The following is a 57,671-nucleotide window of genomic DNA, read 5'->3' on the forward strand; positions in this document are numbered from 1 at the left end:
AGATTTACTCGATTTAGAAAAGTGTGATCTTGCGATTAAACAAGAAATTATTCGAGATACTGGGATCATAAAATTACAAGATTCGAAAGTCCAACAGCTGTCTGGTGGGGAACGCCAGCGTGTACTTTTAGCACGCGCTCTACTGCGCCAACCCAACTTATTGGTACTCGATGAACCGATGCAAGGTTTAGATATTCAATCTGAAGCTGAACTTTATGATTATGTTCGAAGTCTACCTGAGCGCTACGGCTGCTCGATCTTAATCGTCTCTCATGATTTGCAGTGGGTGATGCAAGGTACACAGCGTGTGGTATGCCTCAATAAACATATATGTTGTAGCGGCTTGCCTGAAAATATTCAACAAGACCCTGAGTATCAGGCTATTTTCGGCACTAATCGAGTGTTCTACCAACATCATCACGATCATTGTGCACATGGTGATACAGCAACGCCATGTCAACACGATCCTCGCCCCCATATTCATCCAGAACCGGAAGCTTAGATCATGATGGAATGGTTACAACTTCTATTACCCGCATGGATTATGGGAACATTATTAGTGTTTCTAACTGCACCGCTCGGTTGTCTTATGTTATGGCGCCGTATGTCATTCTTTGCAGACACAATGGCGCATGGAACTCTCTTGGGTGTGGCGATTGCTGGCTTACTCACCCTCCCCTTATGGATGGGGGTTACGTTTACCGCGTTACTTTTGGTCGCAGTCCTTTGGGTATTGCATGATCCTCGCCTGCCCAACGATGCATTACTTGCGTTATGTTCAGCAACGCTGCTTTGCTCAGGACTATTGGTCATCCAACACCTCCCTGCGCTAAGACCTGAGTTGCTGAGTTATTTATTTGGCGATCTTTTAACAATATCTTGGTTCGACTTACCGACATTTGCAGTGGTGATTGTCATTGCACTCTCTGTGCTCTATAAAAGTTGGCAATCTCAAATTCAAATTGCGATTGATCCTGATATTGCGGTAAGTGAAGGTGTGAATGCGAAATGGCAGCGCCTTATTTTTATGCTGCTTCTTGCCTTATTTACAGTACTAGCGTTACGTGCAGTAGGTTCATTACTCATGGGTGCTTTATTGGTTATACCTGCATTAACCGCAAGACTTTTAGCACATTCACCTAAACACATGGTGCTATGGTCTTTTATTGTGGCTCAAGTTGGTGTGACTGTGGGCTTATGGTCGAGTGCAGGTTTAAATATTGCGACAGGTTTAAGCATTGTATTAACCATGGCAATCGTATTTGCTGTGATTTTTATCATTCAAAAATTTAAAAAAATAGCCTGATTTATTTGGGCTATTCATTAATCTTGCTTCTTTATAAAATATTTATGAAGACAGAGAAAGATATAACAAGAGAATAAAAAAACCACCATAACCAATACATTAATGAGGCCTTTTATCCATATCACATGCCAAAAGCCAAAAAAGGTCTCAGGCATAAACCAATATTCAACAATATAGAAAGGCAACCATTCGAATAGTAAACCGATTGCAGCCGTGATAAATAAGACCACATTAATCCACATCAAATAAACCATTTGTTTGAAAAACATCTTATATTGCGAAGTATCATCCACAATCATTTTTTTTATAAGGGTGGTGATCAAAGTTAAAATCACTGTAAGACCAAATGTGGCGCATATGCCAACACCCGCGCCCCACATCACAAACTTGATCCATTCCCACACACTTTCAGGCTGTAAATAAAAATACGCCCAGATATAGGGAGTTGAAATTAAGCCGAGCCCCAACAGAATAGTCAAAAATAATATTATAATTTTCAATAAAATAACCCTAACTCGTTATTTTATTGTGTCTTATTGATGAACTAAACTCAATAAAAAAGCCGCACCTGCAAATAAACCTGCAAAGGTACGATTCATCACTTTTTGCTGACGAGGTGATTTAAGTAAACGCAATACCTTCGCTGCAAGACCTGTATATCCAGCCATAACGATAAGATCGATAGCAATCATTGTACAAGCCATGATGAGATATTGTGGCCATTGAGGCTTTGAAAGATCCAGAAACTGTGGCAATACTGCCAATAAGAATACAATTGCTTTTGGATTACTCATATTGACAAAGAAACCGCTGATTACTAGCTTCATCGCTGACTTTTGCTTTAAATCAGTGTGAATTTCGATGGACTGCACTGGGGCTTTCCACTGTAAATATGCTAAATATAATAAATACCCAACCCCAAACCATTTGACGATCAAAAATGCCAAAGGAGTCGTAGCAAAAAGTACGCCTGCTCCCGCAGCGACAACTCCAATTTGAACCAAAAGTGCAAGCTGCAGACCAATTGCATTCCAATAACCTCGTTTGAATCCATAATTCAAACCACTAGACATTGATGCAATAGCACCTGCACCAGGCGAAATACTAATAACCCAACATGCAAGCATGTAGGCAAACCACATTTGATAAGACATAACGATTTGGGAGATTTATTTTGATGAGATTATATGACAATTCGACTTTTATAAGATTTAAAATTTGAATGTTTTTTTAAAAGTCTGTCTGTTCAGCACTATGATGATCAGGCACAATGTGATCAGCAAAATTAGGATATTATAATTTCAGGAGCCATGAATGACTTCCCAATCCGTAATCTTACCATTACCCTCAGATCATGCTCGCTTTATCACTTTGCGTTTAAAAGATTTATCAATAGATCAACTAAAAGAAAAACTTGAAGATCTCTTTACGACTCGTGATCGCTTAATTACTCAACATCCTCATGCTCAAATTAAAACTGCGGTGGCTTTTGGACCAGAACTTTGGTCACAACTTTACCCTCACCAACCAGAAGGTTTTAAACAGCTTGAACCAATTCAAGGCTCTTTCACCATGCCTGTGGTCCCTGCTGATGTTTTAATCCATATCGCAGCACAGCGTACTGATATTTGCTTTGCCTTAAGCCAAGCTTTTTTTGAAGGAATTCAGGATTTGGTTGAGGTTTTAGATGAGCGCGTGTGCTTCCGAAATTTTGATGGTCGAGATTTAACTGGTTTTATTGATGGCACCGAAAACCCTCAATTTCCAGATGATCGCGCTGAAACAGCTTTACTAGGTGACGATGCAGGAATTTTCACTGATGGCTCATTCGTTTTTGCTCAACGTTATCGTCATGATCTAGATAAATGGAAAAAACTTAAAGTTGATGCACAAGAGCAAGTGATTGGGCGCACCAAACTCGAAAGCATAGAGCTTGATGACGATGTTAAACCTGACAATGCACATGTGGCTCGCACCGTTGTTGAAGATGATGAAGGTGAGGAGCTTGAAATTCTTCGTCATTCTTTACCGTATGGCGATGGACGTGGTGATCAAGGTTTGTATTTTATCGCTTATACGAAAGATTTAACACGTATTGATCGCATGCTGACACGTATGTTTGGAACTAGTGGCGATGGTATTCATGATCGCTTATTGCACTTTGTTGCGCCTTTAGATGGAGCATACTACTTTGCTCCGAGTGAAGAATTGTTAGAAGAAATTTTAGAAGTTTAATCAATAAAGCCGACGAGAGTCGGCTTTATTAAGATTTAACTTTAAAAAAGTATTTCATTTTTAATTTCTAAAATTTAAAACTAGATTTGAAAATTTTGACTCAACTTCAAATCATTCCAAATTACAGGAAATGTGATCAAAGCTTTCAATTGAGATAGACTCAATTTTATTATTATTGATATTATATATAAAATATCCTTTACTTTCTTTCATAGGGATTTTATATAAAAATAGGTCTAGTGATTCATCCCCACTAAAAACTTTTTTTGGTTTGATATTATTATTTAATTTCGCAACATTAATTTCACCCTTACCAATACTTATATTATTAGCATCAACCGCTTTAACATCTCGAGTATGAATAGAGGTGACAATTTCATTATTATCAACATCAACACTAGTAAGAGTATTATTAACTAAAATATTTTTTCTGTTTTGACATTCTTTTAAGTCTGTAATATCACTATATTTTTGAATAATTATATCCCCCTTAAATCTACTCTTCAACGCGTCTAAATTATCTCCTATTTTAATACCGTTTAATTCATTTTCTTTACTCTTAATACTATGTAAGTCAGATGAATTACTTTGACTATTTGAACAACCACAACATAATAAAATAGAAAAAATATAATATAATTTTTTCATAAATTAAATATCCTCTAGATTTGGAGACAGCCCTTGTAAATGAAGGTGATTATTGTGCCTTGGTTTAGCTAAATGATTGCAATTTGGGAAAATATAATTACTTTTGACTCCGGCCTTAGAGTTTGTGAAATACTCACTTAGCATTTTTTTTGATTTACCCCAGCCAAATTTTATAAAGTTATTAATCAAATTTAAAGTTCTTTCATGGTCATAATTAGCATCTTGTAAAATAACCGATAAAGCCTTCTTATCAGTTCTTAAATATCTCAAATCTCCTGCTTCACCATTAATATGAGATTTACTTTCACCAGGATCACCATTGACTCTGCTAAAACCATTAAAGGAAATGTCATCATACCCAGATTTGCATAGTGCTCCTAAAAATGCTGCTAACTCTATACCACCTAAATAATATCGTTGCTGTCCAGAATTCATTAACATTTTATAACCGACTACACCTGAGCGATATTTCTGAAAATGTCTTACATCGATTAAATAAACATTCCCACTGCCTAAGACGCCCTTAGAAGACCATCTTTTTGCTACAACATATTTTGATTTACCTAAATTATGAGACTTACTTGTAGAATCATAATAAATATATTCTGCGAAACCTGTAGCTGATTTGTTCTCTCTTTTAATCTTCCCATCATGATAAATGTGATAACGCGTTGTATCACTTGTAGGTGGGGACTGATTACTAACTTTAGTTAAAGGCTTACCACCGTTTTCTGTATGCGTATTTTGTTGTATTGCTTTCGGTGTTTCCTGCTTTACTTCAGCTTGTTTAGTTTGAGTTGTTGTATTATTTGGTTGTGATCCTGAATTTGTTTGTTGATTATTCGGTTTAGTTTGAGTTGTAGTATTTTGTTTAGAAAGTTTTTCAAAACCTTCATTTATTCGAAATATTCGCGATGTATTACCATATATCGCCCTTACTTTAATAAAAGACTTACTACTAGTACCAAATCCATATACAAAGCCAACTAGCATTTTTACAGAAACTTCACCTAATGCATTAGTTTTTTTAGGAATCTCCCGCCCTCTATAAAATAATGTTATTGGCAAATTCGGCACCAATCTATTGTCTTTTTTTACAATTATTTTGAAAGCTTGAACTGGTAACTTAATTTTAACTGTCTGATTAGACAAAGTTTTTTCGACTTTAAAGTGATGTATTTTTTGATTTCCTACTTCACCTGAAACTGAAACTTCTATGTCTTGTCCAACTTCAGCAATAATACCTTGCTTAATACCTTGATCATTCGCTGTATGTTTTTTCTTATTTGCTTTATATGTAAGAAAAAAATTCATATTAGAGATTGGTTTCCCTGTATCACCCTCTACAATTTGAATATTGAAACTAATATCTTTGTTATTTTCAGCAGCTCCTTCTTGCTTGGCTTCAGATTGATTTTTCTCATTTCTTACTTGTTGAGGTGTTTTATTTGGTTGAGGTTTAGGCTGAGGAGTACTATTTTGCTCTAAGGTTGCTGGAAATTTTGAAACTTCGAAATCCTTTAAAATTGCACGTTGTTTTTGGTCAGCTTTCTGAACAATAGGATTTGACTCTTTGCCATCAGCCACAATTTTAATTTCAGTTGATGGATGCCTAACAATGACAGGAAGATATCCATTTTCATCGCTTTTTATTTTAACTTTGGTCTCACCAGAAAAACTTTTTCCAGAATATTTTGAGACAATTGTAACTTCCTTATCTGGTAATACATTATCATTTTTATCCTTCAAATTTATATATATTTTCCGATTACAGCACTGCTCCAGATCAAAGCCACCAAAGTCTTGAATATATTTCTTAATATGTGTTCCATTACCATCCGTTTGTTTTTCACCAGAAAATTTTGAAAACCCTAAAAAAGCACCCAAACCTCCTATACCTACCAAATGCATCCCAGCAATTGCTCCAGACTCATTGACTTCAACGCCTTGAATCGTTCTACCAAAATGCTCATTTAAATTATTATTTCTTATTTGTTTACATAAATAACCAATCCATTCTTTGATAACCTCATACTGAACCTTAGGATTATTTAAAAAATCAGATTTGGAATTTATATTTCTTTTACCTGACCACTTACCCGACCAATTATTAGAGTCAAATTGACTCTTCCAACTATTGTGTAAAGCAGATCCTCTTCTTGCATCTTTAATATCATCATAGGAAATTCCTTTATCCCCTAAATAATACCCCAGCTCATACAGAGCAGACTCTCCCCATTGAAATAGGCCCAAATAACCTGCCTCGTTTACTTTTCTTGCACACCTTATATTGACTGGATTGCTTAGTGGCAAAGACAAATCTGATGAAGATTCTTTAAAACTTACAGCTTGAATAAAACCCTCCAAATTTGTTTCAAACGTTCTAGTTGTCCCATCTTTAAAAGTTATTGTTTTTTTCATTCTTATTACTCTTTATACCAATCATTTGCTTTATATTTTTGCATACTTACAGATGTATTATTTTTTAAATAAGTATTGAGTATAAATTTCAAATTTGTGTCCGCCCCCTCTTGAGCACAACTCACCTCCACTGATTGATCTTTACTATTCACTTTTCTAAAATATGCAAAAGCATTTTTGTCATCGTAAATTAGCCAAATATTGTGCCCATATTCTTTGTACTCTGAATTGTAAATATTAAACTGTTTTTTATTGTATGATACTTTTTGACACTGCCCTGTTGACATCCATTGTGTATTAGTTGTTTTAAGATTTAAATTATTTACCACTTTGAAGCGATTCAAACTATTTTTACTTTTACCAAAATCCCAGATATGATCACATTCAACTTCTTCTAATACCGTGATCTTTTTTATTGGTTGATTCCAATAATTCATACACTCTTTCGAACTTTCAGCATATAGTGTTGGGCTACTTAAGCACACGAACATAGTCATTATTTTTTTTAGTTTTTTCATAAATCCACCTTAAAGTCCAAAACTGTTGAAATCAGCTTCTAAATCACTTTCAGCGTTAAATTCTTCATCATGATAGTCATGATCATCTTCATCATGCCCTCCACAACATGCTTCATCTGAACTATCACTTTTATCTTGAGTAAATTCTTCCTCGATTAGAAGCAACTTATCTGATTCATCCTCAGATTTACCCAATAGTACTATTTCAACATTATCAGGGTTCTCACTAAAGATTCTCTCTGTGCGAGCATTTTCATCAAGAAAACCTATATATTCTGTCTTTTTATCATGATTAACGACTTTATATTTATAGCCATTCTTTAAAAGTTCTTTTGAAATTAGTTCACTAAAATCAAATCTTCTACTAAATATCCCACTCTCAGGCATCTTAGGTAATTGCGCATTTACAGTTGCCCCACCCGTAAACAAATGTTGCCCTGCCTTACTCTCAAATTTTCCACCCGTCGTGCTAAATACTCCACTAGCATTAATCTTGAGTTGCGAGCCACCTGCGGTCAGTACAATTTCTTTAGGGCTGGTAATTTCAATTTTATCTTCGGTTGAAATAAGCTTAATCACCTTACGTGCAATTGCTTCAATCGCATCATCTTGCGCTTGTAATTCAACTTTACCCTTAGCTGCGAACGCTCGAAATCCTTTCTGTGCAGCAAACAAACTGATCTTGTCTTGAGCATGCCCCACAATGTTTTTTTGCGCACTTAAATTAATTGAACCCTGTGCACTCTCCGCAATATCTTGTGATGCTTGAAGAATAATGTCCTCAGGCGTTGTTAATGCAATCCCATTCGGTGAAGCCAAAAGCATGAGTGCCTGTCTAAATAAACGTCCTTGCTCTTGTTTTTTTTGATCAGAACTATTTTCTAATCCTTGAGTATATCCCTCCATAAAACCTGTCAGTGTGCTTAAGGCTTTTACTGGATTAATATCATCTTTTTTGTTTGCACCACCAAAACCAGTGCATAACACCAGTTGATCTTCCACATTCAAGTCAACGCTCGAAATTGCTTTACTCACATCTTGAAGTGCTTGAAATGGGTTATCTTTAATCCCATTTTTAATACTTTCAAATTTCCTCTTTATCGCCTCAGAACCATATTCTTGTACGTTATCAATAAATTCCTTGAGATTATCAAGCGCTTCTTGAGCATGCTCAAAGTAACTATTAAACTCATCTACAATACCAGCAGCATTACCACCTAAAGTACCAATATCCTTAATAAAGCCACCACAATCTTTCAATGCATTTACTGGATCCTTCGCTATTCCCTCTTTAAATAAACTCACTGTAGACTGCAAAGCTTGAGCACTACTTTTGATTTCTAATGATTGAATAAATTTAGGTAATCTACTAATTACATTTAATGCATCCGATTGTTGTTTTACTGCAATCTCACTGAGCATTTTCATACTCTGCTCACTCTGACTCAACAGAGATTGAGTCTGTGTAGCTTCAAGATGATCAGCAATTGCTTTTTCTTGTGCATAAGTCGTAATGAGCATTCCTTTCCCTGCACGAACAGCACCATAGGCATCAGTTCTCAGCTCAAATCCTTCTCCACGTCCATCACTTTTCTCCTTATCCTTAGGATGACTCAAATTACCCAGATTCAATTGAGTTGCCGCATGACTACTTTGCAACTGAGTACTAATTTGTCCTGTCGTATCATCAAATCGGAGTTGGTTAAATCCAGAGCCACCAACTTCTGCCGTGCGAATTCCGCTGAGTTTTTTTGTATCAGGTAACTGCCCCTTAACATCAAACTTAGTTTGATGACGTTCAGCCTCATGTAAACGCCCAACAACGAAAGGTCGATCGACATTTCCATCAAAGAAATCAATGACTACAATTTCACCTATACGTGGATGGAATCTTGATCCATAACCCTCCCCAGCCCAAGAAGTTAAAACATCAACCCATGCAGAGTCTGTATCATTATCATTCGACCCTGCACCACCATCATGTTGATGATCATCATTACGTGTAAATACGAAGCGAACCTTAATACGTCCCCATTGATCCACATAGATCGTTTCACCTTCAGGACCAACCACTTTTGCCCGTTGAGGATAAGCAACTGGACGATGTTTCAATGGATCATATTCTGGAACAATAGGTATAGCTCGGCGCACTAAACTCAGTTCTGTAGATAAACGCTCATCTGTTTTTGTCTTTTTCCAACGACTCAAATCAATTAATGTTTCAATTTGATTATTTAAATCTTTAGGTAAATTATTTTGATTAAAAAAATGTTTTCCTAAAATAATAAATTGGCGATCTACCCCTTGATGTTGATCTATTTCTGGATGCCCCATAAATTCAAACCAATACCCAACATTAGCATCTCGAACGCTACTCACCGCAGTAAAGTATTTAGCCTGCAAATCTTGGTATTGATTGAGTTGTGTATTCAGTTTTTGCAGTTGTGAATTGTTTGATAGAGTGGCTTGATCTTCACCTTTTAAATCAGCAATCCAAGCAGGACTCACAGTCCATGCTTGTTCTAGACTTAAGGTTTCATTATCCAACTGGTCACTATGTTGATGAGCACTGAGTTGATAATCATCTTGATCTTGCGCAAGTATATCGCCCTGCCAACGTTGTACCTGAATTGCTGTAGATTGTATTGAGCGTTGAGCAATAAAGCTGGTAATCGTATCAAAACGTTCTGTTGCATGACTGCGATGGAATCTGAGCGTGCGTCGATCTAAAGGCTCGTACTGACTATTTTCATCTATTAGCCTTAATTTTTGTGATTGAATTTCTTTCGCTGAGAATGGCACAGTTTGATCTGTCTCATCAATCAACCAATTAATGCCTTCACTCCGCCATAAGCGTGTTAGAAAATCATAGTCTGATTCGTTGGCTTGCATCACAAATGGACGTATATCATATGATGCTTTTAAACCCGCCGTTGACAGACTCAAAGCGGTACTAAATAACACGCTTTTCGTCTGCCACTCTTTAAAAATAATCTCAGTGATATCAACCACGGATTTGTTCATAAATACGCGACTGTTACGGCGTTTGTGCCAAAGTGAAGTTGCATCTTCAACAGTCAACTTATATAAGGTCAACGCTCCATCACTTTGACCTTGGCTCACCCCTGTCACAATCCCAGTAGTCCGAGCTAATTTTCCAAGATCCGTAACTTGATCGACAGCCACTAAACAACCAATGAATTGCTTAAGTTGTAAATGCGCATTCGTCGATAAGCATAATACTTCAGCTTTTAAGCCTTGATTAATAAAGTGTTGACCCTGAATTCGTTGAATGAAAACTTGGCTATCTAATATTGGATTAGAAAATTTAATATGTAAGGCGCGCTTTTGCGGGCTAAGACCCAAGCCTTCTATAATTGAATTGATATTATTGAGCATAGAATGATTAAAGCTATTATTATGATTTTTGAAAATTGTAGCGTATTCCGCTCAATCTTGCTTTTAAATATTGTAATTATTCTAAACAAAAAATAGGAACCAACGCATTGATTCCTATTTATTTCCAATGAATTTATATTGAAAATTCAAGTTTTTTAAAATGGAATTCGCTTATAACGGCGATATTCAGGCTTCCAGAAATTATCTTCAATACTTTTTTCGATCAGCTCATCACTCAATGGCAAAGCAACACCATCCTCAATTGCCGCTTTTGCAACCTTAAACGCGATGATTCGGGAGACTTTCTGCAAATCATTAAGATCAGGAAGTAAGTCGTCGTCAGGGTTTTGCAATTTTGGAGAGCAATCTGCTAACGCCATACTTGATGCCATCAGCATATTGTCTGTAACACGCGTTGCCTGCACAGCAATCACCCCTAAGCCAATCCCTGGGAAAATATAAGAGTTATTACACTGAGAAATATTGTGTAGCTTATCTTGATAATTAACTGGCATAAATGGACTACCAGTTGCAATCAAAGCGCGACCGTCCGTCCACTGAATAATATCTGCTGGTACGGCTTCTACACGCGACGTTGGATTCGACAATGGCAATACAATAGGATGCTCGCAATTGGATGCCATAGTTCGAATAATTTCTTCAGTGAACAGACCCGGTTGTCCAGAGACACCAATCAACACAGTCGGGTGTGCATTTTTTACAACATCTAGCAATGAAATGATGCCTTCCGCATCAGCCCACGCGGATACATTTTCTGAACTTTGAACCAGTTTACGCTGAAAATCTAAAAGGTTTGGTTGATTATCGGTCAATAATCCAAAACGATCGACCATATAAATTCGTGATCTTGCCTCAGCATCACTCAAACCTTCAGCCACCATTTGCGCAATGATTTGCTCAGCGATACCACAGCCCGCTGAACCAGCACCAAGGAATGCCACTTTCTGGTCACGTAATTGTTTTCCTGCAGCTCGACTTGCTGCGATTAAGCTACCGACTGCAACAGCAGCAGTGCCTTGAATATCATCATTAAAACAACAATATTGATTACGATATTTTTCCAGCAATGGCATTGCATTTTTTTGAGCAAAATCTTCAAATTGAATCAAAGCTTTTGGCCAACGGCGTTTAATCGCACGAAGTACGTCATCCACAAAGTCATAGTATTCATCGCCACTAATACGAGGCTGATTCCAACCTAAATAAATTGGATCATTTAGCAACTGTGCATTATTGGTTCCTACATCCAATGTAATGGGTAATGTATAAGCTGGGCTAATACCACCACATGCGGTATAGAGAGATAATTTTCCGATTGGAATTCCCATCCCACCAATCCCTTGGTCACCTAAACCAAGAATGCGTTCACCATCTGTGATTACAATGACTTTGACGTTGTTCTTATTCACATTTTGTAAAATATCGTCAATGTTGGCACGATCAGGATATGAAATAAATACACCACGATGACGGCGGTAAATATCAGAAAATCGTTGGCAAGCCTCACCTACCGTTGGGGTATAAATAATCGGCATCATTTCTGATAAATGATTTTCTATGAGGTGATAAAACAAAGTCTCATTGGTGTCTTGTATATTTCTCAGATAAATATGCTTATTAATGTCGTCATGAAATGACGTAAATTGTTGATATGAACGTTGGTGTTGCTCTTCAATCGTTTCAATCACATGAGGTAGTAAACCATTGAGATTAAAACTTGCTCGCTCCTCCTCAGTGAACGCAGAGCCTTTATTAAGGAGAGGTAGTTCAAGCAAAGTAAAGCCAGCATAAGGGGTATAAAGAGGGTGTTTCACTTCAGTGTGTTCAGTTGTCATCTCTAATCTCATGGATCAGGCCTAAATTCAGACCCTTTTCATTTCATTTTTACCATTTATTTAAGAAATAGCTTAAGCCGAAATGAAGACAAATGTATATTTATAAAATTGATAATAATATTGGCAGTATTTTTAAATTTTATAACTTCAATCCATCATTCTATTGATAGAGAAATAGATAAAACTATCACATTTCAAATGTATTATTCATGCTTATTAACTTTTTTTTGCAAACTAATCTGAACGATTCAGCTAATATCGGATTCAATCGTATTTTTACTTCATTATTAGATCCACATGAAAATTACAGCTAAAATTGCCATTTTGCCATTGACTATTATTTCATTGCTAAATGTGACGGGTTGTCAAACCATCACCGACACGACCTCAAAGGTCGGTGATAAAGCACTTTCAATGGTGGGCTTAGCCCGCGCTGATAAAACCCCTGAAATTGATAAAAAAGGCATTGTCGATATTAGTAAAACCACACTCGAGCAAATTGAGAAACTTAAACAAAATATGCCGATTGGTCAGTGGGTATATATCGAAAATGACCTTCAAGGAATTTATGACTTACAAAACAAAGCAGTTGATGGTCACATGCTGTTCCTGCGTTTAAATTGTAAGAATAGTGTCCAAAAACCAAGTCTCAGCATACAAAATGTGGAAGGTTCGGAAATTTTAAATAGTCTTCAGCCTGAAGTTGGAACGATCCAAGTACTACTCGACAATAAGAATTACGGAAATCCTTTTAGTTTGGCGAATCAAAAAAATTTAGCGACATTTCAAACTGCTGCTCAAAAGGCAAAAACCATTAAAATCTTCCATGCATCTAAGTTATACACTTTCCAAAATGGTAAAGCAGAATTACTGAATAAGCCTGTCACGTGTATGGCTTAATTTCGAATCATAAAATTGCCTGATTTCTATTTAAATTCACATTAAATGAGATAAAGACAATCAGGCTCAATTCAATCATCGATATGCATTAGATGTAAAAGATTAATTTCATCATCGTTAATTCTGCAAATAGCGCATAGTGATTAAAAAAACTGATTTTATTATTTTTTATGTCGGATAAGTTTTATTCAACGCAAATCTGCTTCGCTAATGAGCGCTAAATTTGCTATATTTGTCGTTTTTCTGCGACATTAATTTTTCGATAAATTATGAATACGGCAATACAAGCAGCTCTCGATCATGCAGTGCAATCTCTTCAAGCTGAAGGGGTCCTCCCATCTGACTTTAACAACAGCGGAAACTTAACGCGAACCAAAGACCGAAGCCATGGTGACTTCGCTTCGAATATCGCAATGATCGCGTCTAAAGCTGCAGGTATGAAGCCTCGTGATTTAGCAGAAAAAATTCTTGCTGCACTGCCAGAAGTTGCGGATATCAGTAAAGCGGAAATCGCTGGTCCTGGTTTTATCAACTTTTTCTTGAATGCAGACCAACGTTTTGCTGTTCTTGATGCTATTCAGGCACAAGCTAATGATTTTGGTCGTACACAAGTAAATGCTACGAAAAAAATCCAAGTTGAGTTTGTCTCTGCGAACCCGACATCAAGCTTACATGTGGGTCACGGTCGTGGCGCAGCATATGGCATGACGGTTGCGAATTTACTTGAAGCAACTGGTGCTACAGTCGATCGTGAATACTATGTGAATGACGCTGGTCGTCAAATGGACATTTTAGCGACGTCTACTTATCTACGTTACCTTGAGTTAACTGGTCAAACATTAGTATTCCCTAAAAATGCTTACCAAGGCGATTACGTTAAAGAAATTGCACAAAGTATTATTGATCAAGACGGCGATGCATATGTTCGCCCTGTAGCTGATGTTTATAAAGATGTGCCAGAAGATGTGCAGTATGCTGAAGAACTTGATGCCGAAGGTAACAAGGTTGTAATTTCTGGCGATAAAGAAAAACACATTGATGGTCTAATTTTTAACTCGCAGACGTTAATAGGTGAAGGTTATCGCGTTTTTCATCAAGCTGCGTTAAAAGCAATTCTTGATGATATCAAAGATGATCTTGGTGAATTTGGTGTGACTTTCAACCAATGGTTCAGTGAAGCATCATTGACTGAAAAAATTGAAGAAGCATTACAAACACTTGATCAACGCGGCTTCCTCTATGAGAAAGATGGCAACATTTGGTTCAAATCAACAGAATTTGGTGATGAAAAAGACCGTGTTGTAAAACGTCGTAATGGTCAAACCACTTACTTCGCTTCTGACATTGCTTACCATCTGAATAAACTTCAACGTGGTTATACTGACATTATTGATATTTGGGGTTCAGACCACCACGGTTATATCGCACGCGTAAAAGCAGCGATTGATGCGATGGGATATGACTCAAAAAAACTGACTGTGTTATTAGTACAATTCGTCAGCCTATGGCGCGGTGGTGAGATGGTTCAAATGTCATCTCGTTCAGGTCAATTTGTCACATTGCGTGATCTACGTAAAGAAGTCGGCAACGACGCTGCTCGCTTCTACTATGTCATGCGTAAGTCTGAACAGCACATCGACTTTGATCTGGATCTCGCGGTTTCTCAAAGTAAAGACAATGCGGTGTATTACATTCAATATGCTCATGCACGTATTTGTCGTATGCTAGAAAAAGCAAGCAGCTTGAACATCAACTTCGATGCGACCACTGCGCGTGGTTTTGCCGCAAAGCTTGAATTAGAAGCTGAAACTGAAATCTTAGCAAAACTTGCAGCCTACCCTGAAATTATTGCACGTGCTGCAAACAGCCATGAACCGCATCAAGTAGGTAACTACTTAAAAGAACTTGCAGCATTGTTCCATGGTTGGTACAACGAAAATAAAGTACTCGGTGATGATGCTGATCTAACCCAAGCACGTTTGTTGTTATCGGTAAATGTTCGTCAAGTCTTGAAAAATGGTTTAGAGCTTTTAGGCGTTTCTGCACCTGAAAGTATGTAAGTCATCGAAGGTGAATCTTTTTAAAAGATTCACCTCTTTAGACTTTTATTATTGAAAAAAATGAGATAAAAATTCCATGTGATGGTAATCCAATTTTCCATTGCATGATCTTAAAATAAGAGAGGTTTCCAAGTGTTTGGAAAAACGCAGCGTGGTGTATCAGAAAGACCTAACAAACCTAAACAACCATTAATACCAAAATGGTTAGGTATGCTTGTTCTGATTTTAATTGTACTGAGTTTTGCCGTAGCCTTAATGCTATGGAAACCGTGGGCGCCAGTCCAACCAAAAAGCAATGATATTCAATCTGAACATTATCAAGAAGATACGAATAAAGATTATCGCTTCTACGATTTATTGCCTCAACAACAAGTGACTCCAATCCCCGATCAAGCTGTACCTGAAAATCAGCAAGTGAACACCGCACCTGTCATCGTGGAAGCACCTGTGGTTACTGATGCTACAACAACCGAGGGTGAACTGATTGAAAATGCAGAACCTCAACCCGTGGCGAGTAGCTACCTTTTACAAGTCAGAAGTTATCCAGATCCAGACAGTGCTGATGCACGTCGTGCTGAAATTATTCTCAACGGCTTATCTGCAGATGTCATTAAAACCACAGAAGGCGGACAAACTTGGTATCGTGTTGTCTCTGGACCTTATGACTCTCAAGAAGCAGCTGTTATCGCTCAGCAAACCCTACAACACAGCGGTATTGATTCAATCGTTGTAAAACGATAATCATAAAAAAGGATGCGATTAGCATCCTTTTTTAGTCTAGAGCAAACCTAAAATTTTGCTAAGTAGCGTTGGATAAAAGAAATACACTCTGACGCATAAACTTTAGCTAAATCATGTTGTCCGTTCGGGATCACATTCAGCTCTGAATACTTAAAAGCGTGATTTAAATACTCACCTACTGCGACAGGACTAATGTCATCATCTCCGCCCCAGATTAATAGTACAGGACATTCAATTTCAGCAAGCCGTTCATCTAATTTGGTTTCATCATCAATAAACCAGTGCGGCACTTCATATTCATTTTGATATTCTGCACGCCAATCTTTAACATGAAATGGTGTTAAATCAACGCCACCTGACGTAGCGACCAACACCAAACCTTGAATCAATTTTGGATACCTCAACGCCGCTTGAACAGCAATGACCCCACCCATAGATTGAGCGATCAGAATACTTGGGCGCTGAAGATGATCAAATACATAATCTTGTAAATCTGACATTGAATTTACATGTGGATGATCAGGATATTCACCAAAACTGGGATAAGCAATGATGTGCGTGTCGTACTCAGATTCAAAATGTGATTGAACAGGTTTCCAAAATGCAGTACTGCCAGATGCTCCGGGCAGGAAGATTAATTTCACTGCCTGATCTGCCATCTTAATCACCCCCCTTGATGACCGCTCGCTGATAAGCAGATCTTTGTTTTATGCGTTTTACATACGCATGAATGTTCGGATATTTTCCATTTAAGCGCTCATCCATCGCGATTAAGGGAAAACTCATTTGGATATCTGCAAATGAAAACTGAGATATAAAAAATTCATGTTGCGCCAAATGCTGTTCTAAAAATTCAATATGTTCAGCGAGACGCGGTTGTATAAATCCATCAGTCACCCCATCAATAATTTTATTGGCTATTGGTCGAATCACAAAAGGTACTTTAGAAGGTACAAACGAGAGAACTAAGGTCATCACTAAAAGTGGCATTAATGAGCCTTCAGCGTAATGCATCCAATACTGATATTGTGTTAACTCCGGCTGTGACTGGGGTTTAAATTGATGCTGAGTATCATAGCGATCTGCCAGATAGTCTAAAATCACCGCCGATTCTGCGATCACTAAATTATCATCAGTAATCACTGGTGATTTCCCCAAAGGATGAACCTTCTTCAATTCTGGTGGAGCGGCGTAAGTTGGCAATCTTTTATAATGTTGAATTTGGTATTCAGCACCCAACTCTTCTAGCGCCCAAATAATTCTTGAAGAACGTGATTTTTCTAAATGATGTAATGTCAGCATAAGACCACCTAATTTTATCTATCTCTATATAGCCATTTTGAATAAAAAAAAGACATCCTGCTTTACACAAAATGTCTTCTTTTTAGCTATAAATTACAAAAATACAGAATGTTGATGCCTATTAAGTTGTCTATATTTAAACAATTGTTGTTTTAATTTCGACACTTCTGAGCAATGTTTTAGTGACGGGTGTTTTTTGGCACACATTTAAAATTTTTTCTTGTAGCGCTTCATCCAAGTTAGTTTTAAAACTTAAACGACGCTCAATCCATTCCTGCCCTTCTTTATTGGCTTTAAAATCTGCCTCGACACTGAATTCGCCCAAATCCAGTCCTTTATGCTCTGCATACATTCGTAATGTAATCATTGTGCAGGAAATTAATCCTGAACAAATAAAATCATACGGTGCAGGCCCACGATCTAAACCTTGGAATGATTCAGGTTTATCGGTGAGAAATGTGTGCTGACCAGATTGAATTTCACCTCCCCATTTTTCAGGTAGTGTGGTGACCTTTGCATTTGCGATCGTTGCCATTTTATTTTCCTTCTTTGTCTTATTATTTAGATGGACGCATGCTATCAGGCAATATCGGAGCTTTCAAACGCTCGCCTTGGTATGATGGAATTGACCCAAAACGTGGATCTTCTGCTATCCATTGATCACGTGCAATTTTGATTTCTTCTTGCGTACGTCCAACGAAATTCCACCATAATAAAATTGGTGACTCAAATGGCTCACCGCCCAAAAGCAGTACACGACTATTGTCATGGATTTCTACTTCCACATATTCTAGCCCTGGCTCTAAAATCACCATATTGTCTTCATCTAAATGATGACCATTAATAGTTGCTGTACCTTCAAGCGCCATAAATCCATATTCAAACTTTGGATTTAAAGGTAAACGTGCTTTTGTGGCTGCTTGCGCAAATAAATCAACACCCAAAAGCTCAGTATGTACTTTGACTGGTGATACTGTATTTAGATACTCACCGACCAATACCGTAAATTCGATACCTGACTGATTAACCACGGGTAATTCAGGATAGTGATTAAAAGCTGGATCGATGGTAAGTTTGTCATCAGGCAATGCAATCCAAAGTTGGGCAGCATGCATTTTTGTTTCATTCGCTGGCGCGACTTCAGTATGTGAAATACCTCGACCTGCTGTCATGAGGTTAACTTGCTTGGGCTGAATCAGCTGATCTGTTGTACCTAAGCTATCGCTATGCAACATGGTCCCTTCAATCATCCAAGTAAAGGTTTGTAGACCAATGTGTGGATGTGGTCCCACATCTAGACCTTGTCCAGCTTCAAATGTCACAGGACCTGCATGATCTAAGAAGCACCATGCGCCAATCATACGCTTATGGCGACTTGGTAAAGCGCGTTTGATCACTGTCCCTTGACCAATTTCTGCACGGCGCAGTGGAAATTCCTGAATAAATTGGTTGGCGTGCTTTTCACAGTCTTCTGAATGAGACAATTCGGTATAAGTATTATTGGTCATGTTGTTATCCTAAAAGTTTGGCAAATGGCTATCTTTGTTATAGATATTAACAAGGTCATGCAAATTGAACCACCTTAGACTTAATACGCTGAATACTATAGGTAGGACAATTAGAGTTTTGTATGTATTAAAAATAGAATACTTGCCCGCCCTTGATTTAATTGTTTTGGAAATAACTGCGATAAAGGATACTCATGCTCTAATGTATAAATAATTTTATCCAATCCAAATTGATCTGCTGTTAGATCAACTATATATCTACTTCTTACATTTAAAAGCCAAGCATGACTTTCTGTTTCCTTTATATTTTTTCCTAAAATATATTGAAATTCACCTTATCCTTTAGATTCTAAGTAAGTAGCAATCAAATGGCTTGCATTGGCACAACAAGAGTTTGGGAAATTTCTTAAAACAACGTTATTTGGGCTAATGACTTCCTATGCTTTACGTATTTTGACTAATTCTTCAAACATAGCATTCTTCTAAATTAAATTTTAAATAATAAATAGAAAGGACGCCTAAGCGTCCTTTTTTATTGGGGTATGTCTTGATTCAGATACTGCCGCTCACGCAGCGCTTGAGGTAATTCAAGCGGACAGCCATGCTGTCCGAAATCCCTCACTGCCGCGAGCATAGCTCTTGGCGTAATTTAGGCAAGAAACGTTGTTTCTTGAAAGCCCTAAATTACTCCCATTCAATCGTAGCTGGTGGTTTAGACGATACGTCATAAACAACACGTGAAACTTCTGCAATCTCGTTCATGATACGAGTAGAGATTTTATCAACAAGATCATAAGGGAGATGTGCGAAACGAGCCGTCATAAAGTCAACCGTTTCAACCGCACGAAGTGCAATCACCCATGCATAACGACGACCATCACCGACTACACCCACAGATTTTACTGGTTGGAATACAGCGAATGCTTGTGCAGTTTTGTCATACCAACCACTTGCACGAAGTTCTTGCATGAAGATGTCATCGGCTAAACGAAGAATGTCAGCATACTCTTTCTTCACTTCACCCAAGATACGAACACCAAGACCTGGTCCTGGGAATGGATGACGATAAAGCATCTCAAATGGAAGACCTAAAGTCGTACCCAAACGGCGTACTTCATCTTTAAATAAATCACGAATTGGCTCAACCAATTCAAAAGCGAGATCTTCCGGTAAACCACCCACATTATGGTGTGATTTAATCACATGTGCTTTACCTTGTTTGCTTGCAGCAGATTCAATCACATCAGGATAAATCGTACCTTGCGCAAGGAAGTTTACGCCATCAAGCTTACGTGCTTCTTCAGCAAATACTTCGATGAACTCACGACCAATGATTTTACGTTTTGCTTCAGGATCAACTTCACCTGCCAAAGCGTCAAGGAAACGTTGTTCAGCATCAGCACGAATCACACGGATACCCATGTTTTTCGCAAACATTTCCATCACTTGATCCCCTTCATTTAAACGAAGAAGACCATTATCAACGAATACACATGTCAACTGGTCGCCAATTGCTTTGTGAAGCAATGCAGCCACAACAGATGAATCTACACCGCCTGAAAGACCAAGAAGAACCTTCTGATCACCAATCTGTTCACGTAATTGTTCAACGCGCAAATCAATGATGTTTTCAGAATTCCATAGGCTACGGCAACCACAGATCTTTTGTACAAAGTTCTCAAGTAACTCTTTACCTTTAGCAGTATGTGTTACTTCAGGGTGGAACTGGATACCGTAGAAACGACGAGCTTCGTCAGACACCATTGCCACTGGGCAGCTTGGTGTACTTGCAGTAATTTGGAAACCTTCTGGAATTTGAGTCACTTTATCGCCATGACTCATCCATACTTTCAATTTGTCTGCTGAATCTTCAAGATCGCCAATTAAAGCATCACGTACCTTAATATCGACTTCAGCATAGCCAAACTCATGAACTGTACCCGGTTCAACTTTACCGCCCAACTGAGCAGACATCGTTTGTAAACCGTAACAGATACCCAATACTGGTACGCCTAAGTTAAACACAACTTCTGGCGCACGTGGGCTGCCTTCAACGTGAACACTCTCAGGACCACCTGAAAGAATAATCCCTTTTGGATTAAATGCGCGGATGTCCTCTTCCGACATATCAAAAGCATACATTTCAGAATATACGCCTGATTCACGTACACGACGTGCGATCAATTGGCTATATTGAGAGCCGAAATCCAAAATCAGGATACGATCTTCGGTAATTTGAGTATTGGTAGTCATGATAACAACTATGAAAGGCTAACGAAGGATTAGCGCGCTATTCTATCATTTTTATTAAGCTTACGCACACTATTCAAATCTCTCTATATTTCAATATATTATTATTAAATATTGTCTTTTTATTCAACAATTTCAGTCGATTGCTCTGATCATATAAGCCTTGGAGTTACATTCAGATCACGATGCAGCAGGCGAATAATTCTGTCATTTCACCTGCATTGCCTATTTGTCATTTATTTTTCAAAAAGCTGATCAACACTCCATTGACCTGCACCATGCAATACGAGGAAGACTAGACCACCCGCCATAGCAAAGTTTTTCATGAAATGTATCGAATCTTCAGGCGTACCATGAAAAATAAATGCGGTAACTAAACTGAAACCAGCTAAAGCTGCTGCGAATAATCGTGCTTGCACCCCAAACAACAGTGCTAAGCCTCCACCCAGTTCAACCAAAATGGTTATTGGCAATAATGTACCTGGCACACCCATCGCTTCCATATATCCAACTGTCGCGCTATAACCTGCGAGTTTGCCCCATCCCGCCACAATAAAGATATATGCTAAAAGGACACGTGCGACGAGGGTTAAAGTTGCATGCACTGTGGGTTGAGCAACAATTTTTTGAATAACTTGATTTGGATTAAACATTGGGCTGACCTATCTATGTTTTGTTTTTGGTAATGACTCTAGATTAGTAGCTTTTATTTTTAGGATATATAATCAATATAAAGAATCAGCGTTGCATAATCAGAACAATCATTCACCTATAATTTAAACCAATTGACTACTGACATCAGCGCCGTTGGCTGTTAGCATTTGAACACATTTTTGCTCAGTTCACCCCTCATGGATTTAATCGATTTTATTCTGCATGTAGATGATCATCTACTTGAATTTATTACCAATTATGGCATTTGGATTTACGGAATTTTATTCCTGATTATTTTCGTAGAAACGGGCTTGGTGGTCATGCCTTTTCTACCCGGGGACAGTTTACTGTTTGCAGCAGGTGCTTTAGCAGCCTCAACAGGTGCAATGGATCCGTGGCTTTTGGGCGTGTTGTTATTCACTGCGGCAGTATTGGGTGATACCTTAAATTATCATATTGGAAAATATATCGGACCACGTGTTTTTGAAATTGAATCTCGATTTATCAATAAAAAACATTTGGTTTATACGCAAAAATTCTTCGAAAAACACGGTGGTAAAACCATTATTTTTGCGCGTTTTGTTCCTTTCGCGCGTACATTTGCACCCTTTGTCGCTGGTGCAGGAAGCATGAATTATAAATACTTCATTACTTATAATGTCGTTGGTGCTTTCTTGTGGATTTCTTCGTTTATCACTTTGGGTTATTTGTTCGGTAATATGCCGATCGTGAAAGATAATTTCACCCATTTAATTTTCGGAATCATTATTCTGAGCGTATTGCCGGGGATCATTGGCTTTATTCGCCACAAGTTTTTCCCAAAGAAAAATCCCGAAATGATGTAATGATCTTAGACGTCAAAAAAAGCAGATTCCCCACCAAGAATCTGCTTTTTTTATCACTACAAAATATTGAATGGCTTAGAAAAATCCAATAATGACAGGTAACATACTGAGCATAAGTAACATGGCAGAACCTTTGTATAAGCGATCTGCGCTGACCACCGTCTGATTCCCTGCCAAGACTTTACGACCAAAATACATCCAAAATAAAGCACATGGAATTAAACATAAGGTGAATACACCCAAAACTAAAAAATAGTTTTGAAAAGAATCCCAAGTCCATGCTGGAAAAATACCAACTGCAAACAAAATAGATTTTGGATTTTTCAGTGTCGATTTAAAAAGATGACTGCGACTCATTCGAACGTTTTTTTGGCTCAATTGCTTAAGGTGTGAAGCTTTCCATAAATGAAAAGCCATCCAAATCACATAAACTGCACTCACCAAATGTAAGATATGAATCAGCATTGGCCAAATTGGTAGGGTTAAATGCACCAACAGTGCCCAAATGCTAATGCCGTAGATATAACCCAGTAACTCAAGAGGTACGAAATAGAATGCTTTTAATACACCATGGTGATGTGCTGCGCTAGCCAATAATGCATTGGTTGGACCGGGAATAAGTAATACCGCGAACACTGCAAAAATATAAAGCCAACTTTCTACCATAGATTAAAATCAGAGATTTAGAGGAGGCACACCTTAAACGAAAAACGAATTTAAAGACAAGTTTTTAAAGTGAAGAAATGATGAATGTCACGTCTATTTTCAGTTAATAATTTTATAAAATATTCATTTTAATAAATTTACATTGAAACATTTTGCTAAAAAAAAGCTGCTCAAGCTCAGATTGAACAGCCCTTTTAAATTAGTGAGCTTGCTGTTGACGCTTAGGAACATAAGGACAATTTTTAAATGTTGCCGCTTGTGAGATCGCATCTTGCTCACCATATAATCGCGACAATTCAGTATTTTTAGTATTCGATGACTGTCCCATATTGACGGAAACTGAAGGACCAAAGCCCCAACCGCCACGGCCCCAGCCACCACCAACACCTAGACCAACGCCAACACCTGTACGTTTAGGCGGTTGTACACCATTATTGATGTATTGTTGAATACGATTGAATTCAGCACCAAGTTGTACACAGTTCAATGCTTGATATTGCGTCGGGGAAACATAACTCGGTTTAACCGTCGTCGCACAAGCAGTCATCAATACAGCAACCGTACCGACTGCACCAAGTTGCATGACCATTTTCATCGCGCGTGAGTTCATACTCTTCTCAAATCTTATTTATTCTCGATTTCATTGAACAATGATTGGTAGGCCTGCGTCAATTTATGATCTGTATTTAAATAGATTAACGGCATATTTTTATGATGAGACTCTTTCATCAATACCGACGGTGGCAACATCGCATTGAGCACAGGTAGTTGCTCATCTCTGAGCTGCTGTACCACTTCACGAGGAAGTTTTGCTTGCGCTTGAAACTGGTTAACGACGATACCTTCAATTTCCAAGCGATCATTATGATCATCTTGGGTTTCCATGATGTTTTCGATCAACGTGTTTAAAGCACGCTTAGAAAAGACATCACAATCAAATGGAATCAACACTCGGTCTGCTGCAATTAATGCCGACAAAGTAAAAAAATTAAATGCAGGCGGTGTATCGATATAGATCCGATCATAAGTCCCTGCTAGATGCTGAATCGCATCACGCAGCTTATAAATTTTATGTTTGGATTCGAGGCTATGCTCTAAAGCACTAAGCGAGGGACTTGCAGGCAAAACATCGAGAGATGGGAATGGTGACTGATGTATATAGGCTTCTAAGCCTTTATTTTTATTTTTGAGTAAATTTCCAATGGCTTGACCAATCAAACCTTTGCTCGACTGATTCGCCAATACATCTTCGAAAAAATTTTCAATATTGGGTTCTAGTGCAGGTTTATCGGCATTATAAGTCGCATCATCCCCCAATAGATACTGACTGGAATTGGCCTGAGGATCGAGGTCAATGACAAGTGTCTTAAAACCCTGATGTGCACTCAGTGCAGCCAAGTTTACTGTAATACTGGATTTACCAACGCCACCTTTTTGATTAAACACCACACGTGTACGCATCATTCCCTCTAGGCTCAATTCATTCTATGAATCAAGTTTAACCTAGAGGGGTGAGAGCCTAAGCGATTGTGTCTAACAATTAACCGAAAGTTGGCTTAATCATCACAATGCCAATAATGGCCATAAATGCGACACAACTAATCAGTACCCCCGCACGACGTTGAATTAACAGTACAGACGCATCTTGGCGGTATGCTTTAATTAATGAAGATAACATTACGATCACTAAGACCACTTTGGCATAGAACCAAGGCTGAACTTGAAAATTATTCAAAAACAATAAAATCAAGCCTGTCCCAATGACCAAAGTAAATGCCAAATGTTGAAGCGCAACATAAGCCTTACGTCCTTTCGGATTGGGTTGTTGATTTTCGACGCCAAAATATAAGGTTGTCGCACGTGCTAATACAGCAATGATCAACAAGAGCAAACTCGACATATGCACGATTTTAATGACTAAGTGTGTATCCATTTCAGCCACTCTCCTACTTTTAAAATTTAAGCTTTCGGTGCATGTGCACATTCAGGACTATTTGGCGCTTGACCAGTCCATTCAGTTGGCACATAAGCATGAATCGCCAAAGCATGAATCTTTCCTGGACTCAATAGGTCACCCGCCAGTGCATATACTTTTTGATGGCGTTGTACTAAACGTAAGCCTTGAAACACTTCACTTACAACAGTGACTTTAAAATGCGATTCTTTACCAGGGAAATAGCCACCATGACCTGATGACTCATTCACCACGTCCAAGTGCACAGGAGACAATTGTTGTAAACGTTCAATTAATTGTTGCTCTAAAGTCATGCTTACATTCCACACGCATTCATTGGTTGCCAGCAGTATACCGTGAAGTTTTAGAATAAAAAGTAAATAAAACACACCGCCATTGGAGAGTTACGCTTTAATCTTGAGCTTAAGACCTATCAAAAATTAAGCGAAATACATTGAAATGCTTTAATTTTATTCAATCACACGATATTTTTTTATAAAGTTGTTGACCCTGATTTTTCATGCTGTATTATACACGGCATGCGGGAATAGCTCAGTTGGTAGAGCATAACCTTGCCAAGGTTGGGGTCGGGAGTTCGAGTCTCCTTTCCCGCTCAAAATTTTTTCATTCAGTTTTTTCACTTAAAAAATTGATAGACTCCGCGGGAATAGCTCAGTTGGTAGAGCATAACCTTGCCAAGGTTGGGGTCGGGAGTTCGAGTCTCCTTTCCCGCTCCAGATTCAAAAAAGCCCTGATCAATATCAGGGCTTTTTTATTATTAAATTTTTATAAATTCAATTTTTTACATCCAATAAAGTTTCACTACATTTTTTCCAAAAAAAATTCATCCACTTATGAGCGCTGCTTGATTTACAACCAACAATAAGCATCATAACGTAAATTAATTTACTGAATTTAATTGTAATTTTTCATCTCAACCCATGCCGTACTTACATAAAATCGCTATAATTTTCATCATCAATTTGCTCAATAGATTAGAACCTTAACATGGAAAAATTAACCTGTTTCAAAGCCTATGATATCCGCGGAAAATTGGGCACAGAACTCAATGAAGATATCGCATACCGTGTTGGACGTGCTTATGGCGAAATTTATCAACCTCAAAAAGTAGTGGTTGGATGTGATGTTCGCTTAACCAGTGAAGACCTAAAACAAGCTACCATTCGTGGTCTAAATGATGCCGGCATTGATGTTTTAGATTTAGGTATGACGGGGACTGAGGAAGTTTATTTCGGTGCATTCCATCTTGATGTGCAAGGCGGGATCGAAATAACAGCCAGCCATAACCCGATGGACTATAACGGCATGAAGCTTGTACGTGAAAATGCTCGTCCGATTGGTGCAGACTCGGGTTTAAAAGATATCCAACTTCTTGCTGAAAAAAATCAGTTCAAAGCAGTCGAAATCAAAGGTACAACTCAGCATTATAATATCTTGCCTGAATTTATTGATCATTTGATGACCTATATTGACCCTGCTAAAATCAAACCACTAAAACTCGTGGTCAATGCGGGGAATGGTGCAGCAGGTCATGTGATCGATGCGATCGAAGAAAAATTTAAAACCCTGAATATTCCAGTAGAATTTATCAAAATTCATCATGAAGCGGATGGCAACTTTCCAAATGGTATTCCCAACCCCATCTTAGTTGAAAACCGTGCAAGCACCTCCGATGCTGTACTTCAACATCAGGCTGACATGGGCATCGCGTGGGATGGTGACTTTGACCGTTGTTTCCTTTTTGATGAAAAAGGTCAATTCATTGAGGGGTATTACATTGTCGGTCTCTTAGCACAAGCATTTTTACTGAAACAAAAAGGCGAAAAAATTGTGCATGATCCGCGTTTGGTGTGGAATACCTTCGATATCGTTGAACAATATCAAGGCGAAGCTGTGCAATCGAAATCAGGCCATTCTTTCATTAAAGATAAAATGCGTGAACACAATGCAGTGTATGGCGGTGAAATGTCAGCACACCACTACTTCCGTGATTTTGCCTATTGTGACAGTGGCATGATTCCATGGTTATTAGCAATCTCAGTTGTCTCTGAAACAGCAAAACCACTCTCTGCTCTGGTTGAGGAAATGATTGAAAAATTCCCATGTTCTGGCGAGATTAACTTTAAAGTTGCGGATACAAAAGAAACCATTCAAAACATCTTTGATCATTTTGCTGACCAAAAACCCAAAATTGATGAAACGGATGGCGTCAGTTTAGATTTTGGTGCTTGGCGTTTAAATGTACGTGCTTCAAATACAGAGCCTTTACTCCGTTTAAATATTGAAAGCCGTAAAGACAAAAATCCGAAGCCGATGCAAGCTTATGTCGATGAGCTCACTCAACTCATTCAAGCTTAAAACCGCATAAAAAAATGGAGCGATTCAAACGCTCCATTTTTTATTCACGATAACCGTTTGGATTTTGTTTTTGCCAATTCCAGCTATCTGCCAACATATCTTCAAGCTTATATTGTGCAGACCAGCCCAGCTCGTTAAATGCTCGTGAACTATCTGCATAAAAGCAAGGTAAATCCCCTGCTCTTTTCTCTACAAACTCGTATGGAATTTTAACCCCATTCACTGCCTCAAAAGTTTTAACTACTTCTAAAACAGAAACTGGCACACCTGTACCAATATTCCATGCTCGACATCCTTGAGCATTTAATCGATTTTCTATCGCTAGCACATGCGCTTTGGCCAAATCGACCACATGAATAAAATCGCGTTCACATGTACCATCAGCAGTCGGATAATCTGAACCAAAAATCGAAAGTTTGTCACGACGCCCGACTGCAACCTGTGTAACAAAAGGCATTAAATTATTCGGAATCCCTTGCGGATCTTCCCCAATTTGACCACTCTTATGTGCGCCAACAGGATTAAAATAACGCAGTAAAGCAATTGACCAAAGTGGATTGGCTCGTGCTGTCTTTACTAACAGTTGCTCCACCACTATTTTGGTATAGCCATAATTATTATTGGGCATACTTAGCGGCATATTTTCCTGATACGGTGATGGATTTGTCTCACCATAAACCGTTGCAGAAGAACTAAACACCAAATTAAAGACTTGGGCACGCTCCATCGCTTGAAACAGACTAATCGAACCAGAAATATTATTCTCAAAATACTTCAATGGGATTTGCTGACTTTCCCCAACCGCTTTTAAACCAGCAAAATGAATCACGGCATTAATCTGATGATCTTGGAAAATTTGATCCAAAATCGCTTGATCAAGAATATCACCCTGGACAAAATCTAAAAATTTAGACGTTAAAGCTTGAACGCGATTTAAAGATTCTGGTGAGCTATTGGACAAGTTATCCAATACGACAACCTCGTGCCCTGCATTGAGCAATTCAACACAGGTATGCGAACCAATATAACCAGCACCACCCGTCACTAATACTTTAGGCATTGTCTTTTCCCATCAATATTTGTATTAAACCTTGTGTCGACGCATCAAGCTTGGACAAATCACTTTGTTCACCATTTAGAATCGGCAAGAGTTGATTGGCAATTTCTTTACCCTTTTCAACCCCCCATTGGTCAAAAGGATTAATATTCCAAATGACAGATTGCACAAATACTTTATGCTCATACAAAGCAATCAACATACCCAAACTATAAGGATTGAGCTCATCCATCAATATCGTCGTGCTGGGCTGATTACCTTCATATTGTTTATAGAGCGGTAAACCCTCAAGCTCTTGAGGATTTAAAGCATCATTCCCAAAGGCTAATAATCGTGACTGCGCCAAACAATTGGATAATGCGAGATAATGCTGTTGCTTAAGCGCCTCAGCATTATCCACATAGGTATATTGGTCACCATTATAACGTTTGATGGGTGCTATAAAATCACTGCTGACCGCTTGTGTACCCTGATGCAGTAACTGATAAAAAGCATGTTGCGCATTGGGGCCGACTTCACCCCATACAATCGGGCAGGTATCTAACGTAGTCTTCTCACCATTGCGTTGTACAGATTTACCATTGGACTCCATTTCCAATTGTTGCAAATACGCAGCAAAATATTTAAGTCGTCCATCGTAGGGTAAAACTGCATGGGTTTTCGTTGCTAGAAAGTTACTATTCCACACTCCTAGCAATCCCATCAACACCGGAATATTATGTGAAAAGGCGGTGCTTTGAAAATGTTGGTCAATCGCATAGGCCCCTGCGAGCAGTTGCTTGAACCCCTCTACGCCAATACTTAATGCGATTGGTAATCCAATACATGACCACAGTGAATAACGACCACCCACCCAATCCCAAAGCAACAGCTGGTTTTCAGGGGAAATTCCCCATTCGGTCATTTTCTCAGGCTTGGTTGACACCCCAATAAAATGGTGTTTTAGAATAGCAAGCTCTTCACCCAATGCTTTTTCGAGCCACAAGCGCGCCGTTTGCGCATTGGATAAAGTATCAATGGTGCCAAATGACTTGGAAGAAATAATAAACAGCGTGGTTTCAGGACGCAGTTTATGCAGCAAGTCAGACAACTGACTTCCATCCATAGTCGATACAAAATGCACATTCAATGGCTTTTGAGTGGTTTGTTTAAAATCCGAGAGCGCATGGCTGACCATCAATGGACCTAGGTCTGATCCACCCACCCCAATATTGACAACATCTTGAATCACTTCACCTGATGCACCACGATACTGCCCCATATGTATCTTCTCAACCAAAGCATACATACGATCAAGTTGCAGATGCACTTGATTGGCGATCTGTGAATGCTCAGCATGATCTTGCGGCAAACGTAATGCCCAATGCATGGCTGCTCGACTTTCTGTGTAGTTGATTCGCTCTTCAGAAAATAAGCGCTTAATCCAACCCGATAAGTCACAGCTTTGAGCTAGATTGACCAAGGCATCCAGCACAGATCGATCAACACGCTGCTTACTATAATCAAAAATGAGTGGCTCGAAATGAATCGCACAATTTTGAAAGCGATTAGAATCTTGCTGAAAAAAATCACGTAAATGTTGACGTGCAATTTGTTTTTTTAAAAGCTCGAGATTAGAAAGCGCTTGTTCAACAGCGACTGAATTACATTCCTGATTTGGCTGTTCCATTAACGCCCTACTCCTTTATAAGCAAAGCCCTGCGACTTCACATATTCGGGATTTAAAATATTACGACCATCTAAAATTAAAGCATGTTGCATGGTTTTCTTAAGGATTTGATAGTTTGGACACCAATACTGTTTCCACGCGGTGAGGATACAAAGTGCATGCGCATCATCCGCTGCTTCATATTGATCTTGGCAATAAATTAAATCATCGCGCTGACCATATACCTTTTCAATTTCGCTCAAGGCTTGTGGATCATGAAGTTTCACGATCACCCCTTGTGCCCATAAAGCTTTTAACATGGCATGAATCGGGGATTGTTGAATACGAGCCGTATTTTCTTTAAAAGAAGCCCCCCAAACCGCCACGACTCTGTCTTTCAGATCCCCCTGAAAATGATTCCATAATTTTCGAAAGAGGATTTCCTTTTGCTGTTCGTTAATTTCCCAGACTTGTGCTAAAAGTTGACTTTTGGTTCCAGTACCAGAAACAGTACTGGCCAATGTCTGTACATCATGCGAGAAATTTTCCCCACCAAACCCTGCACCTGGATATAAATAAGAAGGACCAATACGACTATCTGCCGCTAAGCCTTGGCGTACATGCTCGATATCGATACCTAATTTCTCGGCAACAACAGCTAAATCATTGATATAACTGATTCTGGTCGCCAGCATGCCAGATACGCTTAACTTGGTAAATTCCGCATCTAACACTGGCATAAATAGATATTGTTGCTCACGTGGAAAGAGCGGTCGCAATAACTCTTGTAATACACGTTTAGCACGATCACTTTCACAACCAACAACCAGTTGTGATGTTTGCGTCAGGCTACGTAATGCATTTCCTTCTTGAATCACATCTGGTACATAGACCCAATCATCTTCAGGCAACAGTTCAGCAAATTTTTGAGTTCCATGTAAACCCAATGTGGATGCATTAATCATTAATTTAGGATGACTGATTGTGCGTTGTTTGAGGGCTTTGAGTATTTCAATGCCTTGCAATTGCTCAGTCGGATTAAAACTAAAAAAATAGGCATCCACATCAAGGGGAATCGCTGCAAATGTGCAGTATTTTATTGCACCAGTCTGATGTAATTTTTCAAGCAAGTCTTGTACAGATTGATCCTGAGCATATACCTGTTCCGATGCTGGTTTTTTTAAAAGATCACACCAGAAGACTTGATGACCATATTCAGCTAACAATGCTGCCATAACCCCTGCATACAAGGTCTGACCAAATACTGCAATATTCATAGTGATACTCGTTTTAAAGTTTTAAGTCTTTAATCATGACTTTAAAAGCTTCACCTAAACTTGGGTGATCCATACCGTAATGCAATACCGCTTTTAAATAACCAAACTTGCTTCCACAGTCAAAGGTTTGACCTTTCATACGATAGGCTTCTACCACGTCTGTTTGTTGAAGCATCGCGATCGCATCGGTGAGTTGGATTTCATTGCCCGCACCTTTGGGTGTTTGCTCAAGCAATTGCATGATTTTCGCAGGCAAAATATAACGTCCTACCACAGATAAGTTCGATGGTGCTGTACCCACTGCAGGTTTTTCTACAATCCCTTGCATTTGGATACTTTGCCCCTCAAGCGGTGACTCCGCAACATCCACAATCCCATATTGATCGACCATCTGGTCAGGGACAGCTTCAACCATAATTTGTGATGCTTTTGATTCGTTATAACGCTGAATCATCAAACTCAAGTCATTGGTTTCAGCTGTATCTTTTACTAACACATCAGGGAGTAGCACTGCAAAATCATCATTACCTACCACATCTTTTGCACAGAGCACAGCATGCCCTAAACCTAAAGGCTGTGGCTGACGCACACTGATCACACTCACATGCGCGGGCAAAATTTCGGTAATTTCTTTCAATAAATCAAATTTCTTTTTTTGTTCTAAGGTCGTTTCCAGCTCAAAACTACGGTCGAAGTAGTTTTCAATGGATGCTTTTGAAGAATGTGTGACTAAAATAATTTGTTCAATACCCGCAGCAATTGCTTCTTTGACTACATATTCAATTGCAGGGCGGTCAACTACAGTGACCATTTCCTTAGGAATCGATTTGCTCGCAGGTAAAAAACGTGTACCAAGACCTGCGACAGGAAGAATCGCTTTTTTGATCGACATATTTAAAGCTCTACAAATTTTAATTTACTTAATTAGTTAACGCGAATTTCAGCACCGCGTTGATATCCATCTACATAGTATTCTAGTTGAGTTAACACCCAATCAACATCTTCATGTGTTGCAGTTAAATCATAGAAACGGTCAAATACAGGTAAAATTTCATCCAAAGGATACGATTTTTCAAACGATCTTAGGATCCTACTATGCTCGGTAATCTGTGTATCCTCTTGATCGATTAGCAATTCCTCATATAACTTTTCACCCGGACGTAAACCTGAATATTGAATCACAATATCACCTGTTTGTGATCCTTCTTCACGGACGGTTAATCCACTGAGTGAAATCATTTGTCGCGCCAAATCTTGAATACGGACTGGCTCTCCCATATCCAACAAGAATACATCTCCCCCCTCACCTAAAGCACCGGCTTGAATCACCAACTGAGAAGCTTCTGGAATGGTCATAAAGTATCGCGTAACATCAGGATGCGTTACTGTAATTGGACCACCCTTCGCAATCTGTTGCTTGAAAAGCGGAACCACTGAACCTGATGAGCCCAGCACATTGCCAAAACGCACAATACTCACCTGAGTATGATCTTGAGCTGCTGCCATCGCTTGACAATAGAGCTCCGCCATACGTTTGGTAGCCCCCATCACATTAGTAGGACGAACCGCTTTATCCGTTGAAATCAGGACAAATGTTTCCACTTGATTGCGTACAGCAGCATTTAAACTAAAGGCTGTACCGACTGCATTATTTTTCACACCCGCAATCGGGTTACATTCCACCAAAGGGACATGTTTATAAGCCGCTGCATGATAAACGGTTTGTACTTGATATTGTGCGATGACACGCTCGAGCTTCTGCTGATCCAATACCGTGCCTAAGATCGGAATAATGGTTAACTCTGTTTTTTGGCGTAATTCTTTGTCGATACTATACAGTGCAAACTCTGTCAGTTCATATAACACCAACAGCTTAGGTTGGTTTTTGATAATTTGACGACATAGTTCAGACCCAATCGATCCACCCGCACCAGTGACCATTACAATTTTATTGGTGATATTTTTTGAGAGTAAATGGGCTACAGGAGGCACAGGATCGCGACCGAGCAAGTCGATAATATCGACTTCTTGAATATCCGATAGTCGTATTTCACCATCAACCAGTTTTGTTAAGCCTGGAATCTCGGTAATTTTTAAATGTGCGGGTTCTAAATTTTTTATAATTTCGGTTTTACGTTGACGACCCACCGAAGGCAACGCAATCAAAATTTCATTGACTTGATGCTTGTTCAGCACTTTTTGTGCATCCGCTGCATGATAGACTTTTAATCCACCAATATTCTTCGCAGCAAGTGTAATATCATCATCTAAAAATAGGACAGGTAAATGTTCATCAGAATTGTTCAGCATAGCTGCGACTTGTTGACCTGCAAAACCAGCCCCATAAATGGCAATTCTTTTACGCGGAATATCTGCATGTAATACATATTTGACTAGGGCCCTAATGATCCCTCGACTGAGCCAAATCCATGCAAACATCATAAATCCAAACATCAACGGAATTGAGGTTGGAATAAATGCATGAGTAAAATAAGCTAAAGCGTAAAGCGCCAAAACAGTGAGTGTAGTCGCTAAACCTAACTGGAAAATGAAGGCCTCATTAAAGGCTCTTACAATAAAGCTGTAGATCCGTGCTAAACCTAGTGCGCAGACTGCAATAAACGACACCCAAAGAGATCCAAAAGCCAGATTCGGCACAACTTCGACGCCTAAATCAAATTGGCGAATGGCATAACACAGCCAAATCAGAATTGGAAAAATAAACAAATCTAAAGCCACTAAAAATATTTGTTTTAATGCTCTAGAACTCGCTGCTAAGCTTATAATTAAATTTTTCACATAGACCTTCTTTCATATTGATCGTCATGCATTAATTGATGAATGATTTGAATATATCAATGTATTACTTCAAAATAGCATTCTCTTCAATTAATTCTCCCCCAGCGCATTTAACGCCAACACTTAAATGTGCATATTCACTGACCACAACATCATGGTCGAGAAGTACGCCTAAATTTAATAAGACACCATTTTTAATAATCACATTGGAGCTTAATATACAACCCGCCATAATTGAAACTCCCTTTCCAATTTTTACACTCGGGCTGATAATTGCGCTTGGATGTATGATAGTAGCCAAAGGTATATCACGCGCCATAAGAGCTTCATGCCATTTACGTCTAATTTGATTATTTCCTACAGCAGCAATACCTTCTATTCGCTTATTTTCAATCCATTTTTTTAAACCCACTATATTTGAAACAACTTTAATTCCATTTATTACCTTATTGTTCGGCCATTGATCATCCGCAAAATAGATATTAGACCACTGATTTAACATTTGTGCGACTTCAGCTAATGCTTGACCATAACCACCAGCACCTAGAATGATTAATTCAGGTAAAGCTGTTTCTTGCTCAGGCATCAGGATTCCCCGCTTTTAGGAAAACTGCGATCAGTACCAAAGGTAAATAAGCAATTAAAACACCTAGTTCAGGCATAACAAAATATTCTTTAACTGTTAAGTAGGCTATTGGGAATAACCATAAAATATTAATAAATACAACACCCATGGTCACTGGCGTATGACTTCCCCATTTACGCGATAAAATTTGATAGCCATGACTTCGATGCGCGTCATACATTTTATAACCACTCAATACACGTTTCACAAGTGTATATGTTGCATCTACAATAAAGACACCTAAGCAAATAATCCATGCACAAAACAGAGTTAAATTTTCTTTTAAAGCAATAAGGGCCAAAATACCCAAAGTTAGCCCTAAAAAGCCGCTACATGCATCCCCCATAAAAATCTTAGCTTTGGGAAAATTCCATAATAAAAAGCCAAATACAGATACTGCGAGTAATAAAAGAATATCAGTATTTGAAGATGGGCTAATAACATAGTATATAATTGCCATACTGACTGCGGTTGTGATTGCTTCAATACTCGCAATACCATTAATACCATCCATAAAGTTATATAGATTGAGCAACCACACCAAAAATAATACCGCAATAATATTGGCGATAAAACCAAGCTCTAAACCATTAAAGACAGTGACTTCACTAAAACCAGCCAAACTTATTACAACACCAATTGCAACCAAAAAATGGATTGCTAAACGCAGCATAGAATTGATATGCCCACGGTCATCTAAGAAACCAAGTAATGCGATGACAAAGCCAGCAACTATAAGTGTCAAACCAATATCTGTTGAAAGTTGTTGATTAAACATTAATACAGCTAGTGCTAATAAGTAACTGCATACCACCGCTACCCCACCACCACGTGGTGTAGGTATGCTATGAGAGCTACGTTCATTAGGATTATCTATAATATTTTTCTTTAAAGCATAAGTTCGCATAAAATAAGTCATAGCGAATGCGAGCATAAACAATAAAAAAAGGGAAACAATGGACATAACAATGATTAGACTCAATTTTTATTTAAAATATCAAACATTTTTTCTAGACTTTCATCAACAGTATAAGGTGCTGTCCAACCTAGAAGTTGAGTATTTTTAGTAGTATCTACCAACAATTCGGAACATAGACGTGATGCAACTGCTTTTTTACCCACTAAACTTGCCAGAAAACTGATCAAGCTTTTTGGAATAGGTAAAACTAGCAATTGATTCTTTTGATATTTTGCTAACTTTTCAAATAGTTGTTTGACCGAAATATCATTCTGATCACTGGCTAAAAATACCTCACGGTTGGCATTTGGATGGGTAATACAGGTATGAATCAGGTCAGCTAAATTATAGACACTCACCATACTGCGTTTATTATCTAAACAACCAATCGGTAAAGGGAGTTTTTTACTTGCCAAGCTCACCATACTTTTAAAGTTGGCTTTTACTTTAGGTCCATAAATAAGGACAGGACGTATAATGACAACTTCTAAGCCAGTATTTTTAGAAAGTTCTAGTAAGGCTTGCTCAGCTTCATATTTAGATAAGCCATAGGGATCATCTGTACAGACAGCATCATGAGGTTGGAAAGCATGAGTGGTAGTTTGTTCACCATTCACTTTAATACTGCTTAAATAAATAAAGCGTTTAACTCCACTTTTTACAGCTTTTTTAGCAAGATTTAAAGTACCTTGCACATTGGTTTGGCGGTATGCTTCAATTGGCGATGCAGCAGTTTCATTCATGACATGCGCACGACCTGCACAGTGAATAATAATCTCAACTTGATTCAGTGCAATATTATCTAAGTTATCATTTAAATCAAAATTGATATTACTAATATTTGGATGATCAAATGTTTGGGCTTTACGTGTATGCGCTAAAACACAATAGCCTTTTTCAGCCAAAAATGGCGATAGATATTGACCTAAGAAACCGTTGCTGCCTGTAATTAAAATTTTCATAGATCATTTTCCACTTAAGTTCAAATCATTAACAATCTTTAAAATTTTATGCATTGCAACTTTTTCTGAGTAATTGTCAATCAAAACATCTCTAGAAGAATTAAGAGAGTGTTCTTTAAAATTAAGTATAATTTCGTCCATCTTTTCAGCTAAAACTAGCTCATCATTTGGCGCAACATTCCATCCGATTTGATGTTCTAGCACCATCTCTGATACTTCCGCTTGTTTTTCCATGACAGCTAAAATTGGTTTATTTGCCGCCATAGTAAAATATGATTTACTAGGCACGCCCAATCCAAGCATTCCTTCAGTCAATGTTACTAGTGCAACATCACAAGCATTTAATCCAATTGATTTTTGATCTTGCTCCAAAGACCCCCAATATACAATATTGTTCATACCCAAATTTTGGATTTGCTCTTTAAGATGTGATACATATGCCCCATCACCTATAAACAGAAACTTAGCTCGCTCCGAATATTTCATTTTTTTTATGGCTTTACAAACAATATCAACACCTTGCACACGACCTATATTTCCAAAAAATTGAAATATAATAGTTTCATCGTTGCACCACCCAAGTGATTTTAAGATAGGATTATCTGACTTTTTTTGTATTTCAATGTCTTCGAAATCTATCCAATTTTGAACAACATGAATATTGTCTTTTTTAGTTTTGCTGTAAACTAAGCTCTTCATGTCTCTGCCGATTACAATGACTTGATCAGCACTCGCATAAATTTTATCAAAAAAATATTTTATAATTTTATATGGAATACTGTCCTGCTGCAGCACTTTAGCTGCAACTAAATTCTCAGGAAAAACATCATGAACTAAAAGTACCCACTTATATCCTATTATTTTTTTAGTTAAAAATATGACGCTCAATAAAAAAATCGGGGTTGTACCTGTAAAAACTGTTGAGCCACGCTTAACATGCTGAATAATTTCAAAAAAAAACTTTAGAACAATTATCAATTCATACAAAAACCGTTTAACTAAATTTTTTTTATCTAACTGTGGCGCAGAAACATAATGCCCATTTTCATATTTTGGACAACTCTTATCTTCTTTGGCGATCAAAACAAGATCTATATCATCTTGCTTATTAAAAAAACAGTATAATTTCCCTAATAAGTATCCTGTAGTATTTTGATTACTATGATAATACTCAGTGATGAGATAAATCTTATTTTTCACGTTCATTTTAGACCTTAGAAGTTTTTCCAAACTACACGATTCACATAATCAGTATAACTTAGAATAATTCGTGTAACTTTTTCACTCACATTTGGCATGCTATAGTCAGCAACTAAACGAAGTAATCGCTCTTCACCACGTGGTTGATGATCCAAAATATCTAAGCCTTGTAAAATACGCTCAGCTGTTAATCCGACCATCATTACAGCAGCTTCTTCCATTCCCTCAGGACGTTCATGAGCCTGGCGCAAATTCAGTGCAGGGAAATTTAAAATTGAAGATTCTTCATTAATCGTGCCACTATCTGATAAAGTAGCCTTAGCTGATAATTGCAACTTGTTATAATCACTAAAACCCAATGGTTTTAGTAATTGAATTAAAGGATGAAATTCAACATTTAACTCTTCAATACGCTTACGAGTACGAGGATGTGTAGATACAATCACAGGATATTTATATTTCTCTGCAACTGCATTTAACATCTCTACCAAATCTAAGAAGTTCTGATCTGAGTTAATATTTTCTTCACGGTGAGCACTCACAATAAAATATTCATGCTCTTTTAAATTTAAACGTTCAAGAACATCAGAGGCTTCAATTTTCGCTTTGTAATGATGAAGTACCTCAAACATTGGACTACCTGTTTTGATTACTAAATCAGCGGGTAATCCTTCAGCCAATAAATAATCACGAGCAATCGTACTGTAAGTTAAATTAATATCAGCAGTATGATCGACAATTCGGCGGTTAATTTCTTCAGGAACTCGCATATCGAAGCAACGATTTCCAGCTTCCATGTGGAAAGTTGGAATCTTGCGGCGCTTAGCAGGAATAACAGCCATACAACTGTTAGTATCGCCTAATACCAATAATGCTGCAGGTTGTACTTCTTCTAACACTTTATCAACGGCAATAATCACATTACCAATCGTTTCGGCACCTGTAGCACCAGCTGCATTTAAAAAATGGTCAGGTTTACGGATACCCAAATCAGTAAAGAAAATTTCATTTAATTCATAGTCATAGTTTTGACCAGTATGAACAATAATATGGTCAAAATATTCATCACACGCAGCCATTACACGCGATAAACGAATAATTTCTGGGCGTGTGCCCACTACTGTCATTAATTTTAACTTTTTCACAAATCTGTACTCTTAATTCGTTAATGGCATAGCGTAGGTGTCAGGTTTTTCTCGGTCGAAAATTTCATTTGCCCATAACATTACGACCATTTCATCTTCCCCAATATTAGTAATGTCATGCGTCCAACCTGGCACGGTTTCTACAATTCTTGGTTCATCACCACAGGTTTCAAGCTCATAAAACTCTCCTGTGATGACATGTTTAAACTTAAATAATGCCTTACCCTTAATCACCAAAAATTTTTCTGTTTTTGTATGGTGATAATGTCCACCACGTGTAATACCAGGGTGTGCAGTAAAGTATGAGAACTGTCCTGCATCTGGTGTTTTCAGCATTTCTACAAACACACCACGCTGATCGCCATATTTAGGTACACTATAGTCAAACTGTTCAGGTTTTAAGAAACTTAAATAAGTCGAATAAAGTGCACGAATTAAACCTGTTCCGACACGCTCAGTAATCAAGCTATTACGAGACTCCTTAAAACCCTGCAATGTTCGAGCTAATTCACCTACTGTAATTTGATATTCAGGCGAAACTTCAAATAACTGTTTAACGTGAAGATGACCTTGAATAATATTCCAAAATGACTCTACTACATCATCTACATACACTAAACGAATAACTGCATTTGCATCATGAATCTGAATAGGCAAGTTATTTGCTGTGTTATAGCAGAATGTCGCTACAGCAGAATTATAGTTTGGGCGGGACCATTTACCAAACACATTGGCTAAACGACAAATATAAACACGATTGCCATACTTTTCCTGAAGTTCTAATAAAGCCTGTTCACCACCGAGCTTACTTTGTCCATAGGCATTATCACGTTCCGCCTGAATAGAGGAAGAAAGAATAATCGGTGTTTGCTTTTCAGCCTGTCTGAGAATATCTACTATTTTTTGAGTAAGGGTAACATTGCCATCAATGAACTCTTGTTCATTTAAAGGGCGATTTACCCCTGCCAAATGTACAATCCAGTCAGCGCTAAGTACAGATTCTTCTAAATCTGATTCAGACGAATCACGATTAAACTTTGTGATCTCAATATCAGATTTTTCTGATAAAAATTGAATCAAATTTTTTGCAATAAAGCCCTCTGAACCAGTAACTAAAATCTTCATATTTAAGCCTCTGGATCCACATATTGCCCTTGAGTCAACGCACGTATGAATTCAAGTTTTAGTAATAATTTTGTCATACCTTCAACATCTAAGCGATCAGTATTATGAGAGTTATAGTCTTCCAACTCCGTGATCTTCGCATCACCCTGTTCTACATATTTTTCATAGTTGAGATCACGTTGATCCGCTGGTACTCGGAAGTAATAGCCTTGATCTAAAGCAACTGCCATTTCTTCACGACTTAGTAAAGCTTCAAATGCTTTTTCACCATGGCGTGTACCCATTATAGTTACAGGATGATCTTGTACATTAAGCAATTCTTTAAGAGCCTGCGTTAATACTTCAATCGTTGCAGCTGGTGCTTTCTGTACGAAAATATCACCATTTTGACCATGTTCAAATGCATATAGAACTAAATCCACAGCATCATCCAAAGTCATCATAAAGCGTGTCATATTTGGATCAGTAATCGTTAATGGTTTACCTTGACGAATTAAATCAACAAATAAAGGAATGACTGAACCGCGAGAAGCCATCACATTGCCATACCGTGTACAGCAAATGGTTGTATCTAAATTGTCTAAGTTGCGTGATTTTGCAACTATAACTTTTTCCATCATTGCCTTAGAAATACCCATGGCATTGATAGGATAAACAGCTTTATCTGTACTTAAACAAACAATACGTTTAACGCCATTTTGAATTGCTGCTTCCAAAACGTTTTCTGTACCTACTACGTTAGTTTTTACAGCTTCCATCGGGTGAAATTCACATGAAGGCACCTGCTTTAAAGCCGCTGCATGATAGATATAATCAACACCGCGAGTCGCATTTAAAATACTGTTATAATCACGCACATCACCAATGTAGAACTTCAATTTAGATGACTGATACTTTTTACGCATGTCATCTTGTTTTTTTTCATCACGGCTAAAAATACGAATTTCTTTAATATCTGTTTCTAAAAATCGTTTTAAAACAGCATTACCGAACGATCCGGTGCCACCTGTGATTAATAGAATTTTATCTCTAAACATATATATTCACTTATTTATACATACAATTTTCAATAATTTGCAGATACTTATCTGCCCGATCTTGTGCATTAGAAAAATTTTTAGCATATTCTTGAGCAGTCAATAGCTCAGAATTCAACTCAATATTATCCTTTTTTAAAATAAAATTGTGAATTACAAGTGCGGCCGACTCTGGATCAGATGGTTCAAAATAAAAAGCGAAATCAGAGCAAACATCTTTAATAAAACTTCGATTGGAAGCAAATAAGGGTTTTTTCATAATCATAGCTTCTAAAGGAGTAGCAGAAAAACACTCTAAAAAACTAGGGAAGAAAATCGCATCCATCTGTTCATAAAAACTAGGGCATTGATTTACTCTCAAAGGACCAAGGTTAATAACACTTTCCTTAAAACAAGAAGATTTATTAAGCCATTCGTCATTATTTAAAGTCACATAAAAATCCACATCTTGTTTATATTTATTTTTTAAAATTTCTTTTACCTTAGGTATGATGTCAAGATTTTTATGAAAGTAATCACGACTAATTAAACCTATTTTAATTTTAAGAGACGATTCAATATGAATGCTATCCCACAGCTTCGAATTAAAATATATATTGGAAACAGTATTATGAACCACATATATTTTATCTTCGTCGAAAATATTAAGATCAATTAGACGCCTCTTAACATGCTCCAGTTCAACAATACAAAATGTTGATATTTTGAAAAATTTTTTTTGCAATAAAAATTTCAAAAAATATTTAAATCTATCTAGAGTTGAAAGCATAGTATAGCATTCATTATTAGGATAAATAATCCATGGTTGAGCGAATCCAACTATGTTAATCCCATTGATATTATAATAACAAGGACCAAAGATCGTAAATACTAGATCATAATGACTAAATAAATCAGAATTTTTTTTGTAATTTCTTAAACCATGAATATTATAAATTTGATATTTTTTAAATTTATTTTTAACAGAATGATTAATATTTTTATCCACCTCAGAAGACACAAGAACTTCAAAAAAATTAATTATACTGTTAGTTTTGGACTCCAGTTCATTGATAAATGAACTAGCAACTTGAACTCCACCACCATTATGCAAGTTAGCCGCATTTATAAGAATTTTCAATTCACACCTAAATTTTTTTTGCCAAATAATAAGCTATTATACCAGCCAATAAGTTGCCATAAGAAGACATTAAGTCACCTCTAAACATAAAAAAAAGCGCGGCACATAAAAACACTCCCAGATAAACTTGGTATTTATCATGTAGCATATTTTCCTTTGATAAAAGAATGAAGTCAATTTGCTTCATAATAAATCCAATTACAATGCAAAAAACTACTATTCCCATGAATCCAAAATTAACATACCCCTCAGCAACGTAAGGCATTGATATATTGTTAAAAAAATAATTTTTATCTTCAGCTAACTGATATCCACTACCATATGGCTTATCAACCCAAAACAATCTTGGAATAAAAAATAGTAGAGCCCCCAACAGCTGATAACCATAAGTTATAAATTCAAATCTTATTACATCCATAAGATTTTGATAAGCATCAAAATGTGCTTCATTTAAAAAACTTAGATCTGGGACAAAACTAATTTTTGATAGATTTTCAAAATAACGGAATTGATTCAAAAAAGGAAATATGTAAAAAATACTCAAAATTAGAAAAATCATCATATAAGATGAATATTTTGCTTTTGGTATTAAAGCAATAAGCAATGGAAAATAAATATAAGCAACCATAAATCTTGGTATTGCTGTTGGGAATGCACACAATAAAACCAGTAAAAACAAAATGGTTTTCAATAAAATTGTTGCATTTTTCAAAAATTTTAAAAAAATAAAAACTGGCAATATCATTGCGGTAACTGATATAACTCTGAAATATTGACTCACTTGTATACTATATTCAAATTCATCTTCCACAAAACCTCTAAAAAAAAGTTTACTGAAGTTAAAACCGTAAGAATAAAACACTATAAAAAAACATATTAAACTCACTAATATTGCAATAAATTTATTACCACCACCTTCTTTAATTTTTAATTTATTATGTAAAAGAACTGGTGATATCAAATAAGACGCAAAAACAATAATAAGAGAAAAAAATATTATAAAGTTATTTAAAAGATAATTGTAATCATTAAAATTAAAATGTGTCCAAAATAAAGTATTATTATTGTACTGAACCCAAGGCGCAACAACAAAAAATACTAAATTAAAAAAATAAAAAAATAGAATAGTTTTAACCGTATTCTTCAAAAAGATTAAAAAAAATATAAAAATTAAACTAAAATTAATTAAAAATGTTATATGTATGATATTCAGATCAATATTACAATTAATTAAAAACATCAACACAAGAATATGAGATAACAAGAAAAAAATTAAATACTTAATATCGATACTAGACATAAACTTTAACTCTACGATAAAAACTATATAAAATAATAAATAGTTTTGGGAATATTAGAAAAAAAAATTCCAAACTTGACATATAATTATTTTTTTTAAATTTTCCTAGATTTTTTTTATATATTTTAGAAAATTTATTATAATTTTTTAAACTTTCATAACAACCGATTCTCTGAACACCATAAATTGAAATTAAATATAACAAATAGAATCTCATATATTCAATTTCTTGCCCTTCATTATTAAAGTTTAAGTATTTATAAAAAATATGGACCAAACTATCCATTGTTTTTTTATTATGATCATCATTGAATTTTCTTGTTATACTATCAGGATTATCTCTATACCAGTATAATTGATACTCAATATGCCTACTATTTTTTGTGCATAAGTACATTATTGGAAGCAATTCTAAATCTTCATAATATATACCTTCTTTAAAACTATATTTCGATATATAATCATAAGAAAAAACGCGCATACAAATATGCCAATTTTTTTTATAAAACAATGATTTTAAATCATTATTAAGTCTAGACTCTACAATTTCACCATTAGATCCCAACATATTAAAATCTAATATATCAAATTCTCCAATTTTCATTTGATTTTGAATTTCTACAATATATCCTGATAAAATCTTATCATCTGCATCTACAAAAGATAAATACTTCCCTTTAGCATATTTAATACCAATATTTCTAGCGTGGCTAACTCCATAATTTTCAGTATTAATCAAAACAAAATTTTTTTTAAAATTTTTGGAGACTTTACTAATAAACTGCTCAATTATTTTAACACTAGAATCTGTAGATCCATCATTAACACATATAACTTCAACACTCTCATCTATTTGCAGATAAATACTATTTAATGTTTCATATATAAAATCTTGCATATTATATATAGTAACTACTATAGAAAGCTTATACATTAAAAATTTCTCTTTATACTCAAAATAAATGATTTAAAAGATAAAAAATTTTTTAACAGAAATAATTTAAACAATGTTTCAAGAAAATAAGATTTATCATCGTAATAGATCATATTTTTACTTAACAAAATTATATCTTTAATACCGAGCTTATGTTTATCAATAAAGTAGACATAGGTCTCTCTTATCTTATTTGTTTTAGCTTGAGAAATCCTATTGTAATCATGATCCATATCGATAACATAAGTGTGCACTCGAACAAGTTTTGCTTTTTTACCACTCATCTTTAGTAATCTAAACCAACAATCATAATCTTGCCACATTTTTAACTTTTCATCAAAACCATTAACATTTCTCAATGATTGAGTCTTACAAAAAATTTGGTTACCAACATAATTATGTGCCAAAATATCATTTAACCCTATTTCACCTTTACATAATAATACACCTTGTTTATATGTCTTTTTTTTTCTTTTAACTAGATAACTTGAGTAAATAAATATGAAATCTTCACTCCATTTTTTTATAAATTTTTCTATTCTATCAATAGAAAAATAATCATCATCATCTAATCCCGTAATAAATTCACCTTTTGCATTTTCAATTGCAATATTTCTACTTACACATGCCCCAGTATTTTTTTCTTTAAAAAAATAGCGAATTCGCTGATCTTCAGCTACTATTTGTCTCAAATACTCTTGCGTCCCATCTGTAGAACAATCATCAACAATTATAACTTCAAGATTTTGATAGGTCTGAGCTTGAACTGACTTTATTGCTCGTTTAAGCAACTCTAATCTGTTGTAGGTTGGAATATAAACCGTAACTAAGGGTTGATCACTAAACATTAATTTTCACCAAATAGGTCACGTGTGTAAACTTTATCCAAGTCAAGTTTTAATTCATCATTCATCCGATTAGTAAGAATTACATCTGAGCTGGATAAAAAGTCCTTTAAATTATTTTGAAGATCATAATTTTCAAATTTTTCTTGTTTCAAAGTCGGCTCATAAATTTGTACATTAATATTATATTCTTGCAACTCATGTATAATGTCTTGAATTGCAGAATCTCTAAAATTGTCTGAACCTGCCTTCATCGTTAGACGATATACCCCTACCATACTTGGACGCTTTTTCAAAATCTCTTTTACTATGAATTGCTTACGAGTTTTGTTTGAGTGAATAATTGCTTGAATTAAATTTTGTGGTACATCTTTATAGTTTGCCAGTAATTGCTTAGTATCCTTAGGCAAACAGTAACCACCATAACCAAACGAAGGGTTATTATAATGTTGACCAATACGAGGATCTAAACCCACCCCCTGTATAATATCTAGACTACTTAAATTATGTTTCGCACAGTAAGTATCTAGTTCATTGAAGTATGCAACACGCATAGCTAAGTACGTATTAGAAAATAATTTAACTGCTTCCGCCTCTGTAGCATCCATACATAAAATTGGAGCAGTGCGCTCTACAGTAGCATTTAAATAAAGTTGGGCAATTTTTTCAGCACGTTCTGATTTTTCACCCACAATAATCCGAGATGGATATAAGTTATCATAAAGTGCTTTTCCTTCACGCAAAAATTCAGGACTAAAGATGATTTGTTCTGTTTTAAAAATTTTTTGCACGTGTGCTGTATAACCGACAGGAATAGTAGATTTAATAATAATCGGCGCAGTTGTATTTACTGATAAAATATCAGCAATAACACTTTCAATTGAAGATGTATCAAAAGAATTGGTCTCTGAATCATAATTGGTAGGCGTGGCAATTATAATATAATCTGCATGTTGATATGCGTGCTTTTTATCAGTAGTTGCTATCAAGTTCAATTGACTTTCTTGTAGGGCTTTTTCAATATACTCATCTACTAAAGGTGAAATTTTCTGATTAATTTTTTCTACACGGGATAAATCAATATCTAGACTAACAACTTGATGTTGATGTGCAAATAGCACTGCATTTGACAAACCAACATATCCTGTCCCAACCACACAAATCTTATGTTTCAACATTGGAAATTACTTCACCATTTAGCTGTATATTACTAAAATCATTAAAGAATATTTTAGTATGACCTTTGAATAAACAACTTGTCGAGCCACACCTTTAACGCAATTTTAGTCGAATGTAGAGTTAAATTCTACTTTAAAAAAACAAATTATATACTAGCTCATATATATTAGTTATCTTTTAAATATCATTTTCAAAAATATTAGGGTTCTTTCATAAATCATTTTTTACTCAGTTCTAAATTATAAATCCCTGCGATTAAACTGAATCTTAATCCCAATCTTTTGCCTCGATTACGATATCGCTCGGCAAGGATTTTGAAGGTCTTCAAAGTCCCAAATACATGCTCAATCCCAATTCTTCTTTTATTGATTTCTTGATTGTAAACTTTTAGCTCAGGTTATAGTTTTCAGTGCTTTTTTGCTTTTAATGGCAATAGACTATTTGGATACACCGTATAAATCCCTTGATAGCCTTTATCTGCAAGGATAAAAGACCCTTTAGGAATTTGATTCAGGTTACGTTTGAAGAGCTCGAAATCATGTACTGCACCACGACTCGTGCATAAACTCAGAATTTGCTGAGTCTTATAGTGGATGATGGCTTGTACTTTGAAAGTATGAGCTTTCTTCTTACCATTATAGCTTTTCTTCTGTTTTTTTAGGTCCTTGTATTGGAATTTCTGTGGCATCTACGATCACCACATTCCAGTCGATACCTTCGCCTTCAGGCAAACTCTTGGGTAAATTAAATAGATTGGACTTGATCAGGCAATCCTCTACGTGGCGGACGATTCTTGAAGCAGTAGGCTCTGACGCACCATAACTCGTTGCGACATGAAACAATGTTCGATATTCACGCCAATAACTTAAGCACAGGAGGATTTGATCTTCTACACTTCACTTAGATGGTCTACCTTTAGCAGGTACAAGCATTTTTAGTTGTTCAGCCATTAAATCAAAGGTTGACCATGAGATGCCTGTATATTGCTTAAACTGTGTTTCAGAAAGCTTCTTTGAGTCGATGTATTTCATTCGCACATTATGCATGAATATTTAAAATTTTTCGGTACAAATAGTCAGCAAGGGATAGATCGATTTGTGATTTATGAAAGAGATCTATTCTCTCTGATTAGAAAAATCAAAAAAAAATACGTGTATAATAAAAATAATAGCTTTAAAAATATTTTAAATGTGATTACCTAACCATATTTCCCTTTAATTTTGCTTAAAAACTTATGAATATTACCCGTAAGACCACAATAGGTGTTTTGTGGAACTTTAGTGAACAATTAATACGCCGTGGTATAGGTTTAATCACAACATTACTCTTGGCTTATTTTTTGGCGCCCGATGAGTACGGACTCATGGCAATGATGGCAGTGTTTATTGCAATTGCTTCAAGTTTAATGGACTCAGGTTTTCGTCAAGCCTTGATTCGCCTGCAAGAGGTTACACAAGAAGACTTCAATACAGCCTTCTACTCCAACCTCATATTGGGTTCTATAGCTTATTTACTTCTCTATCTTTCCGCACCCTATATAGCTGTATTTTATAATGAACCACAATTAACTAATTTAATTCAGGTTCTTGGATTAGTCATATTGATTAATGCTTTCGAAATTGTACAAATCGTTATTTTTCATCGACAGATGAACTTTAAAATTCAATTAATAATCAGCCTGCCAGCCGCACTAATATCAGCTTGTATAGCAATTGGCTTAGCGTATTGGGGGGCCGGTGTTTGGGCGCTAGTCTTTCAAATGCTAACTTCAGCATTTATTGCTGTTACTTTACTTTGGTGGATAGGCGACTGGCGACCAGCTAAAATATTTAACATGACGTCATTTCGTAAAATGTATAATTTTGGCTATAAATTATTTCTTTCAGGTCTTATAGATACTATTTTTAAAAATCTATACATCATAGTGATTGCAAAACTTTTCGCGGTCTCGATTGCTGGATTATACTTTTTCGCAGAAAAAATAAGAGAGCTTATACTCAATCAATTAGTAAGCGCCATTCAGAATGTCACATATCCTGCATTAGCAAGTATTCAGGATGATGATGCGAGACTCAAAGCAGGCTATCGAAAAGTTATATCTATTACTACTTTTTTACTATTTCCAACACTTACTATTTTAGCTGCTTTAGCACAACCACTTTTTAGTGTAATATTACCTGAAAATTGGCTGCCTGCAGTGCCATATTTCCAACTACTTTGTCTTGCTGGATTACTCTACCCTCTTCACGCCATAAATTTAAATATTTTGAAAGTAAAAGGTCGCTCAGATCTATTTTTATATCTAGAAGTTTTAAAAAAACTCATGCTAGTAATCATTTTATTTATTAGTTACCAATATGGTGTCATTGGTATATTAATTGGGCAGATTATTAGCTCTGTAATATCTTACATACCTAATAGTTATTTTTCATCTAAGTTAATAAATTATCCTGCTGGAGAACAAATGAAAGACTTTATGCCAACTTTAGTTTTATCATTATCAGTTGGTGGAATTATTTTCTATGCTATTCAAAGTATTGCATGGCACCCGATTATAATATTACTTGTATTTGGACTATTTGGTGGAATGCTTTATTTATTTGGATCTTATCTCCTTAAAATCCCCGCATATAGTCTAATCTATAGTGCATTTAAATCCAAAATAAAATGTTAACCTATATCATATATAGAACTCTAAACCCTAACCCGCTCTACAAGGATTTTTTATGGCTCTTAAATTGCTACATATTATTACTGACGAAAAATTCCCAGATGCCGCATATGAACAGTTTGAAGAAACCTTACCAGGTGCGAGTACCTATCTATTACCAGGTAAAAATAAGCCTATCGTATATTTAAAAAAAATCAAACCTACGCGTGTTTCTAATTTTTCATTTTTAAATCCATTTTTTATTCAAGCATTAAGTAATTATGATGCAATTATATTACATTCAATGACCCCTTTTAACCTTGAGCTAATCGCGAGAGCAAATAGTAAAGTAGTATTTGTTTGGATAGGTTTAGGATATGATTATTATGATTTAATTTATCCCAATCCCTATGACATGCTAGATGAAGAAACGGCTAAAATTGTTAAAAATTCAATGCCAAGTTTCGGAACATCAAAGTCATCAAATTTTTTTAAAAACATCTTAAGATCTTTAATTTATACAAATCAAAAAAATAAAATAGACATTATCCAAAAAATTAAAATATTCTGCCCTGTTTTATATGAAGAAGGTAAACTTGTTGAAGAAAAAATAGGTAATTTATCCCCTAAAATAGTTCCATGGAATTATGGCTCTCATCTTAGTCTATTTAATAATATAAAACTAAATCAGTTAACTGGAAATAATATTTTAATTGGAAATAGTGCATCGCCTACCAATAATCATTTTGATATTTTCAAAAAAATAAGTAGATTAAATTTATCAAAAAAAACTAAAATCATTGTACCATTAAGTTATGGAACTCCAGAATACCGAAATTTAGTAATTGAAATGGGTTATAAGTTATTTAACAATCAATTTGAACCAATAACAGAGTTTATGGATTTCAATAGCTACGTTAAATTAATCAAAACCTGCTCTGTTATTATCATGAATCATAAGAGGCAACAAGGTGCCGGTAATGTAGGAATTGGATTATATTTAGGTGCAAAAGTTTTTTTAAATCCAGAGAGCCCACTTTATAAAAACTATATTAATCAAGGCACTATAATTTTTTCTACTAGAGAGTTAGACAAAATTCTATCAGAAGAAATTTCTACAATATCGCCTGAAAACATCCAAATTAATCGTAATTTATTTGAATTAAATCGAGGTAAAGAGGCGCATTTATTAAAAACAAGAAATTTAATCAAAGAAATTAAATTTCTTGTTTCCAATTCTTAATTTTTTTAGATTACTTTTTTGAACAGTAACTATTGACTTTAAGTTTAAAAATCCAGATTTTCAAAATTAAGCCTCAAGCATTTCAATACTCTTCAAACCTATGCATCCAATTTTAGCATCGTTTAAAACTGGATGCTCCCCCTTCACCATTGCAACCAATGCAGCCGGATAATTAACCCCAGCAATATGACTAAATGGATAACCTCCTCCAAATCGTACATTCATTTCCAGTACATAAATATTTCCATCTTTATCTTCAAGCACATCAACATCCATATTACCAATATGCTTACAAATATTTGCTAGTTGATTCCCCAATCCACTTATAGCAGAATTTTCAATAATTCTTGCCATATCAGTTTCACCTGATCGCATTGATATTTTCTCTCGAATAATCGTTTGTAAATGTTTACCCTGAAGATTGTTAAACACATCCAAACCGTACTCTTTTCCAGTTATCATCTGTTGTACAATTACTGATTGATGTAGTTCAGAAATACTTAAAATACTTAAATAACTTTTTTCAATTTCCTTTTGAGCATAATCGAAGAAAAACTCCAGCTCTTTTTGATTCTCTGCTTTAAACACAGAAATAGATCCCATCCCCCATCTAGGCTTCACAATCACAGGATAGCTTAACTGCCCTTGCTGAATTGCATTCTTTACATCATCTAATTTCAAGAATGTTTGAGGTGTTGGTACATTATTCTCTAAAAGGAAATTATAGGTTTTCCATTTGTCATTTGCGATCTCAATTAACCATGGCTCACTCACAACCAGGGTTACACCGATATCTCCAAATCTTGAACGAGCTTTGGATAAATAAGGTAAATCTATATCAAATAAAGAAAGCACAAGAGAAATTTTTTCTTTTTTACAAATACCAAGCAGCTCATCAATATAATGATCTGAATTTACTTTTGGAACAGTATATGCTTTATCCGCTACAATCATTCCACTCGTTAAAGGGTCGCTATTTGCAGCAACAACTATTCCACTTTCACCTATTGCTTGCTTAAAATATTTTACAAGGTAGCTTCTACGACCTACACTAGTTAAAAGTACGTTCATACGCATACCTTTTAATTACAAACTAAAGTTTAATATATATTTTATATGAATCTCTAAGGTTATTATATATACTTATACAGCATATATAATAAGTGTTTTAGGTTCTATCCTAATATATAAACCAACCTTTAAACCTCATTAAGTAGAGGTATCTCTAAACCCACAGTCACTCTCCCTCTCTCTTGCTTCTGGTAAAGCGCTTTAAATCCTAGTTGTCTATAAAGACTTAATGCATTTTTATTTTCTGACCAAGTTGTAACCTGACATATTTTCATATTTTTTTTCTTACAAATACTTAATACTTCTTTAATTAATTTTTTTGCCAAGCCTTTTCCTTGATATTCAGGACTAACAGATAAATAACTAATAAATGCTTTCTGGTTAATTTGATCATTAGCATAAAAACCAATTAAACAAGTAATATTCTTATCACTATCTAATCCACCTAATATATGGCCTTGATTTTTAAGCTTTTTTATATAATCATCTAAAGATACTTGCTTCCCAATAGAGGGATTGAAAAACTTATCCATTGAGTCAACAAACTCAACAATTTTTTCATCAAGTAAATCTTTTAGATCAACAATAGCAAATTGACCTAAATATTTTTCAAGTGATGGTAATACATCTTTGACATTTAAATCAGGATACAAAGGCAAACAAAGCACTTTTGAAGATATAGACTGCGAAACAGGCAGTTCCGCATAATCACCCAAGACCTTAACTGATTCAAGACTCGGATGAAAATAACGACGTACTTGTATATTTTCAGATGCTAAATCTTGCATTAAATTTAAAACGTCTTTTTCACTTGGTAGTACAATTGGGAAATAGGCATAATTATTAATCGAGTGATCTGACCATTTTTGCTTAACAATTATCTTATCTAAGGTGTGATTATAAGTATCCCAAATATTTCTACGTTTTTCTTTTACATTCTGAATTTCATCAAGCACACACAGTCCCATAGCTGCATTAAACTCTCCCATTTTTGCATTAATCCCTAGTTCATCAATGCAATCAGGCGAAGAAATTCCAAAATTAATTAATTTTTTAGCTTTTTCCAAGTCTTCTCTTCTTTTAAAAATAATTGCACCACCTTCTATACTATGAAAAAGCTTGGTTGCATGTAGACTTAAAATGGATGCATCACCATATTTTAGAATACTTTGTTCTTTATACTTCACATCAAAAGCATGAGCTGCATCATAAATAATCTTGAGATCATGCTTATCTGCAATATCTTGTATAAACTCGACATCACATGGATTACCAAATACATGTACTGGTATAATTGCTCGGGTTTGCGGTGTAATCGCTGATTCTATATTATTAGGATCTAAACACCATGTTTCAGGGTCAATATCAACAAATACAGGATTTATTCCTTCCCACTTTAATGAGCTTGCTGTTGCTATAAAACTAAATGGCGTTGTAATTGCTTCAGCAGGCTTACCATTAACTACTTTATTGACTCCAAGTGTCCGATAAGCAATTTGTAATGCTAAAGTCCCATTTGAAACTAAAAGTAAATTTTCTACACCTAAATATTTTTCTAATCGCTTAGTTAACTCTTGTACTAATGGCCCATTATTTGTAAGCCACTTTCTTTCATATATACCATCAACATAGTCTTCTAGTTTTTCTCTACTCGGCAGATAAGGTTTAGTTACAGGTATCATATACATTAACCTTTTGCTAGATCGATTAAGTATTGGCCATACTCATTTTTACTCATGCTTTGACCAATTTCTAAAACTTGCTCTTTACTGAGCCAACCGTTATTCAAAGCAATTTCTTCTAAACATGCCACTTTATAGCCTTGACGCTTCTCAACAGTCTCTACAAATTGAGCTGCCTCTAGTAAACTTGAATGTGTTCCTGTATCCAGCCAGGCAAAACCACGCCCAAGCAACTCTACATTTAAGTCACCACGTTCTAAATATATCTGGTTCACTGTTGTAATTTCTAACTCACCCCGCTCAGAAGGCTTCACCTGTTTGGCAATTTGAACCACATCATTGTCATAAAAATACAAACCTGTAACCGCAAAGTGTGATTTTGGATGTTTCGGTTTTTCTTCTAATGACACGGCACGTTTTTGCCCATCGAACTCAACTACACCAAAACGCTCTGGATCTTTTACCTGATAACCAAATACAGTTGCACCTTTTTGACGAACCGCAGCTTGGCTTAGCCTAGAACTAAAACCTTGACCATAGAAAATATTATCGCCCAGTACCAGACAAACATTACTATCACCAATAAAGCTTTCACCAATAATAAAGGCTTGTGCCAAACCATCTGGACTAGGTTGCACTGCATATTCAAGCTGAATCCCAAATTGAGAGCCATCACCCAACAAACGCTTAAAGCCATCGATATCTTCAGGAGTACTAATAATTAATACTTCACGAATACCTGCAAGCATCAGAACCGAAAGTGGATAATACACCATCGGCTTATCATAAATAGGGAGCAGTTGTTTTGAGACACCTTTAGTGATTGGATATAAACGTGTACCCGAACCACCTGCTAAAATAATACCTTTAGTTGTTTTTGACATTATATATTTACACCTAATCTTTCACGTTGGTAAGTACCATCTTGAACGCGTCGACACCACTCTAAGTTATTTAGATACCATTCTACAGTCTTACGAATACCCGTCTCAAAAGTCTCTAAAGGCACCCAACCAAGCTCTTTTTTAATTTTACTCGCATCAATTGCATAGCGTAAATCATGTCCTGGTCGATCTTTGACAAAATGAATTAACGTTTCATAAGATCTACCATCATCTCTCGGTCTTAGCTCATCCAAAATTCTACAAATAGTTTTCACAACTTCAATGTTTTGTTTTTCATTATGTCCGCCAATGTTGTAAGTTTCACCATCTAAACCTTCAGTAGCTACTTTATATAATGCGCGCGCATGATCTTCTACGAATAACCAATCACGAATTTGTTGACCATTACCATATATAGGTAAAGGCTTACCATCTAATGCATTCAAAATTACCAAAGGAATCAATTTTTCAGGGAAATGATAAGGTCCATAATTATTTGAGCAGTTGGTGACTATAACAGGTAGACCATAAGTTCTGTGCCAAGCACGTACTAAATGGTCTGAACTGGCTTTAGAGGCAGAATATGGAGAGCTTGGCGCGTATTTAGTTGTTTCTGTAAACAAATCTGTCGTGCCTTCTAAATCGCCATAAACCTCATCAGTTGAAATATGATGAAAACGAAAGTTTTGTTGAGTTTCAATGTCTAGGTCCAACCAATAATTTCGAGCAGCCTCTAATAAAGTATAAGTTCCTACAATATTAGTTTGAATAAATGCTGCAGGACCATCAATTGAGCGATCTACATGAGACTCTGCGGCTAAATGCATAATTACATTAGGTTGAAATGCATCTATAGCAGCTGTAATTTGTTCTTTATCACAAATATCAATTTGTTTGAACTGATAGTTTGAATGCTGTTCAATTTCTTTTAACGATTCTAAATTACCCGCATAAGTTAGTTTATCAATATTAAGAACTTGATTATTCGTATTTTGAATAATATGACGAATGACAGCCGAACCAATAAATCCTGCACCGCCAGTAACTAAAATCTTCATTTTTAATTGCCTACATTTTTACCAAAGCTTTATACTTTCAATTCATTGCAAGAAAACAAAACAGAGTGAGATCGTAATAAGTCTTTTAATCTCTCTACTACTATATTGGTTTCAAAATGACTTACCTGTGGAATGGAAATCACAATTCAAAGATTCTTTCATAATCAATTCAAAATTTTCATTTAAGGCAGCTCAAAGAGCATATACCACTTACTAAGCACTACTATAGTGATAAGTATCAAAACTTCTAGATTCACTTTTTCTAAGTTAAACTGCCATAATAAACCAACTTAACCTAATCCAACCTGACCAAATTTTAAATTTCTTACTTTCAGCATCCGTTATACCTTAATAGTATTTCATATCAATTTAACGGCACCTAATATAACAGATCCCAAATTAAATATTGATGTAAAATGATCACAATTGAAAAAAATAATTACATAACTCCATGATCTTAATCACAATCAAGCAACAAAAAAGGGTTTTATATTCACATTGGCGCTAGGCGTCATGGGTTTATTCCTATAATATAGCTCAACAAATATCAGCTTAGATTTTTGAATCTATTTTAAATATTCTACTAATTAAAAATGATAGGAATTCGAGTGAGTTACTACCGCTATAGTTTATTATTAGCACTCAGCTTAAGTTTTACAGGTTGCGCTGTGACTTCAGGTCTGCAAACTTATGATTTACCAGAAGAAGGGGTTTTTCAGACGGATTTGGGTACGCTAGTCAATGTTATCAAACTCACTCAAGAGTCCCTTTTTGCTGTTCAACCTGCACAAGTCAATGTTCACCAAGATTTAGGACATTTGTTTCTACAAAATCAAAAACAATACCTACTCAGTGCTGGTGATGTATTATCTATTTATCTATGGGCCTATCCAGAAATTTCAGGGGCTAATGATGAAAAAAAAGGATATCAAATTGACTCTCGTGGCTATATTCAATTTCCAATTATTGGACGTTACAAGGCGGCTGGCAAAAGTTTAGATCAGGTCAATCAAGAACTTCGTCAGTTACTTGCCCGTTATTTAAAAACGCCAGATGTCATCGCCCGAGTGCTGTCTTACCAAGGTCAACGCTATTCAGTACAAGGCAATGTGATGAAAGGTGGTCAATATACACTGAATGATCAACCTACAAGCATCTATACGGCGCTTGGTTTAGCCGGCGGTGTCAATACACAATTTGGTGCAAATACGTCGATTAGCCTCGTTCGCAATGGTCAAACTTATAATTTAAATTCGATTGAGCTCGAAAAAGCAGGGTTTTCGCTACACAATCTTTTGATTCAAGCCAACGATACGATTTACGTGAACTCGCGCGAAAACCAAAAAATATATGTGATGGGTGAGGCGGGGAAAAACCAATCCTTGCCGATGCGTGATCAAGGCATGACTTTAAGTGATGTGATTGGGGAGAGCTTAGGTCTGAATCCATTGTCTGCAAGCAGCAGTAAAATTTACGTCGTTAGAAGTCAAAGTGACTCACCTATGACTGAAATCTTCCATATGGATCTGTCTAGCATTGCTAATTTTGGTCTAGCTAATCAGTTTAAAATGCAAAGTAATGATATTGTTTATGTCGATGCAACGGGTCTAACGCGCTGGCAACGTGTGGTCAACCAGGTGATTCCGTTCTCCAATGCTTTATATAATTTAGATCGTTTGGGGAATTGATGAATTTTAAAAATATTTTAGTGGTCTGTATTGGAAATATCTGTCGAAGCCCCATGGCAGAATATTTCCTAAAAGATGCATACCCAAATCGAAAAATTCACTCTGCTGGGATTTCTGGTCTAGTTGGTCATCCTGCAGATGATAAAGCATTACAATGTATGCAAAATTTCGGTATAAATATGCAAGATCATGTGGCGCGCAAACTGAATGCTGAATTGGTCAAAAATGCGGATTTGATTCTTGTCATGAGCCAGAACCAACAGAAGCATATCGAACAAACATGGCCCTACGCAAAAGGAAAAACCTTTCGCTTGGGGCACTGGCGTGAAAAAAATATTGCGGATCCTTACCAACACGATCAAGCATTCTTTAATGACACCTGTCAGTTGATTCAGGATTGTATCGCTGATTGGAAAAAACACCTTTAATATTTTGAATAAAGATTATGAGTCAAACCGCGAATACCGAAGATACAATTGATTTAAAAGAATTATTTTTTTCATTAATCGCACAATGGAAACTGATTGCCTTGTGTGTGATTT

Annotated in this window: 55 protein-coding genes and 2 tRNA genes (2 of these 57 only partly in view); 15 read left to right on the top strand and 42 right to left on the bottom strand. The window is 36.2% G+C overall.

The window, feature by feature from the left end; genetic code table 11:
* Both znuC and znuB read left to right on the top strand, forming a co-directional pair.
* Positions 1-502, top strand: the 3' portion of a protein-coding gene (znuC, locus tag AC1M85_RS13950; RefSeq protein WP_035268168.1) for a zinc ABC transporter ATP-binding protein ZnuC. Its footprint begins 287 nt before the window's first position; 502 of the gene's 789 nt are visible here — the last part of the coding sequence; its start codon lies beyond the left edge, outside the window; it ends in the stop codon at positions 500-502.
* A gap of 3 nt (positions 503-505) precedes the next feature.
* On the top strand, positions 506-1,306 hold the full coding sequence (znuB, locus tag AC1M85_RS13955) for a zinc ABC transporter permease subunit ZnuB (RefSeq protein WP_488213255.1): 801 nt from the start codon (positions 506-508) through the stop codon (positions 1,304-1,306).
* A 17-nt stretch (positions 1,307-1,323) separates the two neighbouring features.
* On the opposite strand, the gene AC1M85_RS13960 is transcribed toward znuB, so the two are convergent.
* Entirely contained in the window at positions 1,324-1,686 is a 363-nt protein-coding gene (locus tag AC1M85_RS13960; RefSeq protein WP_155756979.1) for a hypothetical protein, read from the bottom strand.
* A gap of 153 nt (positions 1,687-1,839) precedes the next feature.
* On the bottom strand, positions 1,840-2,460 hold the full coding sequence (locus tag AC1M85_RS13965; RefSeq protein ID WP_035270804.1) for a LysE family transporter: 621 nt from the start codon (positions 2,458-2,460) through the stop codon (positions 1,840-1,842).
* Positions 2,461-2,620: 160 nt separating this feature from the next.
* Here AC1M85_RS13965 and AC1M85_RS13970 point away from each other — a divergent pair, with 160 nt between their 5' ends.
* Positions 2,621-3,541, top strand: coding sequence for a Dyp-type peroxidase (locus AC1M85_RS13970; protein ID WP_488213256.1), 921 nt, complete (start codon positions 2,621-2,623; stop codon positions 3,539-3,541).
* A 111-nt stretch (positions 3,542-3,652) separates the two neighbouring features.
* On the opposite strand, the gene AC1M85_RS13975 is transcribed toward AC1M85_RS13970, so the two are convergent.
* The 5 genes from AC1M85_RS13975 to AC1M85_RS13995 form a co-directional block, all read right to left on the bottom strand.
* On the bottom strand, positions 3,653-4,189 hold the full coding sequence (locus AC1M85_RS13975) for a hypothetical protein (protein ID WP_481593728.1): 537 nt from the start codon (positions 4,187-4,189) through the stop codon (positions 3,653-3,655).
* Between the two features lie 3 nt (positions 4,190-4,192).
* Positions 4,193-6,610, bottom strand: a complete 2,418-nt coding sequence (locus tag AC1M85_RS13980; RefSeq protein ID WP_488213257.1) for a hypothetical protein — start codon at positions 6,608-6,610, stop codon at positions 4,193-4,195.
* Positions 6,611-6,615: 5 nt separating this feature from the next.
* On the bottom strand, positions 6,616-7,128 hold the full coding sequence (locus AC1M85_RS13985; RefSeq protein ID WP_481593730.1) for a hypothetical protein: 513 nt from the start codon (positions 7,126-7,128) through the stop codon (positions 6,616-6,618).
* Positions 7,129-7,137: 9 nt separating this feature from the next.
* Entirely contained in the window at positions 7,138-10,527 is a 3,390-nt protein-coding gene (locus AC1M85_RS13990) for a type VI secretion system Vgr family protein (RefSeq protein WP_488213258.1), read from the bottom strand.
* Between the two features lie 155 nt (positions 10,528-10,682).
* Positions 10,683-12,383 (bottom strand): NAD-dependent malic enzyme, encoded by a 1,701-nt coding sequence (locus AC1M85_RS13995; protein ID WP_035268988.1) that lies wholly within the window; start codon positions 12,381-12,383, stop codon positions 10,683-10,685.
* A gap of 297 nt (positions 12,384-12,680) precedes the next feature.
* Here AC1M85_RS13995 and AC1M85_RS14000 point away from each other — a divergent pair, with 297 nt between their 5' ends.
* The 3 genes from AC1M85_RS14000 to AC1M85_RS14010 all read left to right on the top strand — a co-directional run bounded on the left by AC1M85_RS14000 (position 12,681) and on the right by AC1M85_RS14010 (position 16,084).
* Complete coding sequence (locus AC1M85_RS14000) at positions 12,681-13,283, top strand: hypothetical protein (RefSeq protein ID WP_488213259.1); 603 nt, start codon at positions 12,681-12,683, stop codon at positions 13,281-13,283.
* 269 nt (positions 13,284-13,552) lie between these two features.
* Positions 13,553-15,343, top strand: a complete 1,791-nt coding sequence (gene argS, locus AC1M85_RS14005) for an arginine--tRNA ligase (RefSeq protein WP_488213260.1) — start codon at positions 13,553-13,555, stop codon at positions 15,341-15,343.
* A 132-nt stretch (positions 15,344-15,475) separates the two neighbouring features.
* Positions 15,476-16,084, top strand: coding sequence for an SPOR domain-containing protein (locus tag AC1M85_RS14010; protein ID WP_179999966.1), 609 nt, complete (start codon positions 15,476-15,478; stop codon positions 16,082-16,084).
* Positions 16,085-16,131: 47 nt separating this feature from the next.
* Here AC1M85_RS14010 and AC1M85_RS14015 read toward each other — a convergent pair whose 3' ends face one another.
* The 6 genes from AC1M85_RS14015 to AC1M85_RS14040 form a co-directional block, all read right to left on the bottom strand.
* Positions 16,132-16,743: an alpha/beta fold hydrolase gene (locus AC1M85_RS14015; RefSeq protein WP_218947423.1), complete on the bottom strand. Its 612-nt coding sequence runs from the start codon at positions 16,741-16,743 to the stop codon at positions 16,132-16,134.
* A gap of 1 nt (position 16,744) precedes the next feature.
* Positions 16,745-17,386: a glutathione S-transferase family protein gene (locus AC1M85_RS14020; RefSeq protein WP_488213261.1), complete on the bottom strand. Its 642-nt coding sequence runs from the start codon at positions 17,384-17,386 to the stop codon at positions 16,745-16,747.
* Positions 17,387-17,522: 136 nt separating this feature from the next.
* Positions 17,523-17,921, bottom strand: coding sequence for an OsmC family protein (locus tag AC1M85_RS14025; RefSeq protein ID WP_481592181.1), 399 nt, complete (start codon positions 17,919-17,921; stop codon positions 17,523-17,525).
* A gap of 22 nt (positions 17,922-17,943) precedes the next feature.
* Positions 17,944-18,894 carry a pirin family protein gene (locus AC1M85_RS14030; protein WP_092767912.1) on the bottom strand — a complete coding sequence of 317 codons (951 nt, stop codon included), beginning with the start codon at positions 18,892-18,894 and terminating at the stop codon, positions 17,944-17,946.
* Between the two features lie 684 nt (positions 18,895-19,578).
* Positions 19,579-21,147 (bottom strand): glutamine-hydrolyzing GMP synthase, encoded by a 1,569-nt coding sequence (gene guaA, locus AC1M85_RS14035; protein ID WP_481589363.1) that lies wholly within the window; start codon positions 21,145-21,147, stop codon positions 19,579-19,581.
* A 233-nt stretch (positions 21,148-21,380) separates the two neighbouring features.
* Positions 21,381-21,797 (bottom strand): DoxX family protein, encoded by a 417-nt coding sequence (locus tag AC1M85_RS14040; RefSeq protein ID WP_481596438.1) that lies wholly within the window; start codon positions 21,795-21,797, stop codon positions 21,381-21,383.
* Positions 21,798-21,995: 198 nt separating this feature from the next.
* On the opposite strand from AC1M85_RS14040, the gene AC1M85_RS14045 reads away from it, so the two are divergent.
* Entirely contained in the window at positions 21,996-22,643 is a 648-nt protein-coding gene (locus tag AC1M85_RS14045) for a DedA family protein (RefSeq protein WP_035268957.1), read from the top strand.
* Between the two features lie 75 nt (positions 22,644-22,718).
* Here AC1M85_RS14045 and AC1M85_RS14050 read toward each other — a convergent pair whose 3' ends face one another.
* The 5 genes from AC1M85_RS14050 to AC1M85_RS14070 all read right to left on the bottom strand — a co-directional run bounded on the left by AC1M85_RS14050 (position 22,719) and on the right by AC1M85_RS14070 (position 25,577).
* On the bottom strand, positions 22,719-23,309 hold the full coding sequence (locus AC1M85_RS14050) for a LysE family translocator (protein ID WP_481611093.1): 591 nt from the start codon (positions 23,307-23,309) through the stop codon (positions 22,719-22,721).
* A gap of 199 nt (positions 23,310-23,508) precedes the next feature.
* Positions 23,509-23,898, bottom strand: a complete 390-nt coding sequence (locus tag AC1M85_RS14055; RefSeq protein ID WP_373683364.1) for a hypothetical protein — start codon at positions 23,896-23,898, stop codon at positions 23,509-23,511.
* Positions 23,899-23,933: 35 nt separating this feature from the next.
* Positions 23,934-24,770, bottom strand: coding sequence for a ParA family protein (locus tag AC1M85_RS14060; protein WP_488213887.1), 837 nt, complete (start codon positions 24,768-24,770; stop codon positions 23,934-23,936).
* A gap of 79 nt (positions 24,771-24,849) precedes the next feature.
* Positions 24,850-25,242 carry a SirB2 family protein gene (locus tag AC1M85_RS14065; protein WP_180028969.1) on the bottom strand — a complete coding sequence of 131 codons (393 nt, stop codon included), beginning with the start codon at positions 25,240-25,242 and terminating at the stop codon, positions 24,850-24,852.
* Positions 25,243-25,268: 26 nt separating this feature from the next.
* Positions 25,269-25,577, bottom strand: coding sequence for a BolA family protein (locus AC1M85_RS14070; RefSeq protein ID WP_035268950.1), 309 nt, complete (start codon positions 25,575-25,577; stop codon positions 25,269-25,271).
* Positions 25,578-25,804: 227 nt separating this feature from the next.
* On the opposite strand from AC1M85_RS14070, the gene AC1M85_RS14075 reads away from it, so the two are divergent.
* The 3 genes from AC1M85_RS14075 (at position 25,805) to AC1M85_RS14085 (ending at position 27,642) form a co-directional block, all read left to right on the top strand.
* Positions 25,805-25,877: transfer RNA gene (locus AC1M85_RS14075), tRNA-Gly, on the top strand.
* Positions 25,878-25,924: 47 nt separating this feature from the next.
* A tRNA-Gly gene (locus AC1M85_RS14080) sits at positions 25,925-26,000 on the top strand.
* Between the two features lie 271 nt (positions 26,001-26,271).
* Positions 26,272-27,642, top strand: a complete 1,371-nt coding sequence (locus tag AC1M85_RS14085) for a phosphohexomutase domain-containing protein (protein WP_488213262.1) — start codon at positions 26,272-26,274, stop codon at positions 27,640-27,642.
* A 40-nt stretch (positions 27,643-27,682) separates the two neighbouring features.
* On the opposite strand, the gene galE is transcribed toward AC1M85_RS14085, so the two are convergent.
* From galE to AC1M85_RS14185, 20 genes are all read right to left on the bottom strand, one after another.
* Positions 27,683-28,702, bottom strand: coding sequence for a UDP-glucose 4-epimerase GalE (gene galE, locus AC1M85_RS14090; RefSeq protein WP_488213263.1), 1,020 nt, complete (start codon positions 28,700-28,702; stop codon positions 27,683-27,685).
* Complete coding sequence (pgi, locus tag AC1M85_RS14095) at positions 28,695-30,368, bottom strand: glucose-6-phosphate isomerase (protein ID WP_488213264.1); 1,674 nt, start codon at positions 30,366-30,368, stop codon at positions 28,695-28,697. Before pgi ends, galE begins: the two co-directional genes overlap by 8 nt.
* Entirely contained in the window at positions 30,368-31,624 is a 1,257-nt protein-coding gene (locus tag AC1M85_RS14100) for a nucleotide sugar dehydrogenase (protein ID WP_488213265.1), read from the bottom strand. Before AC1M85_RS14100 ends, pgi begins: the two co-directional genes overlap by 1 nt.
* 13 nt (positions 31,625-31,637) lie before the next feature.
* On the bottom strand, positions 31,638-32,516 hold the full coding sequence (gene galU / locus AC1M85_RS14105; protein ID WP_488213266.1) for a UTP--glucose-1-phosphate uridylyltransferase GalU: 879 nt from the start codon (positions 32,514-32,516) through the stop codon (positions 31,638-31,640).
* 32 nt (positions 32,517-32,548) lie between these two features.
* The gene (locus tag AC1M85_RS14110) at positions 32,549-34,423 is read right to left on the bottom strand and encodes a polysaccharide biosynthesis protein (RefSeq protein ID WP_488213267.1); all 1,875 of its coding nucleotides are present in this window, start codon (positions 34,421-34,423) and stop codon (positions 32,549-32,551) included.
* A gap of 64 nt (positions 34,424-34,487) precedes the next feature.
* The gene (locus tag AC1M85_RS14115) at positions 34,488-35,009 is read right to left on the bottom strand and encodes a PglD-related sugar-binding protein (protein WP_488213268.1); all 522 of its coding nucleotides are present in this window, start codon (positions 35,007-35,009) and stop codon (positions 34,488-34,490) included.
* Entirely contained in the window at positions 35,002-36,012 is a 1,011-nt protein-coding gene (locus AC1M85_RS14120) for an MraY family glycosyltransferase (protein ID WP_488213269.1), read from the bottom strand. Before AC1M85_RS14120 ends, AC1M85_RS14115 begins: the two co-directional genes overlap by 8 nt.
* A 14-nt stretch (positions 36,013-36,026) precedes the next feature.
* A complete protein-coding gene (locus AC1M85_RS14125; protein WP_488213270.1) occupies positions 36,027-36,968 on the bottom strand; it encodes an NAD-dependent epimerase/dehydratase family protein in 942 nt (313 codons plus the stop codon).
* A 3-nt stretch (positions 36,969-36,971) separates the two neighbouring features.
* Positions 36,972-38,168, bottom strand: coding sequence for a glycosyltransferase family 4 protein (locus tag AC1M85_RS14130; protein ID WP_488213888.1), 1,197 nt, complete (start codon positions 38,166-38,168; stop codon positions 36,972-36,974).
* A 14-nt stretch (positions 38,169-38,182) separates the two neighbouring features.
* Positions 38,183-39,313, bottom strand: coding sequence for a non-hydrolyzing UDP-N-acetylglucosamine 2-epimerase (gene wecB, locus AC1M85_RS14135; protein ID WP_488213271.1), 1,131 nt, complete (start codon positions 39,311-39,313; stop codon positions 38,183-38,185).
* 12 nt (positions 39,314-39,325) lie between these two features.
* Positions 39,326-40,438: a UDP-2-acetamido-2,6-beta-L-arabino-hexul-4-ose reductase gene (gene wbjC / locus AC1M85_RS14140; protein ID WP_488213272.1), complete on the bottom strand. Its 1,113-nt coding sequence runs from the start codon at positions 40,436-40,438 to the stop codon at positions 39,326-39,328.
* 2 nt (positions 40,439-40,440) lie between these two features.
* Positions 40,441-41,475 carry a polysaccharide biosynthesis protein gene (locus AC1M85_RS14145; protein ID WP_488213273.1) on the bottom strand — a complete coding sequence of 345 codons (1,035 nt, stop codon included), beginning with the start codon at positions 41,473-41,475 and terminating at the stop codon, positions 40,441-40,443.
* 10 nt (positions 41,476-41,485) lie between these two features.
* Positions 41,486-42,595 carry a glycosyltransferase gene (locus tag AC1M85_RS14150; RefSeq protein WP_488213274.1) on the bottom strand — a complete coding sequence of 370 codons (1,110 nt, stop codon included), beginning with the start codon at positions 42,593-42,595 and terminating at the stop codon, positions 41,486-41,488.
* A 7-nt stretch (positions 42,596-42,602) separates the two neighbouring features.
* Positions 42,603-43,895: a hypothetical protein gene (locus tag AC1M85_RS14155; protein WP_488213275.1), complete on the bottom strand. Its 1,293-nt coding sequence runs from the start codon at positions 43,893-43,895 to the stop codon at positions 42,603-42,605.
* Positions 43,888-44,829 (bottom strand): glycosyltransferase family 2 protein, encoded by a 942-nt coding sequence (locus tag AC1M85_RS14160; protein ID WP_488213276.1) that lies wholly within the window; start codon positions 44,827-44,829, stop codon positions 43,888-43,890. The genes AC1M85_RS14155 and AC1M85_RS14160 overlap by 8 nt, the downstream gene beginning before the upstream one ends.
* Positions 44,829-45,677 carry a glycosyltransferase family 2 protein gene (locus tag AC1M85_RS14165; protein WP_488213277.1) on the bottom strand — a complete coding sequence of 283 codons (849 nt, stop codon included), beginning with the start codon at positions 45,675-45,677 and terminating at the stop codon, positions 44,829-44,831. Before AC1M85_RS14165 ends, AC1M85_RS14160 begins: the two co-directional genes overlap by 1 nt.
* Entirely contained in the window at positions 45,677-46,852 is a 1,176-nt protein-coding gene (locus AC1M85_RS14170; protein WP_488213278.1) for a nucleotide sugar dehydrogenase, read from the bottom strand. Before AC1M85_RS14170 ends, AC1M85_RS14165 begins: the two co-directional genes overlap by 1 nt.
* 218 nt (positions 46,853-47,070) lie before the next feature.
* Complete coding sequence (locus tag AC1M85_RS14175; RefSeq protein WP_481595909.1) at positions 47,071-47,181, bottom strand: hypothetical protein; 111 nt, start codon at positions 47,179-47,181, stop codon at positions 47,071-47,073.
* A gap of 78 nt (positions 47,182-47,259) precedes the next feature.
* Positions 47,260-47,541, bottom strand: coding sequence for a transposase (locus AC1M85_RS14180; protein WP_488213279.1), 282 nt, complete (start codon positions 47,539-47,541; stop codon positions 47,260-47,262).
* Positions 47,489-47,695, bottom strand: coding sequence for a hypothetical protein (locus tag AC1M85_RS14185; protein WP_488213280.1), 207 nt, complete (start codon positions 47,693-47,695; stop codon positions 47,489-47,491). Before AC1M85_RS14185 ends, AC1M85_RS14180 begins: the two co-directional genes overlap by 53 nt.
* 392 nt (positions 47,696-48,087) lie before the next feature.
* On the opposite strand from AC1M85_RS14185, the gene AC1M85_RS14190 reads away from it, so the two are divergent.
* Together AC1M85_RS14190 and AC1M85_RS14195 are read left to right on the top strand one after the other, a co-directional pair.
* Positions 48,088-49,527 carry a lipopolysaccharide biosynthesis protein gene (locus tag AC1M85_RS14190; protein ID WP_488213281.1) on the top strand — a complete coding sequence of 480 codons (1,440 nt, stop codon included), beginning with the start codon at positions 48,088-48,090 and terminating at the stop codon, positions 49,525-49,527.
* Positions 49,528-49,579: 52 nt separating this feature from the next.
* Complete coding sequence (locus tag AC1M85_RS14195; RefSeq protein WP_488213282.1) at positions 49,580-50,746, top strand: TDP-N-acetylfucosamine:lipid II N-acetylfucosaminyltransferase family protein; 1,167 nt, start codon at positions 49,580-49,582, stop codon at positions 50,744-50,746.
* Positions 50,747-50,812: 66 nt separating this feature from the next.
* On the opposite strand, the gene AC1M85_RS14200 is transcribed toward AC1M85_RS14195, so the two are convergent.
* The 4 genes from AC1M85_RS14200 to rfbB form a co-directional block, all read right to left on the bottom strand.
* Positions 50,813-51,817 (bottom strand): ATP-grasp domain-containing protein, encoded by a 1,005-nt coding sequence (locus AC1M85_RS14200; RefSeq protein WP_488213283.1) that lies wholly within the window; start codon positions 51,815-51,817, stop codon positions 50,813-50,815.
* Positions 51,818-51,945: 128 nt separating this feature from the next.
* Positions 51,946-53,499 carry a GNAT family N-acetyltransferase gene (locus AC1M85_RS14205; RefSeq protein WP_488213284.1) on the bottom strand — a complete coding sequence of 518 codons (1,554 nt, stop codon included), beginning with the start codon at positions 53,497-53,499 and terminating at the stop codon, positions 51,946-51,948.
* Positions 53,500-53,504: 5 nt separating this feature from the next.
* Positions 53,505-54,383 carry a glucose-1-phosphate thymidylyltransferase RfbA gene (gene rfbA, locus AC1M85_RS14210; protein ID WP_488213285.1) on the bottom strand — a complete coding sequence of 293 codons (879 nt, stop codon included), beginning with the start codon at positions 54,381-54,383 and terminating at the stop codon, positions 53,505-53,507.
* The gene (gene rfbB, locus AC1M85_RS14215; RefSeq protein ID WP_488213286.1) at positions 54,383-55,441 is read right to left on the bottom strand and encodes a dTDP-glucose 4,6-dehydratase; all 1,059 of its coding nucleotides are present in this window, start codon (positions 55,439-55,441) and stop codon (positions 54,383-54,385) included. Before rfbB ends, rfbA begins: the two co-directional genes overlap by 1 nt.
* A 608-nt stretch (positions 55,442-56,049) precedes the next feature.
* Here rfbB and AC1M85_RS14220 point away from each other — a divergent pair.
* The 3 genes in view from AC1M85_RS14220 to AC1M85_RS14230 are tightly spaced (at most 17 nt apart) and all read left to right on the top strand, a layout consistent with a single transcriptional unit that may run on beyond the window.
* Positions 56,050-57,129 (top strand): polysaccharide biosynthesis/export family protein, encoded by a 1,080-nt coding sequence (locus AC1M85_RS14220; protein ID WP_481589389.1) that lies wholly within the window; start codon positions 56,050-56,052, stop codon positions 57,127-57,129.
* Positions 57,129-57,557 carry a low molecular weight protein-tyrosine-phosphatase gene (locus AC1M85_RS14225; RefSeq protein WP_488213287.1) on the top strand — a complete coding sequence of 143 codons (429 nt, stop codon included), beginning with the start codon at positions 57,129-57,131 and terminating at the stop codon, positions 57,555-57,557. The genes AC1M85_RS14220 and AC1M85_RS14225 overlap by 1 nt, the downstream gene beginning before the upstream one ends.
* 17 nt (positions 57,558-57,574) lie before the next feature.
* Positions 57,575-57,671, top strand: the beginning of a protein-coding gene (locus AC1M85_RS14230; RefSeq protein ID WP_488213288.1) for a polysaccharide biosynthesis tyrosine autokinase. Its footprint extends 2,090 nt past the window's final position; 97 of the gene's 2,187 nt are visible here — the first part of the coding sequence; its start codon is at positions 57,575-57,577; its stop codon lies beyond the right edge, outside the window.

This window comes from Acinetobacter sp. 24-47-64 (assembly GCF_057737055.1).

Bases quoted from the DNA above. Each gene is read 5' to 3' on its own strand.
- znuB (WP_488213255.1), top strand. From the start codon at position 506: ATGATGGAATGGTTACAACTTCTATTACCCGCATGGATTATGGGAACA.
- AC1M85_RS13960 (WP_155756979.1), bottom strand. From the start codon at position 1,686: ATGTGGGGCGCGGGTGTTGGCATATGCGCCACATTTGGTCTTACAGTG.
- AC1M85_RS13965 (WP_035270804.1), bottom strand. From the start codon at position 2,460: ATGTCTTATCAAATGTGGTTTGCCTACATGCTTGCATGTTGGGTTATT.
- AC1M85_RS13970 (WP_488213256.1), top strand. From the start codon at position 2,621: ATGACTTCCCAATCCGTAATCTTACCATTACCCTCAGATCATGCTCGC.
- AC1M85_RS13975 (WP_481593728.1), bottom strand. From the start codon at position 4,189: ATGAAAAAATTATATTATATTTTTTCTATTTTATTATGTTGTGGTTGT.
- AC1M85_RS13980 (WP_488213257.1), bottom strand. From the start codon at position 6,610: ATGAAAAAAACAATAACTTTTAAAGATGGGACAACTAGAACGTTTGAA.
- AC1M85_RS13985 (WP_481593730.1), bottom strand. From the start codon at position 7,128: ATGAAAAAACTAAAAAAAATAATGACTATGTTCGTGTGCTTAAGTAGC.
- AC1M85_RS13990 (WP_488213258.1), bottom strand. From the start codon at position 10,527: ATGCTCAATAATATCAATTCAATTATAGAAGGCTTGGGTCTTAGCCCG.
- AC1M85_RS13995 (WP_035268988.1), bottom strand. From the start codon at position 12,383: ATGACAACTGAACACACTGAAGTGAAACACCCTCTTTATACCCCTTAT.
- AC1M85_RS14000 (WP_488213259.1), top strand. From the start codon at position 12,681: ATGAAAATTACAGCTAAAATTGCCATTTTGCCATTGACTATTATTTCA.
- argS (WP_488213260.1), top strand. From the start codon at position 13,553: ATGAATACGGCAATACAAGCAGCTCTCGATCATGCAGTGCAATCTCTT.
- AC1M85_RS14015 (WP_218947423.1), bottom strand. From the start codon at position 16,743: ATGGCAGATCAGGCAGTGAAATTAATCTTCCTGCCCGGAGCATCTGGC.
- AC1M85_RS14020 (WP_488213261.1), bottom strand. From the start codon at position 17,386: ATGCTGACATTACATCATTTAGAAAAATCACGTTCTTCAAGAATTATT.
- AC1M85_RS14025 (WP_481592181.1), bottom strand. From the start codon at position 17,921: ATGGCAACGATCGCAAATGCAAAGGTCACCACACTACCTGAAAAATGG.
- AC1M85_RS14030 (WP_092767912.1), bottom strand. From the start codon at position 18,894: ATGACCAATAATACTTATACCGAATTGTCTCATTCAGAAGACTGTGAA.
- guaA (WP_481589363.1), bottom strand. From the start codon at position 21,147: ATGACTACCAATACTCAAATTACCGAAGATCGTATCCTGATTTTGGAT.
- AC1M85_RS14040 (WP_481596438.1), bottom strand. From the start codon at position 21,797: ATGTTTAATCCAAATCAAGTTATTCAAAAAATTGTTGCTCAACCCACA.
- AC1M85_RS14045 (WP_035268957.1), top strand. From the start codon at position 21,996: ATGGATTTAATCGATTTTATTCTGCATGTAGATGATCATCTACTTGAA.
- AC1M85_RS14050 (WP_481611093.1), bottom strand. From the start codon at position 23,309: ATGGTAGAAAGTTGGCTTTATATTTTTGCAGTGTTCGCGGTATTACTT.
- AC1M85_RS14055 (WP_373683364.1), bottom strand. From the start codon at position 23,898: ATGGTCATGCAACTTGGTGCAGTCGGTACGGTTGCTGTATTGATGACT.
- AC1M85_RS14060 (WP_488213887.1), bottom strand. From the start codon at position 24,770: ATGCGTACACGTGTGGTGTTTAATCAAAAAGGTGGCGTTGGTAAATCC.
- AC1M85_RS14065 (WP_180028969.1), bottom strand. From the start codon at position 25,242: ATGGATACACACTTAGTCATTAAAATCGTGCATATGTCGAGTTTGCTC.
- AC1M85_RS14070 (WP_035268950.1), bottom strand. From the start codon at position 25,577: ATGACTTTAGAGCAACAATTAATTGAACGTTTACAACAATTGTCTCCT.
- AC1M85_RS14085 (WP_488213262.1), top strand. From the start codon at position 26,272: ATGGAAAAATTAACCTGTTTCAAAGCCTATGATATCCGCGGAAAATTG.
- galE (WP_488213263.1), bottom strand. From the start codon at position 28,702: ATGCCTAAAGTATTAGTGACGGGTGGTGCTGGTTATATTGGTTCGCAT.
- pgi (WP_488213264.1), bottom strand. From the start codon at position 30,368: ATGGAACAGCCAAATCAGGAATGTAATTCAGTCGCTGTTGAACAAGCG.
- AC1M85_RS14100 (WP_488213265.1), bottom strand. From the start codon at position 31,624: ATGAATATTGCAGTATTTGGTCAGACCTTGTATGCAGGGGTTATGGCA.
- galU (WP_488213266.1), bottom strand. From the start codon at position 32,516: ATGTCGATCAAAAAAGCGATTCTTCCTGTCGCAGGTCTTGGTACACGT.
- AC1M85_RS14115 (WP_488213268.1), bottom strand. From the start codon at position 35,009: ATGCCTGAGCAAGAAACAGCTTTACCTGAATTAATCATTCTAGGTGCT.
- AC1M85_RS14120 (WP_488213269.1), bottom strand. From the start codon at position 36,012: ATGTCCATTGTTTCCCTTTTTTTATTGTTTATGCTCGCATTCGCTATG.
- AC1M85_RS14125 (WP_488213270.1), bottom strand. From the start codon at position 36,968: ATGAAAATTTTAATTACAGGCAGCAACGGTTTCTTAGGTCAATATCTA.
- wbjC (WP_488213272.1), bottom strand. From the start codon at position 40,438: ATGAAGATTTTAGTTACTGGTTCAGAGGGCTTTATTGCAAAAAATTTG.
- AC1M85_RS14145 (WP_488213273.1), bottom strand. From the start codon at position 41,475: ATGTTTAGAGATAAAATTCTATTAATCACAGGTGGCACCGGATCGTTC.
- AC1M85_RS14155 (WP_488213275.1), bottom strand. From the start codon at position 43,895: ATGTCTAGTATCGATATTAAGTATTTAATTTTTTTCTTGTTATCTCAT.
- AC1M85_RS14160 (WP_488213276.1), bottom strand. From the start codon at position 44,829: ATGTATAAGCTTTCTATAGTAGTTACTATATATAATATGCAAGATTTT.
- AC1M85_RS14165 (WP_488213277.1), bottom strand. From the start codon at position 45,677: ATGTTTAGTGATCAACCCTTAGTTACGGTTTATATTCCAACCTACAAC.
- AC1M85_RS14170 (WP_488213278.1), bottom strand. From the start codon at position 46,852: ATGTTGAAACATAAGATTTGTGTGGTTGGGACAGGATATGTTGGTTTG.
- AC1M85_RS14180 (WP_488213279.1), bottom strand. From the start codon at position 47,541: ATGCCACAGAAATTCCAATACAAGGACCTAAAAAAACAGAAGAAAAGC.
- AC1M85_RS14190 (WP_488213281.1), top strand. From the start codon at position 48,088: ATGAATATTACCCGTAAGACCACAATAGGTGTTTTGTGGAACTTTAGT.
- AC1M85_RS14195 (WP_488213282.1), top strand. From the start codon at position 49,580: ATGGCTCTTAAATTGCTACATATTATTACTGACGAAAAATTCCCAGAT.
- AC1M85_RS14200 (WP_488213283.1), bottom strand. From the start codon at position 51,817: ATGAACGTACTTTTAACTAGTGTAGGTCGTAGAAGCTACCTTGTAAAA.
- AC1M85_RS14205 (WP_488213284.1), bottom strand. From the start codon at position 53,499: ATGATACCTGTAACTAAACCTTATCTGCCGAGTAGAGAAAAACTAGAA.
- rfbA (WP_488213285.1), bottom strand. From the start codon at position 54,383: ATGTCAAAAACAACTAAAGGTATTATTTTAGCAGGTGGTTCGGGTACA.
- rfbB (WP_488213286.1), bottom strand. From the start codon at position 55,441: ATGAAGATTTTAGTTACTGGCGGTGCAGGATTTATTGGTTCGGCTGTC.
- AC1M85_RS14225 (WP_488213287.1), top strand. From the start codon at position 57,129: ATGAATTTTAAAAATATTTTAGTGGTCTGTATTGGAAATATCTGTCGA.